The 45,274-nt window shown below is 67.2% G+C and carries 40 protein-coding genes, 2 tRNA genes and 1 riboswitch (1 of these 43 cut by a window edge); of the genes, 17 read left to right on the forward strand and 25 right to left on the reverse strand.

The window, feature by feature from the left end; genetic code table 11:
• A protein-coding gene (locus tag KGM94_RS00270; protein ID WP_300253708.1) for a M20 family peptidase crosses the window boundary here: on the forward strand, nt 1-1,380 show its 3' portion. 102 nt of this gene lie to the left of the window's left edge; the window shows 1,380 of its 1,482 coding nt (coding positions 103-1,482); the start codon falls outside the window, past its left edge; it ends in the stop codon at nt 1,378-1,380.
• Nucleotides 1,381-1,453: 73 nt separating this feature from the next.
• Here the strand turns inward: KGM94_RS00270 and folD are convergent, their stop codons facing one another.
• The 3 genes from folD to KGM94_RS00285 are packed head-to-tail and all read right to left on the reverse strand — an operon-like array spanning nt 1,454 to nt 2,999.
• Entirely contained in the window at nt 1,454-2,338 is an 885-nt protein-coding gene (gene folD, locus KGM94_RS00275; RefSeq protein WP_300253710.1) for a bifunctional methylenetetrahydrofolate dehydrogenase/methenyltetrahydrofolate cyclohydrolase FolD, read from the reverse strand.
• The gene (locus tag KGM94_RS00280) at nt 2,335-2,691 is read right to left on the reverse strand and encodes a DUF167 domain-containing protein (RefSeq protein ID WP_300253712.1); all 357 of its coding nucleotides are present in this window, start codon (nt 2,689-2,691) and stop codon (nt 2,335-2,337) included. Before KGM94_RS00280 ends, folD begins: the two co-directional genes overlap by 4 nt.
• 17 nt (nt 2,692-2,708) lie before the next feature.
• Entirely contained in the window at nt 2,709-2,999 is a 291-nt protein-coding gene (locus KGM94_RS00285) for a YggT family protein (protein ID WP_300253714.1), read from the reverse strand.
• Nucleotides 3,000-3,187: 188 nt separating this feature from the next.
• Between KGM94_RS00285 and KGM94_RS00290 the strand changes: the two genes are divergently transcribed.
• A tRNA-Ala gene (locus KGM94_RS00290) sits at nt 3,188-3,263 on the forward strand.
• A 121-nt stretch (nt 3,264-3,384) separates the two neighbouring features.
• On the opposite strand, the gene KGM94_RS00295 is transcribed toward KGM94_RS00290, so the two are convergent.
• The 9 genes from KGM94_RS00295 to KGM94_RS00335 all read right to left on the reverse strand — a co-directional run bounded on the left by KGM94_RS00295 (nt 3,385) and on the right by KGM94_RS00335 (nt 13,570).
• A complete protein-coding gene (locus KGM94_RS00295; RefSeq protein ID WP_300253716.1) occupies nt 3,385-4,197 on the reverse strand; it encodes an enoyl-CoA hydratase in 813 nt (270 codons plus the stop codon).
• Nucleotides 4,198-4,226: 29 nt separating this feature from the next.
• Nucleotides 4,227-4,730, reverse strand: a complete 504-nt coding sequence (locus KGM94_RS00300; RefSeq protein ID WP_300253718.1) for a nuclear transport factor 2 family protein — start codon at nt 4,728-4,730, stop codon at nt 4,227-4,229.
• A 137-nt stretch (nt 4,731-4,867) separates the two neighbouring features.
• Nucleotides 4,868-5,665 (reverse strand): glutamine amidotransferase, encoded by a 798-nt coding sequence (locus KGM94_RS00305; RefSeq protein ID WP_300253720.1) that lies wholly within the window; start codon nt 5,663-5,665, stop codon nt 4,868-4,870.
• A 132-nt stretch (nt 5,666-5,797) separates the two neighbouring features.
• Complete coding sequence (locus tag KGM94_RS00310; RefSeq protein WP_300253722.1) at nt 5,798-6,577, reverse strand: SDR family oxidoreductase; 780 nt, start codon at nt 6,575-6,577, stop codon at nt 5,798-5,800.
• 213 nt (nt 6,578-6,790) lie between these two features.
• On the reverse strand, nt 6,791-7,279 hold the full coding sequence (locus KGM94_RS00315; protein WP_300253724.1) for a TerB family tellurite resistance protein: 489 nt from the start codon (nt 7,277-7,279) through the stop codon (nt 6,791-6,793).
• Between the two features lie 748 nt (nt 7,280-8,027).
• Complete coding sequence (locus KGM94_RS00320) at nt 8,028-9,197, reverse strand: IS110 family transposase (protein WP_300253725.1); 1,170 nt, start codon at nt 9,195-9,197, stop codon at nt 8,028-8,030.
• A 125-nt stretch (nt 9,198-9,322) separates the two neighbouring features.
• On the reverse strand, nt 9,323-10,732 hold the full coding sequence (locus KGM94_RS00325; RefSeq protein WP_300253782.1) for an adenylate/guanylate cyclase domain-containing protein: 1,410 nt from the start codon (nt 10,730-10,732) through the stop codon (nt 9,323-9,325).
• Between the two features lie 37 nt (nt 10,733-10,769).
• The gene (locus tag KGM94_RS00330) at nt 10,770-12,170 is read right to left on the reverse strand and encodes a cytochrome P450 (RefSeq protein ID WP_300253727.1); all 1,401 of its coding nucleotides are present in this window, start codon (nt 12,168-12,170) and stop codon (nt 10,770-10,772) included.
• 35 nt (nt 12,171-12,205) lie between these two features.
• Entirely contained in the window at nt 12,206-13,570 is a 1,365-nt protein-coding gene (locus KGM94_RS00335) for a hydrolase (protein WP_300253729.1), read from the reverse strand.
• A gap of 135 nt (nt 13,571-13,705) precedes the next feature.
• Between KGM94_RS00335 and KGM94_RS00340 the strand changes: the two genes are divergently transcribed.
• Complete coding sequence (locus KGM94_RS00340) at nt 13,706-15,394, forward strand: MFS transporter (protein ID WP_300253730.1); 1,689 nt, start codon at nt 13,706-13,708, stop codon at nt 15,392-15,394.
• Nucleotides 15,395-15,513: 119 nt separating this feature from the next.
• Here the strand turns inward: KGM94_RS00340 and KGM94_RS00345 are convergent, their stop codons facing one another.
• Together KGM94_RS00345 and KGM94_RS00350 are read right to left on the reverse strand one after the other, a co-directional pair.
• On the reverse strand, nt 15,514-15,723 hold the full coding sequence (locus KGM94_RS00345; protein ID WP_300253731.1) for a cysteine rich repeat-containing protein: 210 nt from the start codon (nt 15,721-15,723) through the stop codon (nt 15,514-15,516).
• A 184-nt stretch (nt 15,724-15,907) separates the two neighbouring features.
• Nucleotides 15,908-16,201: a hypothetical protein gene (locus KGM94_RS00350; protein WP_300253733.1), complete on the reverse strand. Its 294-nt coding sequence runs from the start codon at nt 16,199-16,201 to the stop codon at nt 15,908-15,910.
• Between the two features lie 252 nt (nt 16,202-16,453).
• Between KGM94_RS00350 and KGM94_RS00355 the strand changes: the two genes are divergently transcribed.
• Entirely contained in the window at nt 16,454-17,503 is a 1,050-nt protein-coding gene (locus KGM94_RS00355) for a polysaccharide deacetylase family protein (RefSeq protein WP_300253735.1), read from the forward strand.
• A 280-nt stretch (nt 17,504-17,783) separates the two neighbouring features.
• Here KGM94_RS00355 and KGM94_RS00360 read toward each other — a convergent pair.
• The 4 genes from KGM94_RS00360 to KGM94_RS00375 form a co-directional block, all read right to left on the reverse strand.
• A tRNA-Thr gene (locus KGM94_RS00360) sits at nt 17,784-17,859 on the reverse strand.
• Nucleotides 17,860-17,956: 97 nt separating this feature from the next.
• Complete coding sequence (locus KGM94_RS00365; RefSeq protein ID WP_300253736.1) at nt 17,957-19,675, reverse strand: heme biosynthesis HemY N-terminal domain-containing protein; 1,719 nt, start codon at nt 19,673-19,675, stop codon at nt 17,957-17,959.
• A 25-nt stretch (nt 19,676-19,700) separates the two neighbouring features.
• Entirely contained in the window at nt 19,701-20,933 is a 1,233-nt protein-coding gene (locus KGM94_RS00370; protein WP_300253738.1) for a hypothetical protein, read from the reverse strand.
• Between the two features lie 75 nt (nt 20,934-21,008).
• Nucleotides 21,009-21,755: a uroporphyrinogen-III synthase gene (locus tag KGM94_RS00375; protein WP_300253740.1), complete on the reverse strand. Its 747-nt coding sequence runs from the start codon at nt 21,753-21,755 to the stop codon at nt 21,009-21,011.
• Between the two features lie 188 nt (nt 21,756-21,943).
• On the opposite strand from KGM94_RS00375, the gene tsaD reads away from it, so the two are divergent.
• The 3 genes from tsaD to KGM94_RS00390 all read left to right on the forward strand — a co-directional run bounded on the left by tsaD (nt 21,944) and on the right by KGM94_RS00390 (nt 24,611).
• A complete protein-coding gene (gene tsaD / locus KGM94_RS00380) occupies nt 21,944-23,017 on the forward strand; it encodes a tRNA (adenosine(37)-N6)-threonylcarbamoyltransferase complex transferase subunit TsaD (RefSeq protein WP_300253742.1) in 1,074 nt (357 codons plus the stop codon).
• Nucleotides 23,018-23,214: 197 nt separating this feature from the next.
• Entirely contained in the window at nt 23,215-24,195 is a 981-nt protein-coding gene (locus KGM94_RS00385; RefSeq protein WP_300253744.1) for an NAD(P)H-dependent glycerol-3-phosphate dehydrogenase, read from the forward strand.
• A gap of 2 nt (nt 24,196-24,197) precedes the next feature.
• Entirely contained in the window at nt 24,198-24,611 is a 414-nt protein-coding gene (locus tag KGM94_RS00390) for an EVE domain-containing protein (protein WP_300253745.1), read from the forward strand.
• 3 nt (nt 24,612-24,614) lie between these two features.
• Here KGM94_RS00390 and KGM94_RS00395 read toward each other — a convergent pair whose 3' ends face one another.
• The gene (locus KGM94_RS00395; RefSeq protein ID WP_300253746.1) at nt 24,615-25,784 is read right to left on the reverse strand and encodes a DNA topoisomerase IB; all 1,170 of its coding nucleotides are present in this window, start codon (nt 25,782-25,784) and stop codon (nt 24,615-24,617) included.
• Nucleotides 25,785-26,174: 390 nt separating this feature from the next.
• On the opposite strand from KGM94_RS00395, the gene acs reads away from it, so the two are divergent.
• Both acs and KGM94_RS00405 read left to right on the forward strand, forming a co-directional pair.
• Entirely contained in the window at nt 26,175-28,127 is a 1,953-nt protein-coding gene (acs, locus tag KGM94_RS00400) for an acetate--CoA ligase (RefSeq protein ID WP_300253748.1), read from the forward strand.
• A gap of 444 nt (nt 28,128-28,571) precedes the next feature.
• Complete coding sequence (locus tag KGM94_RS00405; protein WP_300253750.1) at nt 28,572-29,087, forward strand: L,D-transpeptidase; 516 nt, start codon at nt 28,572-28,574, stop codon at nt 29,085-29,087.
• Between the two features lie 50 nt (nt 29,088-29,137).
• Here the strand turns inward: KGM94_RS00405 and KGM94_RS00410 are convergent, their stop codons facing one another.
• Both KGM94_RS00410 and KGM94_RS00415 read right to left on the reverse strand, forming a co-directional pair.
• On the reverse strand, nt 29,138-29,731 hold the full coding sequence (locus tag KGM94_RS00410; protein WP_300253751.1) for a thermonuclease family protein: 594 nt from the start codon (nt 29,729-29,731) through the stop codon (nt 29,138-29,140).
• Nucleotides 29,732-29,781: 50 nt separating this feature from the next.
• Nucleotides 29,782-29,988 (reverse strand): DUF1674 domain-containing protein, encoded by a 207-nt coding sequence (locus KGM94_RS00415; RefSeq protein ID WP_300253753.1) that lies wholly within the window; start codon nt 29,986-29,988, stop codon nt 29,782-29,784.
• 191 nt (nt 29,989-30,179) lie between these two features.
• On the opposite strand from KGM94_RS00415, the gene KGM94_RS00420 reads away from it, so the two are divergent.
• The 3 genes from KGM94_RS00420 (at nt 30,180) to purH (ending at nt 35,164) form a co-directional block, all read left to right on the forward strand.
• Entirely contained in the window at nt 30,180-31,526 is a 1,347-nt protein-coding gene (locus KGM94_RS00420; protein ID WP_300253755.1) for a transcription antitermination factor NusB, read from the forward strand.
• 156 nt (nt 31,527-31,682) lie between these two features.
• On the forward strand, nt 31,683-33,401 hold the full coding sequence (locus KGM94_RS00425; protein ID WP_300253784.1) for a heparinase II/III family protein: 1,719 nt from the start codon (nt 31,683-31,685) through the stop codon (nt 33,399-33,401).
• Between the two features lie 48 nt (nt 33,402-33,449).
• Nucleotides 33,450-33,531: riboswitch (ZMP/ZTP riboswitch) on the forward strand.
• Between the two features lie 25 nt (nt 33,532-33,556).
• Nucleotides 33,557-35,164: a bifunctional phosphoribosylaminoimidazolecarboxamide formyltransferase/IMP cyclohydrolase gene (gene purH / locus KGM94_RS00430; protein WP_300253757.1), complete on the forward strand. Its 1,608-nt coding sequence runs from the start codon at nt 33,557-33,559 to the stop codon at nt 35,162-35,164.
• A gap of 50 nt (nt 35,165-35,214) precedes the next feature.
• Here the strand turns inward: purH and KGM94_RS00435 are convergent, their stop codons facing one another.
• Nucleotides 35,215-36,603 carry an MFS transporter gene (locus KGM94_RS00435; RefSeq protein ID WP_300253759.1) on the reverse strand — a complete coding sequence of 463 codons (1,389 nt, stop codon included), beginning with the start codon at nt 36,601-36,603 and terminating at the stop codon, nt 35,215-35,217.
• A 101-nt stretch (nt 36,604-36,704) separates the two neighbouring features.
• Here KGM94_RS00435 and ggt point away from each other — a divergent pair, with 101 nt between their 5' ends.
• Both ggt and KGM94_RS00445 read left to right on the forward strand, forming a co-directional pair.
• On the forward strand, nt 36,705-38,456 hold the full coding sequence (gene ggt, locus KGM94_RS00440; protein WP_300253761.1) for a gamma-glutamyltransferase: 1,752 nt from the start codon (nt 36,705-36,707) through the stop codon (nt 38,454-38,456).
• A gap of 40 nt (nt 38,457-38,496) precedes the next feature.
• On the forward strand, nt 38,497-39,876 hold the full coding sequence (locus tag KGM94_RS00445) for a serine hydrolase (RefSeq protein ID WP_300253763.1): 1,380 nt from the start codon (nt 38,497-38,499) through the stop codon (nt 39,874-39,876).
• Between the two features lie 3 nt (nt 39,877-39,879).
• Here KGM94_RS00445 and KGM94_RS00450 read toward each other — a convergent pair whose 3' ends face one another.
• Nucleotides 39,880-40,545: a glutathione S-transferase gene (locus KGM94_RS00450; RefSeq protein ID WP_300253765.1), complete on the reverse strand. Its 666-nt coding sequence runs from the start codon at nt 40,543-40,545 to the stop codon at nt 39,880-39,882.
• Between the two features lie 172 nt (nt 40,546-40,717).
• On the opposite strand from KGM94_RS00450, the gene KGM94_RS00455 reads away from it, so the two are divergent.
• The 3 genes from KGM94_RS00455 to panE all read left to right on the forward strand — a co-directional run bounded on the left by KGM94_RS00455 (nt 40,718) and on the right by panE (nt 43,000).
• Nucleotides 40,718-41,293, forward strand: a complete 576-nt coding sequence (locus KGM94_RS00455) for a DUF2239 family protein (protein WP_300253767.1) — start codon at nt 40,718-40,720, stop codon at nt 41,291-41,293.
• Nucleotides 41,294-41,366: 73 nt separating this feature from the next.
• A complete protein-coding gene (locus KGM94_RS00460; RefSeq protein WP_300253769.1) occupies nt 41,367-41,981 on the forward strand; it encodes a 2-hydroxychromene-2-carboxylate isomerase in 615 nt (204 codons plus the stop codon).
• A 98-nt stretch (nt 41,982-42,079) separates the two neighbouring features.
• Nucleotides 42,080-43,000: a 2-dehydropantoate 2-reductase gene (gene panE / locus KGM94_RS00465; protein WP_300253771.1), complete on the forward strand. Its 921-nt coding sequence runs from the start codon at nt 42,080-42,082 to the stop codon at nt 42,998-43,000.
• A gap of 61 nt (nt 43,001-43,061) precedes the next feature.
• On the opposite strand, the gene KGM94_RS00470 is transcribed toward panE, so the two are convergent.
• Nucleotides 43,062-43,658, reverse strand: a complete 597-nt coding sequence (locus KGM94_RS00470; protein ID WP_300253786.1) for a c-type cytochrome — start codon at nt 43,656-43,658, stop codon at nt 43,062-43,064.
• A 185-nt stretch (nt 43,659-43,843) separates the two neighbouring features.
• The gene (locus KGM94_RS00475) at nt 43,844-45,118 is read right to left on the reverse strand and encodes a PQQ-dependent sugar dehydrogenase (RefSeq protein ID WP_300253773.1); all 1,275 of its coding nucleotides are present in this window, start codon (nt 45,116-45,118) and stop codon (nt 43,844-43,846) included.
• Between the last annotated feature and the right edge of the window lie 156 nt (nt 45,119-45,274).

The following is a 45,274-nucleotide window of genomic DNA, read 5'->3' on the forward strand; positions in this document are numbered from 1 at the left end:
TCCCGCCAGATCCAGGTCGCGGCCATTCCGCGCGCGAGCGTCGATGCGCAAGGCGCCGCAAGACGGCTGTCGGAAGCGATCCGCTTCCAGACCATCTCGAACTTCCTCAATCCGGAGCAGGACGCCGAGGCGCTGCGCGGGCTGAGGGCGCATATCGAGCAGAGCTTCCCGGCGTTCCACGCCGCGGCGAAGCACGAGGTGATCGGCCAGCACAGCCTGCTCTACACCTGGGAGGGCTCCGATCCCAAGGCGCAGCCGATCGCGTTGCTCGCGCATCAGGACGTGGTGCCGATAGCACCGGGCACCGAGAAGGACTGGCAGCAGAAGCCGTTCGAGGGCGCGATCGCCGACGGCTTCATCTGGGGCCGCGGCTCCTGGGACGACAAGGGCAACCTCTACTCCATGCTGGAGGCGGCCGAGCAGATGGCGAAGGAGGGTTTTCGCCCGAAGCGAACGATCTATTTCGCCTTCGGTCATGACGAGGAGGTCGCCGGCACGAGGGGGGCCAAGGCGATCGTGTCGGCGCTGGCGGCGCGCGGCGTGCGGCTCGAATTCGTGCTCGACGAGGGCCTCTTGATCGCCGAGGGCGTCATGAAAGGCCTCGACAAGCCCGCCGCGCTGATCGGGCTTTCGGAGAAGGGCTACGCCACGCTGGTGCTGACAGCGCACGCCACGCCCGGCCATTCCTCGATGCCGCCGCGCCAGACCGCGATCGGCATGATGAGCGCTGCGCTGGCGCGGCTGGAGGATCACCGCCTGCCGATGCACATCCGCGGCACGGTCGCCGAGATGTTCGACACGCTGGCGCCGGAAATGAGCGGCTTCAGCCGGGTGGCGCTGTCGAACCTCTGGCTGTTCAAGCCGCTCCTGCTGCGCGAATTCGAGAAGAGCGGCCCGACGGAAGCGATGGTGCGCACTACCACCGCGCTGACCATCTTCAACGCCGGCGACAAGGACAACGTACTGCCGGGCAACGCCGAGGCCACCGTCAATTTCCGCTTGCTGCCCGGCGACACCCAGGCGAGCGTCACCGATCACGTCCGCACCACGATCAGTAACGACAAGGTCTCGATCGCGCCGTTTCCCGGCAACACCGATCCGCCGCCGGTGACGGGAACGGGCGGAAAATCCTATGCCGCGCTCAACCGGACCATTCGCGAGGTCTTTCCCGACGTCGTGGTGGCACCCGGCCTGATGGTGGCGGCAACCGACTCGCGCCATTATGCGGCGATCGCCGACAACATCTTCCGCTTCTCGCCGGTGCGCGCCAATTCGGAAGACCTCAAGCGGTTTCACGGCACCAATGAGCGGTTGAGCATCGAAGGCTATGCCGACATGATCCGCTTCTACCGACGGCTGATCGAGAACACGGCGGGGTGAGTCTGACCCTGCGCGCCAACCCCACCGGCGTTCCCCGGATGCTACGCAGCGCGTCGGGGACGCGAGAACGCTCCTACACCGCCGGCTTCGGCAGCCCCGCGATGGCGCAGGCGGCGCGCAGCGTGTTGACGAGGAGGCAGGCGACCGTCATCTGGCCGACGCCGCCCGGCACCGGCGTGATCGCGCCGGCGACCTCAAGCGCCTCCTGATAGGCGACGTCGCCGACGAGGCGGGTCTTGCCGTCCGCTCTCGGAATCCGGTTGATGCCGACGTCGATCACGGTGGCGCCCGGCTTCAGCCAGTCGCCGCGCACCATTTCGGCCTTGCCGACAGCGGCGTAGACGAGATCGGCGCGCCTGACGAGGCCCGGCAGGTCGCGCGAGCGCGAGTGCGCGATCGTCACCGTGGCGTTCTCGTTCAGGAGCAACTGCACCAGGGGCCGGCCGACCAGATTGGAGCGGCCGATGACGATGGCATTCATGCCTTCGAGCGAGGCATGCACGCTTTTGGTCAGGATGATGCAGCCGAGCGGCGTGCAGGGCGACAGCGCCGAAAAGCCGCCGGCGAGCCGGCCGGCATTGTTCGGGTGCAGGCCGTCGACGTCCTTGGCCGGATCGATGGCGTTGATGACGGCCTCGGTGTTCAGGCCCTTGGGCAGCGGCAATTGCACGAGGATGCCGTGCACGGCCGGATCCCTGTTGAGCTTCGCGACCAGCGCCAGCAGTTCGGCCTGCGAGACGTCGGCGGGCAGCTTGTGCTCGAACGAGGCCATGCCGGCGGCCTGGGTCTGGGTGTGCTTGCTGCGGACGTAGACTTCGCTGGCGGGATCGTTGCCGACCAGCACGACGGCGAGCCCCGGCACCAGATTGTGCTCGCGCCTGACCCGGGCGACCTCCTCGGCGACGCGGCCGCGGAGCTCCGCGGCAATGACCTTTCCGTCGATGATTTTCGCCGTCATGTCCGTTCCTTCTTCACCGGCTGTCCCGAAGCGAGCCGGCGCAGGGCCTCGCCGAGGCGCGCCGGATCGCCGTCGACCGCGATCTGCTTCTGCCGCGAGGTGGCGCCGGAGAGCAGCCGAACGCTCGACTTGGGCACGCCCAGCGACTTCGCCAGCAGTTCCAGGACCGCGCGATTGGCCTCGCCGCCGTCGGCGATGGCACGCACCCGCACCTTCAGCACGCTGCGGCCGTCCGAAAGCTGCTCGATCCCGTCAACGTCATCGCGCCCGCCGCGCGGCGTCACGCGCACGGCAATGCTGACGCCGGCGGTGGAATAGCGCCAAGGCTCCTTTGGCGAATCCGTCGAGGCCAAAACTCCGTCCGCTTCGGCTAAATCACGTTCGGATAGATGTAGTACATGATCACCCGCTCGAGAAACATGATGATCAGGATCAGGATGATCGGCGAGATGTCGAGCCCGCCGAAATTGGGCAGGACGTTGCGGATCGGCGCCAGGACCGGCTCGGTAATGCGGTAGAGGAATTCCGCCACCGCCGAGACGAACTGGTTGCGGGTGTTGACCACGTTGAAGGCGATCAGCCAGGACAGGATCGCGGAGGCGATCAGCAGCCAGACGTAGAGATCGAGCACGATGATGACGATGTCGAGAACGGCACGCATGGCTTTTGAAAACTCTGGCTCCGGTCGGGGTTGACCTGTTGCTAGATATCGGTTCCCCCACGTCCAAACAAGGGAAGTTCCCGGCCGCCGGGGGCGAAAACCGGGGTGCCGCCGTCCTTGACTTGACCTTGGCGGCGACTTAAATGGCGGCCGATTGTCGGCCGCGTAGATACCAGAGCGGCCGCGACGGGGCCATAGCTCAGCTGGGAGAGCGCATCGTTCGCAATGATGAGGTCGGCGGTTCGATCCCGCCTGGCTCCACCAGCCTTCGCTCGCTTCGCGAGCTACGGCTGGGCAAGCCTACTCCGCTCTAACGTAGCGAAGTGAGCGAAGGCTGCCCCGCCATAGCCGAAGGGCGACGGCGGGCTTCCTGCACGTATCCCCCCTACTTCCCCGAAAACCTCGGCGGGCGCTTCTCCATGAAGCTCGCGACGCCTTCCCGGAAGTCGCTGCCGTTCAGCGCGACCATCATCTCGCGGTTGGCCTCGATGGTGGCCTCGGCAAGGCTCTGGAACGGCACCTCGTAGAGCTGCCGCTTGATCACGGCCATCGCGCTCGGCGAGACGAAATCGGCGAGATCGCGCGCGTAGGCATAGGTCTGCTCGCGCAGCTGCTCGGGCGGGCAGAGCCGGTTGACGAGACCGATGCGCAGCGCCTCCTCGCTCGAGACGCGCCGCGCAGAGAGCAGGAGATCGAGCGCATTGGCGTGGCCGACGATACGCGGCAGCATCCAGCTGATGCCGTGCTCGGCGATCAGGCCGCGGCGCGAGAAGGCGGTCGTGAACACGGCACTGTCCGCCGCGAAGCGCAGGTCGCAATAGAGCGCGTGCACCAGCCCAATGCCTGCGGTCGCGCCGTTGAGCATGCCGATGATCGGCTTGCCGATCGCTGGATAATAGCCGTAGCGCGTCTGCCAGTCCGGCCTGCGGTTCATGTCGAACGACGGCAGGCTCGATGCCCGCCTGATGTCGTCCGGATCGAGCCCCTTGAGCACGTCCATGTCGGCGCCGGCGCAGAAGGCGCGCCCGGCGCCGGTCAACACGATCACGCGAACGCCGTCGTCGGCCGCCGCCGCTTCCATGGCGTGGCGCACGTCGCGCTCCATGACCGGCGTCCACGCATTCATGCGGTCGGGACGGTTGAGCGTGATGGTCGCGATCTTCTCGCTCACCTCGTAGAGGATGTGTTCATAGCCCACGGCGTTGCCTCCTGTGTTCTTGTCGTCGTTCATCCGCCCGTACGCGAGCCCTTCGGCCGCGCCAGGTAGGCTTGCGTCTCCGGTCGCTCGTGCAGCCATCCGCTCCAGCGCGAAAACACTTTTGCCATGCGCGCCGGCTCGACGCCGAGCTGCGCCATGGCGACGCCACCGTTGACGGATTCGCGGTATTCCGCGATCAGGCCGTCGCGGACGATGAAGCGGCTCATGCCGTCGATCACGACGCGTCGGCCTGCAAATTGCGGAATGGTCGAGGTGAAGCTCGACAGCGACCAGGCGTAACCCTGCTGGCCGTCGAACACGGGATCGAACATCTCCCAGCGATAATCGGTGGCGTCGCGATGAAACAGGCCCTCGAGCATGTGCGCGATGTCGGCGCGGCCGCGATGCGGACCGTAGATGTAGTCGTAGTAGATGCCGTCCTCGGTGAAGTGGCGGGCGAAGCGGGCGCCGTCGCCCGATTCCGCCGAGCGGGTGAACGCGTCGAGCAGCCCTGCGAACTCGTCACCGGTCATGAAACCTCCTCGCTCCCGCCGCTGAAAGTGGCGGGCTTGTCGGGAGCGAGCCTAACACATCCGGGGATTTGGCAAGGATTTGGCAAGGACTTGGCAAGGACTTGGCAAGTCTGTCGAACGGCCGCGGACCGTCGCCGCTATTCCGCGGCTTGCGCCAGCGCCGGCCGGCGCGACAGCCAGCCGTCGACGAACCGCCGCAGCCAGGCGCGCTCGGCGACGTCATAGACGGCCCGGTCGGCGAAATGATGCTGGCGTGGCCAGGCCCCGGGCGCGCTCAGGCTGTCGTGCCCGTGCGTGGTCCAGCAGTGCATCATGGCGTAGGTGACGTCGGGGTGAAACTGCAGGCCGAAGGCGTTGCCGGCGCAAAACGCCTGCACCGGAAAATCGTCGCCCTCGGCGAGCAGTTCCGCACCCGACGGCAAGCCAAATCCCTCACGGTGCCAATGATAGACCTGCGCCGGCCAATCCGGGCAGAGCGCGTGGCCGGCCGCGGTCGGGCGGATCGGGTAATAGCCGATTTGCGTGAGGCCCGCCGGATGCGGCGCGACGCGCGCGCCGAGCTGCATGGCCAGCATCTGCGCACCGAGGCAGATGCCGAGGAACGGCCGCTGCTCGCGCAGCGGAATTTCGATCCAGTCGATCTCGCGGCGGATGTAGTCGTCGGAATCGTTGGCACTCATCGGGCCACCGAAATAGACGGCGCCGGCGTGCTCATCGAGCGTGTCGGGGAGGCAATCGCCAAAGCGGGGCCGGCGGACGTCCAGGGGGTGGCCGAGCGCGCGCAGCGCGTTGCCGATGCGGCCGGGCGTGGAGGTTTCCTGGTGCAGGACGATCAGGACCGGCAAGGCGCATCCACGGTCCGCGGCGGTCGCAGCCAGCGCCCGTCCGAGGGGCACCACCCTTGCGCTACCAAACCTGTCCGACCGGAACGACATGGCCCTTTGCAAAGCGACTGGTTTCAGACCGCCAGCATAGCCAAGCGGTCCTTAATTTCGTGTGAGTTCGCGCACACACCCTTTGGGATAGCGGACGCAAGCCCTGGCCAGGGACGCGCCGGCGGGCGGCGCCTAGCGCCTGCGCATCTGGAATTTACTCACGGCGGCCAGAATGAAGGCGCGGGGCAACAGGCGCAGCACGAACGGCACGACCTTGATGCCTAAACCGGGCAACACCGCCCGTTTGTTGGCCATCAGGCCGCGATAGGCGGCGAGCGCGACGTCGACCGCGGAGACGTCGAGAACCGCTGCATCGAAGCTCGGGGCAAAGCCGGCGCGGGCCTGAAACTCCGTCCGCACCGGACCCGGGCAAAGCACGGTGACGCGGACGCCGCGGGGGCCGAGCTCGGCGCGCAGCGCCTCGGTGAAGGAGATCACATAGGCCTTCGAGGCATAGTACACCGCCATGCCGGGGCCGGGCAGGAAGCCCGCGACCGAGCCGACGTTGAGAAGGCCGCCGCGATTCTTGATCAGGCTGTCGGCAAAGCGCAGCGACAGGTCGGTCAGCGCGCGAATGTTGACGTCGACGATGCCGAGCTGCTCGGCGCGGTCGCGCGCGATCGCTTCGCCGAAGACGCCGAAACCGGCGTTGTTGACGAGGTATTCGAGTTCGACGCCTTCGGCGGAGAGCGCCGCGGCAATCCGCTCTCCGGCATTCGTCTCCGCGACATCGCAGGGAATGACGATCGGCCTCGGGCCGCCCCTGGCCGCGATCTCGCTCGCGAGCGCCTCCAGGCGATCCGCGCGGCGCGCCGTCAGCGCCAGGCGATGACCGTTCGCGGCGAACACGCGCGCCAGCTCCGTGCCGATGCCCGCGGAGGCACCGGTAATCAGCGTCACACACTCAGTCACGATCGGGATCTCTTGAATGCATGTGGAGGAAACGACAACCGGAGGACGAGAGCACAGACGGCAGGCGCCGTGCAAGCCACCTCCGCACATGGCGCCGTCAGCCGACGATATGGGCTGACGAACCCGCCGCTTCTGCAGGCCTCGGTCCGCGTCGCAGCCATCAACGGAAACATTAAACTTTGGTCATGTCGCGCGGCAGGGGCGCCGAGGCAATCAATCGCCTTCGACGCCGTGCCTGGTCCGGCCCGCGCGAAGGCTGCCGACCACATGCTTGAGATCGATCCGGTCGCGCGACGAGACGCCGAGCAGGTCGGCGGCGCGCCAAACGACATTGTCCTCGAACTCGGTGACCTGGCCGTCGGCATAGACGAGCTCCCACATCATCTCGACGATGCGCTTGCGGCCCTCCTCGCTGAGCGAGCGCATGATGACGCTGGTGAAATGGTAGAGATCGACGGCCTCGCCCTCGACCTGGGTGGCCGACGCGATCAGCCGGTCCGCGGTGCCGCGGTCCAGTCCGAAATGGCTCTCGATCAGGCTGTGCAGCTTGCGCCTCTCGGCCTGCGTCGGCTCGCCGTCCAGCGAGATCACGTGAATGAGCAGCGCGGTCGCGGCCAGACGATAGTCGGTGTCGTCGAACGCACGATCGCGGACTTGTGGAGAGACGATTTCGGCGATGAATTGACGCAGTCCGTCCAGCATTGTCGTCCTACCGAAAACCCGCGATCCGCCGCCCGTCCGCCAACAATCCCTATATGAGCAGGAAATCCAACCGGCGCAATCGGCGTCCGTTCCGCCGGACGGATTACGTTTCGGCAATCTCGCCCACCCCCTCCTCCGTCATGGCCGGACCTGACGACATCCCTCTCAACACCGTCATTGCGAGGAGCGATAGCGATGAAGCAATCTAGACTGTCGCGGGGGGAGACACTCTGGATTGCTCACATGGGGAATGTGTGTGTCAAGGGATGAGCAGTCACCTTTTTGTTCGACTGCGGCCACCTCTTCGTCCCGACCGCGGGCTGTGCAGGATGACGCGCGCAGATCAAGTCAAGGTCGGCCCGTCAGGGCCGCCGCGCAGCGGCTTGACCTTGAGTTGAGCGAGCACGACATCATGCTTGGTCCGTCGGGACTGCTCGTTTTGGTCGTTCGGTTAGGACATCTGCAATCCTCGCATTTGCGATCCAGGGTCGAGCCGGTTCAGCGATCTGGGTAGCTTGCCAGATCAAACTCACATTCGGTCGTCGCGCGATCGCGACTGCACCATGATTCCGCTTGCGGCGGGCAGGCTCGAGAGGACGAGGCCATTCTTCGCTACGGCGTTTGAAGCCATGCAATCCATCGGTTCGTCCCCCCGGATCTTCCGAGACTGATCGGGTCTCGGCAGATGGGCTATGGTTGGCTCGTTGGGTGCGGGCGGCTGAGCTTGTCGCCAGACTCGATCCTCACATCAGGCGACCGGCTTCATCGCGGCCCCCTCGATGACGACGCCAGCCGTGACATACTTCCACAACGCCACGAGCAGCTTGCGCGCCAGCGCCACGATCGCGCGCTTGCGGCCGCGCGGGCTGTGCTCCTTGAACCAGCGCGTCAGGGCCGACTGCGGCTGGTGACGGATCCACAGCCAGGCGAGCTGGATCATCGTGGTCCGCAGCCTGGGATTGCCGGCCTTCGATACGCCTTGCTCACGCGCGATGCCGCCACTGCGCCAAGGCGTGGCCGCAAGACCGGCATAGGCGGCGACCTGGCGGCGACCGGCGAACTGCCGATAGAAGGCTTCCGACCAGAGCACGGCGGCGAAGTTGGCGCCCATTCCCTTCAAAGCGAGCAGCATCGTCACCGCGTCCGGCGCGGTCTCTTTGCCTGCCGGCTGTCTCGCCGCCGTCAGCAGAGCTTCCTGCCCGGCCTCGACCGCCTTGATCTGCTCCAGAAGCAGCTCGAGCCGATCGAGTTCGCGGCCGATCTGCGCCTTCAAATGCGACGGCAGCTCCCGGCTGTCTCCGGTGCGCAACGCTTCAAGCCGTCTGCGCCGGTCACGCCGCAGTGGTCGATAGTCGCAGATGCCCTGCGCGAACAGAAGCCCCTTGATCCGGTTCACATGCACGACGCGCTCATCGATCAACGTCCGCCGTTCGCGGCAAAGCCGCCGACGGTCCTCCTCCTCCGGCGAGGGCGCAACCACCATCGCGCAGACCCGCGGCTCGCCGCGCTTGTAGGCGAGGAGCGTCCGCAACAGCGTCTCGCCATCCAACCGGTCTGTCTTGGCGCGCCGCCGCCGCCGTGGCGTTGCGATCGAGGCCGGGTCGACCACATGGCTCTCGACCCCCTCCTGCTGCAGGACGCGGTGCAGCCAGAACCCGTCCAGCCCCGCCTCCTGGATCGTGATGATCGGATAGTTTTGGCCGGTCCGGACCTCAGCCTTGCGCTTGAACTCGGCAAACAGCTTCAAGAGCCCCGCAGCATCGCCGGCCGTGACGCTGTGCTTGGACATCTTCTCGCCCTTGCCAGGCGACAGCGAGGTCACCAGCCAACTCGAACGGCTCAGTTCCAAAGACACAAAAATTGCGCCAATATGCGTGTGGATAGCGGCCGGTCCGTCGGTAGGATGATCGAGCAACATCGTTCTCTCCAGGTTGAATGGATTTTGCAACCTCAGTCTGGCCTCAGACCTGGTCGCTATCCACCCCCCATGGAATCTTCGCTTCGCTCGCAATGACGACGCGGCGGGAGTGCTCGCCGCACCCCTCACGGTATCTCGTACACCACCATCTTGTCGGCGATGCCGCGCAGCGCGGCCTGCTTCTGGATCGGCTTGATCGAGCGCTGCTGCAGGACCTCGGCGACCGCCGGCGCCTCCAGCACCGGACCGGTGATGTGAATCTCCTGCGCGGTCGACAGGCTCTGCACGCGCGCGGCGATATTGACGGTCTGGCCGAAATAGTCCTGCCGCTCGTTGAGCATCACCGCGAGGCACGGGCCTTCGTGGATGCCGATCTTGAGGATGAGATCGTCGGAGCCACGCTGCTTGTTCAACTCATCCATGGCCGCACGCATCCGCAGTCCGGCGAGAATCGCGTCCTCGGGCTTGACGAAGGTCGCCATCACGGCGTCGCCGATCGTCTTCACCACCGCGCCCCTTTCCGAGGCGATGATCTCGAGCAGAGCGCGGAAATGCGCGCGCACGAGGTCGAAGGCGCTGAGATCGCCAACCCGTTCGTACAATGCCGTCGATCCCTTCAGATCGGTGAACAGGAACGTCAGGGACGTGATCTTCAATCGCTGGTCGACGTTGAGATTGTCGGCCTTGAAGACGTCGCGAAATGTCTGGTTGGACAACATCCGCTTGGCGGTCAGGATCGGCTTGCGCCTGCCGAGCATCTCGTGCAGGGCGTCGCCGGCAATCCAGACCGAGGGCAACACACGGTTACCGGACTGATTGTCGAGCGTGAGACGCAACGGCCCGGGGCGCATCACGGTCGTCCCGGTGGGTGCCTGCAGCTTGTTGAATACGATCGAGAGCTGCTGCCGCTCGCTGGTCGGTTCGCCCTGAACGTCGAGAAAATGGGCAGAATGAGTGACCGGCTCGAACACGATGGTGAACTGGCTGGGCAACTTCAGCGAGAGGATCGCCTTTTCGCCGGCCGGCAATTCCAGTGCTTCCAGCGTGACGTCGTTGATCAGACGCGAAAAGGATTCTTCGTTGATGTCGACACCCGAGCTCCAGAACATCTGCCGGACATATTCCCAGATCGGCAACGTGTCGGGATCGTGAGCGCCGATGCGGCGGACCCGCGGGCTGACGGTAAAAGCCACCTCGACCATCTCGTCGACGGAAGCCTCGTATCCCGCGGCACAAAGCGCGCAATTGTAGTCGCCATGCTTCAGCGATTTCAACGTCGCATGTGCGCCCAGGACCCCTCCGCAACCCGGACACAGCACGTTCCAGCTCATGTCGAACAGGCCGAGCCGCGAGGCGTGCAGGAAGCCGGAGATGACCTTCTCCTGGTCGAGCCCGGCACGACCGGCGAAATCCAGCGCGTTGATCCGATTGAGATCGCGATCGGCGCCGTCGGCGATCAGTCGCGCGATGGCATCGACGACGGCCGGATCGGCCGTTTGCTTCAGAACTGCGAACTGAGCCTGCGTATCGCTCATCGTCATGAACCTCTTGTCAAAATCGGCCGACCTGCGGCTAACCGACCCGTGAACGAGGCGTGATGGAAAACATCGGCGAATGGTCCGGCTGCGTCGTCACCACGCCGACCGCCATCACCGGCTTCCTGTCGATCAGGTCGAAACGGAAGGCGCCGACCAGCTTCGCCAGCGCCAGCGTCGCCTCGACCAGCGCGAAATGCGCCCCGATGCAGACGCGCGGCCCGACGCCGAACGGCAGATAGGCGAAACGGTCCGGCTCTGGCGCGCCGGGCACGAAGCGGGCGGGAATGAAGGCGTCGGGGTCGCGCCACAGCTTCTCGTGCCGGTGCAGGAGCCACGGCGAGATCAGGATGGCGTCGCCCTTGCGCACGGCCAGGTCGGCGATGGTGTCGGGCGCGGCCGCCGCGCGCGCGATCAAGAACACCGGCGGATAGAGCCGCATGGTCTCGTCGATCACCGCACGGGTGAACTCGAGGCGCTCGACGTCGATCTCACCCGACGCCATCACCCTCCTCGCCTCGGCCGCCACCTCGTCCTGCGTCGCCGGATCGAGCGCCAGCAGATAGAGCGCCCAGAACAGCGCCGTCGCGGTCGTCTCGTGGCCGGCGAGGATCATGGTCGCGACCTCGTCGCGGAGCTGCTCCTCGGAAAATGCAGCGCCGGTCTCCGGATCGCGCGCGGCATCGAGCAGATCGAAGAGATCGCGCGGCGGCGCGCCTTCGTTCTTGCCGATGGCGCGGCGCGCGGCCATCACGACCTTCATGAACTCGGTCCAGCGCCTGCGGAATCTGGCGCGCGCAAAATCCTGCGGGGTCGGCCAGCCCAGCGGCAGCAGCAGGTCGAGCGGATGCGGCCGCGCGAGCTGCTCGCCGTACTCCATGATGAATTCGCGCAGCGTGGTGCCGTGGCGGCCCATCTCGAAGGAGAACATGGTCCGCCCGGCGATCTCGAGCGTCATGCGCTGCATGGCCTCGCGCATGTCGGCGGGACGATCGGCATTGGCCTTGAGCTTGTTGATCGCCTCGTCGATGCCGGCGATCATGTGCGGCACCAGCGTTGCGACGGCGCGCGGGGTGAAGGCCGGTGCCAGCGTGCGCCGCTGGTGCTTCCAGGCGCGCCCTTCCGCGATCAACACGCCCCGGCCGAGGATCGGCCGCAGCACGCGGATGCCGGGCGCCGTGCGGGTATAGTTCTCGTAATTGTCGACCAGCACGTGCTTGATGGCATCGGGCCGGCTGACGATGAAGGTGCTGCGGAGGAAGAAGCGCGCCTGGATGATGTCTTCCCGATAGGCGCGCGGGCCCCAGCTGGCGATCACGCTGTCGCGCATCGCCATGATGCGGCCGAACGTGCCCATGTTTTCCGGCGCCCGCGGCGGGCTCGGTGGAACCAGCGGCCGGCCGGACACCGGCACGTCATAGGCTTCGGCGATGCTCATGGCCCTCTCCGCGCAGCCGAGCTGCAAGCAAACAGCTAGTAAGTCAGTTCGGCAATCGCAATCCTGTTCTCCTGGGCAGGCCAGGCCCGTGCCACAATCCGTTCTTCGTTGAACTGGGCGACGACGTTACGCCCGACCTCCGCGGCCGGCAGCCGCAAGGTGGCTGCCGAATCCGTGGGCACGCCGGGCTTGACGTCGGCCGGCTCCTTGCCGTCGAACAGCACGATGTCCCGCGGCAGGCCGAAATAGCCGCGCGGCCGCGACATGATCACGACCGCGCCGGCACCTGCGTCCGCTGGTCCCAGCGGGCGCGCGGCGCGCAGATGCACCACATCGGAGGAGCGCGGGAACGGCGAGCGGTAGAAATGCGTCGTCGGCGCTCCGGCCGAGGTCAGGACGATCTCGAGATGCCAGGCCGGATCGACCTGCGCCGGCCCCCAGCGGCCATCGGCCGCGGTCTGCGAGCGGTGCACCGCCTCGCCCTTGCGCTCGCCGCTGTCGGGATCGACGCGAAACAGCTCGACGGTGGCGCCGGCGACCGGGCGGTTGGTCGGGACGCCTCCCGGCGTTCCCGTCACCAGGCCGCTCAGCCTGATGTTCGCCTCCGGCAGAACCGCGATGCGTGCCGGCTCGCGGCCGGCAACGAACTTGTAGATCTCGCGGAAGGCGCGCGGGTGGAACGCCACCTCGCGGTGATCGAGCGCGCCGAGCACGAGATTGGTGGCGCCCTTCAATTCCGGACCTTCGGGGCCGACGTTGGTGGGCACGCCGGGCTTGCCGATGAAGCGGCCGTCGGCTTGCGCGTACTTGTCGAAGCCGTCGCTGCGCAGCGTGAGGAAGGCGGTACCCGGCGTCACCTCGCTCTCGCCCTCGTTCAGACCGCGCAGGAACGGCCCGCGGCCGTTGAACTCGCTGCCCGGCGCCTCATCGGTTGCGAACACGCCATGGTTCGGCGTGCCGCACAGCACGGCATGACTGACGTCACCGGCGCCGCCGTTCCTGACGACGTTGCGGATGGCATAACCGCCGCGCGAGCTGCCGACCAGCGCGACGCGCGCGGCGCCCGTGCGCCGCTTCAATTCGGCGATCGCGGCGGTCAGCTCGCGGCGCTGATCCTCGGTCGAGGAGCGGCCCGCCTGCTCGACCTTGTCGTCGCTTCGCGCATTGGGGTCGGTGAAATTGATCGCCAGCATGCGCTCGCGCGCGATCCCGTTCGATTCCATCCGCCATAATGTCGTCATCCAGAGCGTGTCGTAGTCGCCATTGCCATGGACGAACAGAATCGGCGGCGCGTCCGCGGCCGGAACCGCAGTCTGCGCCATCGCAGCGGTCCGAAGGCTTCCGATTGCAAACGGCAGCGTACTCGCACCCTGCAGGATCGTCCGTCGCGTCAGCCTCATTTCGTTCCCTCCCCCATCACTCGGCAAATTCGCTTCGTTGCACCGCTTATAGCCGCCTCGGGACTGGACAGCGAAGGACTTTCGCGGGCATCACTGAATCCCGAGAGAATTCCAGCGGCCCATATGGAAGGGGATATGACCGAGCAGCCGAAACGTCAGACGCATGCCGCCGACGGCATCACCGCTCCCCTGCGACATACCCTGTTCCGGCGCATCTGGCTCGCCAGCCTGCTCTCCAATCTCGGGCTCCTGATCCAGGGCGTGGGCGCGGCCTGGGCGATGACGCAGATGACGGCGACAGCCGACAAGGTCGCGCTGGTGCAGACCGCGCTGATGCTGCCGATCATGCTGATCTCGATGCCGGCCGGCGCCATCGCGGACATGTACGACCGCCGCATCGTCACCCTGATCTCGCTCTCGATCGCGCTCGCCGGCGCGACCGCGCTGACCGTGCTGGCCTGGATGCAGCTCATCAGCCCGGAAACCCTGCTCGCCTTCTGCTTCGTCGTCGGCAGCGGCAACGCGCTGTTCGGCCCGGCCTGGCAGTCCTCGGTCAGCGAACAGGTGCCCCCGGAGACCCTGCCCTCGGCGGTGGCGCTGAACGGCATCAGCTACAACATCGCGCGCAGCTTCGGTCCTGCGGTCGGCGGCGTCATCGTCGCCGCCGCGGGCGCGGTGGCAGCGTTCGCCATCAACGCAGTGATGTACCTGCCGCTCCTGATCGTGCTGTTCCTGTGGCGGCGCGTGCACGAGCCGTCGCGGCTGCCGCGGGAGAAGCTCAGCCGCGCCATGGTTTCGGGCGTGCGCTACATCACCAATTCTCCCTCGATCAAGATCGTGCTGGCGCGCACGCTGGTGATGGGCGTCATCGGCGGTGCGGTGATCGCGCTGATGCCGCTGGTCGCGCGCGATCTGCTGCACGGCGGCGCGCAGACCTACGGCATCCTGCTCGGCGCCTTCGGCATGGGCGCGGTGATCGGCGCGCTCACCATCAGCGAATGGCGCAAGCGCATGAGCGGCGAAGCGGCGATCCGCGCCTGCACGATCTCGATGGCGTTCGCGATGGCGGCGATCGCGCTCGGCAAGCAGCCGGTGCTGACGGCGGCCGCGCTGGTCCTGGCCGGCGCGGTGTGGATGGCGGCGGTCGCGCTGTTCAACATCGGCGTGCAGCTCTCGGCGCCGCGCTGGGTCGCGGGCCGCTCGCTCGCGGCGTTCCAGGCCTCGATCTCCGGCGGCATCGCGATCGGGGCCTGGGGCTGGGGCCATCTCACCGACGTCGCCGGCGTCGAGACCGCGCTGCTGGCGGCATCGGCCGCCATGCTGGTGTCGCCGCTGTTGGGAATCTGGCTCACCATGCCCCGCATCGGCGTCCGCGACGAGGATGCCGAGGTGCTGGCCGATCCCGAGGTCAAGCTGTCGCTGACCGGGCGCAGCGGGCCCCTGGTGGTCGAGATCGAATATCGCGTCACGCAAGACAATGCGCGGGCCTTCCACAACGTGATGCAGGACGTGCAACTCTCCCGGCAGCGCAACGGCGCCTATGGCTGGTCGATCGCGCGCGACATCGCCGATCCGGAATCGTGGACCGAGCGCTATCACTGCCCGACCTGGCTCGACTATCTGCGCCAGCGCAACCGCTCGACCCAGTCCGAGCGCGCGCTGCACCAGCAGGCCATCGCGTTCCACGTCGGGCCCGAGCCGGTGCGGATCCGCCGCATGCTGGAACGGCCGTTCGGCTCGGTGCGCTGGAAGGACGACACGCCCGACCGCGCCGCCAGCGAAGTGCTGCCGGTGGTAGCGACGGCGGCGGGCAGCAGTACGTAGTTTTCGCAGGTCTGTAGCCCGGATGGAGCGCAGCGCAATCCGGGTGATTTGAGCGAGCGGACAAACCCGGATTACGCTGCGCTCCATCCGGGCTACGACACTTCTCCATTCGAAGGCAACTACTGCCCGTGCTCGGTCAGCGTCTTCTCGCAGGCCTTGCTGAGGCGGGCGCGATGCTGCTTGAGGCAGGCCAGCACGGCCGCATCGCCATCGTTCATCACGGCGCGGCAGAGGCGCGAGACGTCGCGCGCGCAAGCGTCATGGCCCTGCTGCGCGGACGCGCTCGATGCCATCAGGACTAATGGAATGATGAAAAGAAATCTGGTCATCGCGTGACGCCTCATGCCCGCAAAGATTGCCCGAAAGCCATGCGGGCGAAGCTAGAGCGACGACCTGCGGGCCGCAACGGCTTTGTGGGCGGGTTTGAGGCGAGCGCCGCGCCGGGTCTCGCCCGGCTTGGCCCCGGCTTGATGCCGGGGCCGTTCGCAAGGGGAGCCGAAAGAGCGCGTTCGCTTATTGATTTTCCGTGGCGTCGGCGACCTTGTGCGACGCGCCCTTGACCATGTCCTTGTCCATCACGGCGCGGCAGCCGGGGCTCAGCTCGGCGCGATGCTTGATCATGCAGGCGGTGATCTTCGGAATGTTGGGAATTTCCGCCGAGCACAGGCGGAAGGCGTCGCCGGTGCACATCTGCTGCGCCTCGGCGGTGTAGGCGAAGCTCGCGGTCGGGGACAGGATGGAAACGACGGCGGCAAAGCCAAGAGCCAGGCTGGCATCGCGGATCCTGGCGGTCAGGGACGTGGTCATTTGAGGCTCCCATTGGCACCGCACGACGCGGGCCCGTTGTTGATGGAAGCCACGATGCGCCAGCAAAGCCGTTTCCACTGTGATGGCGGTCACGGGATCGGGGCCGACTGTGACGTCCGTCACGCAGGCTGATTGTCCTGAAATACCAGCCCAAACGCCGTCGTGTTGGTGTCGCGTTAACTCTTCCTTCGCATTAATGGCCCGGCGCGAAGGTCACGCGCCTGTTGGGTTGCGTATTTGGGAAGAGTAGCGATGCGTAATGCGTTGGGCCTGATGCTGGCCAGTGTGGTTGCGGCGGTCGTGATCGCCGGAGTGTGGTTCTTCACATCCTCGCGCGCCGAAACGGCTGCGCCCCGGACGACAGCCGCCCGTCCGGCCGAGCCGCTGCCGGCACCGAAACTGGCCGCCAGGGACGACGTCGAAGTCACCGCGGGCCTCACCGGCAAGCTCACCGCGGCGCCCCCGCCGACTGCGTTCGCCCCGGCACCGGCCGCACCCGTCCAGCAAAAGCCGGCCTGCGCCAATCCCAACGCGCTCGGCGTTTCGCGCGTGGTCGAGATCGACACCACAGGCGGCCCCGGCTTCGGCTTCGAGCATTTCAAGCAGTTCGACTTCCTCACCGACAAGGAGGTCGTGCTGACCTTCGACGACGGCCCCTGGCCGGGCAACACGCCGGCGGTGCTGAAGGCGCTGGCGGACGAATGCACCAGGGGCCTGTTCTTCTCGATCGGCAAGCACGCCACCTACCATCCGGAAATCCTGCGCCAGGTGCTGGCGCAGGGCCACACCGTCGGCGCGCACACCTGGTCGCACGTCAATCTGAACGGCAAGAAGATGACGGAGAGCCAGGCCAGGGACGAGGTCGAGAAGGGCTTCAGCGCCGTCAAGTTCGCGCTCGGCACCAACCCCGCGCCGTTCTTTCGCTTCCCGCAATTGCAGCACAATCCGGCGATCGTGACCTATTTCGGCACCCGCAACGTCGCGATGTTCTCGACCGACATCGACTCCTTCGATTTCCGGAAAGAGAGCACCCCCGACAAGATCGTCACCACGGTAATGACCAAGCTCGACAAGCTCGGCAAGGGCATCATCCTGATGCACGACTTCCAGAAGCACACCGCCGAGGCATTGCCGGCGCTGCTGCAGCGCCTGAAGGCGGGCGGCTACAAGGTCGTGCAGATGAAGGCCAAGACGAGCTTCCAGACGCTGCCTGAATATGACGAAGCGCTGCTGAAGGAGCTGAAGGTCCCGACGACGAGCGCGCGTCCGATCTCGAGCGTGGTGCAGACGGTTTCGCAGTAGCGCGATTACTGCAATTTACGTCATGGCCGGGCTTGTCGGAGAACAGGGCAACCGGCGACCCAGCTGCCAGTAGATGCCGTAGCGATGCAGTTCGCCGATGATGCCGCCTTCGGTCCAGTAGCGTTTGCGCCTCGGCTTGTCGGCCCTCGCACTGCTCTTCGGCGCGGGCTTATGTGATGCTGGTCACGCAAAGGGCGGTCTTCCGGCCCTCGATACAAATTATCGAGGTTCAACCCCATGCAAAGGCCGCCGATGATGGCCGGGCCGGACACTTTGATGGTGGTGCCGCAAGAGGGACTCGAACCCCCGACCCCGTCATTACGAATGACGTGCTCTACCAACTGAGCTATTGCGGCGGACCTTGGGGGCCGAAACCATGGCGGCCCCGCTACGCGCGCCCCTGATATCGGGCATGGCCGGAATTGGCAAGGACAAGCCGGCCCGCGCGGCCGGTCAGGCGCCCCAGCGCGACCAGAATCCGCGCCAGCCGCCGGCCTGGGCCTTGGGCGTGCCGATTTGTTCCGTAAATTCATCGCTCGGCCCCTCGTCGTCGATTCCGGGGTCATCGGGCGGCCGGACGATCGGGATCACGGCCGGGATCGGCATCGGTGCGGGCTTGCCGAGATCGGCGCGGGCGCGGAACACCGGTGTGGCGGCAGGCGGCGATGATTCGGCGGGTACTGCGGCCGGTTTTGCCGGCTCGGCGGCGGTTTCGGAAGGCCTTGCCGGCGGCGGCGCGTTGTCCTGTTCGGGCGCTGGCACTGGCTCCGCCAGTGCCTCCGGGGGCGAGGTCGGCTGACTTTCCTGACTTGCGACCCGCTTCGGTGGCGGTGCGGCGAGCATGGCTTCCTCGAACGCCGAGGATTCGATCGCGGGCCCCTTGTCCGACGGCAGGCTCGCCACCGGCGTCTGCCACTGGAACGCGTCGAGACGGCCCGTGACCGGAGAGACCGGACGCCAGCGGTCGCTGACATAGCCGTCCGCGGTCCAGGCCGGATCATGGCGGGCACGCACCGCGCACAGGGTCCAGGCGCGCGCCCGGCCGGAATCGCCATGCTCGGTGCGCTCGACCTCGGCCATCAGCAGCGCGACGCGCTGGGTGGGATCGTCGACGAACGGCGCCAGCGCCGCCCGCGCGCGGGCGAATTCCGACGCATCGATCGCGGCCCGCGCGATCGCCAGCGCACCCTCGACATGGCCCGGCGTCCTGGCGGCAAGGGTCTCGACCCGCTGCAGCCGCTGACGCGCGGAATCGCCGAGCTTCACATGCGCATAGGCGTCCGCGAGATCGGGATGCGGCTGCGCCAGCCAGGCGGCGTCCACCAGCTTCATCGCGCGGCGGACCTGATGCTGTTCGCTTTCGAATTTCGCGGCGAGCACGGCGGCGGGCACCAGCGTCGGCGCGAGCTTCACCGCCTCCATCACGCTTTCGCGCGCGACGTCGCGGTCCATCGTCTCCAGTTCCAGCGCGCGCGCGGTGAGCAGCACGCCGCGCTGCCTCCGCCACGTCGCCTTGTCGATCAGGCCGGCGGAGAGATTGGAATCGAGGATCGCGAGCGCACCGCTCCAGTCGCTGCGCGCGCAGCGGAAGCCGAGCACCGCATGCGAGGCCCAGGTCGAGGACGGCGACAGCTTGATCGCTTCCTCCGCGATCATCACCGCGGTCACGGCGTCGTCGGCGCGCTGCGCCTCGATGAACAGGCCGCGCAGGCCGAGCAGGCGCGTATCCTCGCGCTCGGCCATAGCCCGGAAGACGCGCTGCGCCTCGTCGCGATTGCCTTCGAGCTGCGCCGACTGCGCGTGCAGGAGCAGCGCGAGCGGATCGCCCGGCGCGTGCCGGCGCGCAGCCTCGGCATGCCGACGTGCGGCCGCGGAATCGCCGTGACCGATCGCGAGCAGGCCGTGAGTGATGGCGTGACGGCCGCGTTCGTGGCGGCGCTCATGGCGGCGGCGGCGGATCCGCGCCGGCGTGCGCCAGATCGCGCTCAACAGGCTCCAGAGCAAGACCGCGGCCACCGCGACGGTGCCGAGCCCGAGCGCGAACACGGGTATCGTCGTGACGACGCGCCAGCCGCCCCAGCTCAGCGTGACATCGCCGGTCTGGTCGGCGACCCAGGCCGCGCCGGCCGCAGCCAGCGCGATCAGAACGAGAAACAAGATGATGCGAAGCATGAAATTCCCGTCGAGAAGGCGCTTCCTATTGAGACGATTTTGCGAGATCGGCCATGGCGTCGTCAGCGAACTTGCGGGAGGCGGCGAGTGCGGCCTCACGCGCATCGGTCTTTTCGAGCCAGGCCTGCGCCGGCATGCGGTCGGCGGCGGGCATCGCCCTCAGCTCGCGCCGCGCCTCGTTGAAATCGTTGCGCAGCGCCGCCGCAGTCACCCGCGCGACCGCCGCGCCGCGGCCGTTGCCGGCACCGTCGGTGCGCTCGATGCGAACCAGCTTGGCCGCGCCCGCCTGCAGCCGGTCGACGATCCCGCTGCCGCTGGTCTGCGGCTCCGCCGGCGGCGACAGTTTTGGCACGATGGTGAGCAGCTCGCGGCTCAGCGCCACCGGGCTCGGAATGCCCGATGCGGCGAAGGCGTCGAGCGGCTTCAGCACGTTGCGGTCGGCGGCGAAGGATCCGGCTGCCGCAAGCTGCGCGGCGTAAGCATCGCCGTGACGAACGGCGACGTCGAGCAGCGTCGCCGCCACCACGCGGCGCAACGGCTTGTCGTCGGCAGGTCTTGCATCGGCGATCTTCTCGCCCTGCTGCGCCAGCTCGGCGCGCTCGCTCCGGCTCGTGCGCTCGAGTCGGGCGATGCGCTCGTTGATCGCGGCGAGATCCGGCGCCGCGGCGCCGTCACGCGGCGCGGCTTTTGCGTCGTTCAAAGCGCCCGCAAGCTTGTCGGATTGGGTCCGCAGACCGGCAATGTCGTTGCGCAACGCGCCGAGCGACTTCTCCAGCCCGTCAATGCGCGCGGCCACGGCCGGGTCGACAGCGGCCGACTTACCGAGCTTGACCTCGACATCGGCCACGCGCCCGCTCAGCGCATCGATGGTCGCAGTCGTGACTTGCGGCGCGGTGGGCGGCGCCTGCACGGCGGGCCAGCCCAGCATCCAGCCCACTGCGATCACCAGCGCCGCCGCCACTGCGCCGGAGAACGGCGCGATCACCCACGGCGATACCGGCGCGGGCGGAACGGCGAGCCTGGCTGCGGCAGGCTCCGGCTCGGCCGCATCAGTCTTGGCGTCATCAGACTTGACCTCATCAGACTTGGCTTCTCCAGACCTGGCTTCTTCAGACGCGAGCTGCGGCTCGGGCTGCGCCTCGCCGGCGGCCTGCTGCGGCTGGGTGGAGACTTCGGTCGCCTCCAAATCGATGGTGGGCGGCGTGCGCTTGGCACGGCCCGGCTCCAATCCTGCGTCTTCAGGCTTGTCATCGGCCATCGCCACGTTTCCCTTAAACCTTGCAAAGCGGCGCCTTCGATCGCTGGACCGTTCGATCGGATTCGGCCCGTCCTCTTACGCCAATCGGGTACGCAAAGCACGCTCCAAGGTACCAAATAAGGCATTTTCGTCCGGCGCAGCCGCGACCGCGACTTGCGATGCGCCGGCCTCGCGCAGGACGCCGGCAACGGCCTCGGACAGGCAGCATTGCGGGATTGCGAGCGCGGTGATTTCGACGCCCTCGGCACGCGCCGCCTCCAGGAAGGCCTGCGCGCTGCGCCGGGAGTAGTGCAGGACGGCCTGGATGCGATGGGCCGCAAAACCGTCGCAGACGTCGCGAGGCAGATGCCTGACCGGCGCCATGCGGTAGGCGGTCTGCGTCACGACCTCAAATCCCTCGGCACCGAGTTCGCCGGCGAGGTCGCGCGACAGGTCGGCGCCGGCAAGATAGAGCAGCCTGCCTTTCTTCTTCAGCAGCTTGTTGCGCGCACTCTCGCGCACCTTGTCCCGCAACGCCGCCGCGTCGCCGCCGGCGACGATCACCGCTGCAAAACCGGCGGCGCGAGCGGAAGCGGCCGTGTGCTCGCCGACGGCGAACAGGGGCAGCTTCTTTAGATTGCGATCCTGCAATTGCGGCGCGATGGACCGGATCGCGTTCGCGGAGGTGACCATGATGCCGTCGTAGCCGGCCTCGCTGTCGTGACGGAAGGGAATCGGCTCGAACTTGAGCGCGGGCGCCAGCAGCACGTCGTGACCCCGCGCGCGCAGGCCGGCCGCGGTGCTCTCGTTGTCAGGATGCGGCCGTGTGACAAGGATGGCCATGATCTCGGTTCCCGGCGCGTCGCAGTCGAGCTTCCGGGGGATGCGCCGCAAACGACGATCGCGAACCACGATTGCAAGTCGTCATTGCAGGTCTCGATTGCGCTCGGCAACCCCGGGATGCTACCGGACTTACCAGAACTCTGCTTTCCGGATGAGTGCAAGGGCGCAAATTGGATAACAATTCGCCAATGCTGGTGCTGGGCATCGAGACCACCTGCGACGAGACCGCCGCGGCGGTGGTCGAGCGCGCGCCCGACGGCAGCGGAAAGATCCTGTCCAACATCGTGCGTTCGCAGATCGAGGAACACGCCCGCTTCGGCGGCGTGGTGCCGGAGATCGCCGCGCGTGCCCATGTCGACCTGCTCGACGGTATCATCGGCCGCGCCATGAACGAGGCCGGGATCGGCTTTGCACAGCTCGCGGGCGTCGCCGCCGCGGCGGGCCCTGGCCTGATCGGCGGCGTGATCGTCGGGCTCACCACGGCCAAGGCGATCGCGATGGTGCACGACACGCCGCTGATCGCAGTGAACCATCTCGAGGCGCATGCGCTGACGCCGCGGCTGACCGACGCCCTCGACTTTCCCTATTGCCTGTTCCTCGCCTCCGGCGGTCACACCCAGATCGTCGCCGTGACCGGCGTCGGCCAGTATGTCCGGCTCGGCACCACCGTCGACGACGCGATCGGCGAGGCCTTCGACAAAGTCGCGAAGATGCTGGGGCTACCTTATCCGGGCGGGCCGCAGGTCGAACGCGCCGCGGTGAGCGGCGATGCGGCGCGGTTCGCATTTCCCCGGCCGATGCAGGGACGCAGCGACGCCAACTTCTCGCTATCGGGCTTGAAGACGGCGGTGCGCTATGAGGCGAACCGGCTCATCCCGCTGGAGCAGCAGGACGTCAACGATCTCTGCGCAAGCTTCCAGGCCGCCGTGCTGGAATCGACCGCGGACCGCCTGAGCGTAGGCCTGAAGCTGTTCCGCGAGCAATTCGGCGCGCCGCATGCGCTGGTGGCCGCCGGCGGCGTCGCCGCCAACCAGGCGATCCGCGGCGCGCTGCAGGACGTCGCGGATCAGACGCAGACCCGCCTCATCATGCCGCCGCCGGCACTGTGCACCGACAACGGCGCGATGATCGCCTGGGCCGGAGCCGAGCGCCTCGCGCTCGGCATGACCGATACGATGGAGGCGCAGCCCCGGGCGCGCTGGCTGCTCGATGCCAATGCCACAGCGCCCGCCGGCTTCGCTCACACGCGTGCAGGATTTTAGCAGGTTCGCATGCACAATCGTCGTCGCCGAGCGAAGTTCACCTCGCCCCGCTTGCGGGAAGAGGTCGGATTGCATCGGCGATGCAATCCGGGTGAGGGGGATTCTCCACGAATCCAGCTCTCGCCGTCCTCGTGGAAACTCCCCCTCACCCCGACCCTCTCCCCGCGAGCGGGGAGAGGGGTTGACGGGGGCACGTGATGGCCGCGTTCCAGTCCGTCGCAGTGATCGGCGCGGGCGCCTGGGGCACGGCGCTCGCAACCGTTGCCGCGCGCGCGGGGCGGCAGGTCACGCTGTGCGCGCGCAATGCCGAGCATGCGGCGCGGATCGCGGCGACCCGCGCCAATCCGCGGCTGCCGGGCATGCGGCTTGACCCGGCCATCGTGGTCACCAGCGAGATGGCGCTGGCTGCGCGCGCGGACATCCTGCTGATCGCGACGCCGGCACAGCATCTGCGCGGCGCCGTCAACCTATTGGCGTCTCATCTCACGAGGCCAGTGCCGCTGATCGCCTGCGCCAAGGGCATCGAGCACGGCACGCACAAATTCATGACCGAGGTGATCGCGGAGGCCGCGCCGAATGCGCAGCCGGCAATTCTGTCGGGACCGAGCTTTGCCGACGACGTCGCTCGCCGCCTACCGACCGCGGTGACGCTGGCCGCCAAGGATGAGGCGCTTGCGAGCGCGCTGGTCCAGGCGCTGGGTTCGCCGACCTTCCGGCCCTATCACGCGACCGACGTGCGCGGCGTCGAGATCGGCGGCGCGGCGAAGAACGTGCTGGCGATCGCGGTCGGCATCGCGGTCGGACGCAGGCTCGGCGCCTCCGCGCAGGCGGCGCTGACCACGCGCGGTTTTGCCGAGCTCGCCCGCTTCGGCCGCAGTTTCGGCGCGCGCGGCGAGACGTTGATGGGCCTTTCCGGCCTTGGCGACCTGATCCTGACCTGCTCGAGCCCGCAGTCGCGCAATTTTGCGCTGGGGCTGGCGCTCGGCCGCGGCGAGAAGCCGCCGGCCGGCAAGCTTGCCGAGGGCGAGTCTACCGCGCCCGTGCTGATCGAGCTTGCCGCTTCGCAAAATATCGAGATGCCGGTATCACAGTCGGTGGCGGCGATCCTGAGCGGCAGGATTTCGATCGACGCCGCGATCGAGGGATTGTTGACGCGCCCCTTCAAGGCGGAGGAATGAGCATGGCGTACTGGCTGGTGAAATCCGAGCCGTCGGTCTGGTCGTGGGATCAGCAGGTCGCAAAGGGCGTCAAGGGCGAGGCCTGGACCGGCGTGCGCAACTTCACCGCGCGCCAGAACCTCGTGAACATGAAGAAGGGCGACAAGGCGTTCTTCTATCATTCCAACGAGGGCAAGGAGATCGTCGGCATCGCCGAGGTCATCAGGGAAGCCTACCCCGATGCGACCGACAAGACCGGGAAATTCGTCTGCGTCGACATCAGGGCCGACAAGCCCTTGAAGACGCCGGTGACGATGGTCGCGATCAAGGCCGAGAAGAAGCTCGCCGCCATGGCGCTGGTGAAATATTCGCGCCTGTCGGTGCAGCCGGTGACGCCGGACGAATGGAAGCTCGTCTGCAAGATGGGCGGGCTATAAGGCTCAGACCGCCGCCGTCGCCACCACCTGCGCCAGAAGCTGCTCGCGCTTGGACTGCGAGCGCTGGCCCTTCATGGTCGCGGCGAAGCGCTCGAGGATGCCGTCCTCGAACGCGGTCACGATGGTGTCGTGCACGTAGCTCTTGCGGCAGATCGCCGGCGTGTTGGAGAGCTGGTCGGCCGCGGCGCGGATGGCGTCGAGCACCTGCTTCTTGCGGCCGCGCTGGCTGGTCGCCGGCGTGATCCGCGACAGCGATTCCACCACGACCGCCGACGCCATCAGCGTGCGAAAATCCTTCAGCGAAATCTTGATGCCGGCGATCTCGCGCAGGAAGGCGTTGACCTGCGTGGTGTTGACCGCGCGCACGGTGCCGGAGGCGTCGCGATACTGGAACATGCGCTTGCCCGGCACGCCGCGCAAAATGCCGATGGCGCGCACGAGCTTGGCCGCGTCGCACTCCTTGCGCACGGCCTTGCCGCCCTTGGCCTTGAAGGTCAGCACGAAGCTGTCGTCTTCCAGCGTGACGTTGGACTTCAGCAGCGTGGTGGCGCCGCGGGTGCCGTTGAGCCGGGCATAGGATTCGTTGCCGGGACGGATCGCGGTGCGCGCGATCAGCTCGATCACGGCCGAAAGCGCGAATTCGCGCGTCGGCTCCTCGCCCGACAGGTGCATCGAGACGTTGCGCCGGATTTTCGGCAGTGCGCCGACGAGTTTGGCCAGCCGGTGCGCCTTGCGCTGCTCGCGCACCTTCTCCCAATCGGCGTGGTAGCGGTATTGCAGCCGGCCTGCGGCATCGCGTCCCACCGCCTGCAGATGCGAGTTCGGATCGGCCGAGTAACGGACCTCGCGGTAGGCCGGCGGCACCGCCATGGCATGCAGCCGGCGGATGACGCGGGCGTCGCGGATATGGGCACCGTTGGGACGGACGAAGGAATAGCCCTTGCCGCGCTTGATCCGGCGGATGGTGAGCTCGTTCTGGTCGCCGAGACGCAGCCCCAGCTCCTTGGCCAGCGTCTCCACGGACGCGGCAGGGACCGCGTCGAACGATTTTTTCGGGGTCGGGCGCCGGAAACCGGTCGGCTTGGGCCATTGCCCGAGCGCCTTCGCCAGCGCAATGGCGGCCGGATCGGCTGACGCGGGCTCGATCGTCCCGAGATTCTGCTGATCCATCATAGCCTTACGCCTCTAGCTCCACCTGTTGCCGGTCAATACCGCCGGTTTGAGTTTTGTTCCGACGAACCTCTTCGGGCTCGGGGAGGCCATTTAGGGGGTTCCGAAGGCTATTGCGAGTCCCGAATCTGTGAGACACGGTTACTAAATACCTCTTCGCATCGTATGGTGCCCCGCGCAGGCCGGTTCCGAAGAGTTCGGTAAAGAAGTGCCGCCGGCCTCCGCGACACCCTGCCGAGTTGCGACAGGCGCCCTCACCGACCTTGATCTTCCGCATGGCCGCGTGACCGCCGAAGGTCCAACTTGTCCTTCTTGCCGGGTCCGGTTAGCCCGACGCATAATTTGAATACTGATGTCGGCGTTGCGTTGAGCTTGCCGCTTGTGGAGGGAAACATGTCCGAGAAGATCTACGATGTGCCCGCTGAATGGGCGAAGCGCGCCTGGGTCGATCAGACCAAGTACAAGGAGATGTATGCGCGCTCGATCTCGGATCCGAACGGCTTCTGGGCCGAGCATGCCAAGCGCATCGACTGGATGAAGGCGCCGACCAGAATCGAGAACGTCTCCTTCGCGCCCGGCAACATCTCCATCAAATGGTTCGAGGACGGCGTCCTCAACGTCGCCCACAATTGCATCGACCGGCATCTCCACAAGCGCGCCAACCAGACCGCGATCATCTGGGAAGGCGACGATCCCTCGCAGTCCAGGCACATCACCTACAAGGAGCTGCATGACGAGGTCTGCCGGATGGCCAACATCCTGCGCACCCGCAACGTCAAGAAGGGCGACCGCGTCACCATCTACCTGCCGATGATCCCCGAAGCCGCCTACGCGATGCTCGCCTGCGCGCGGATCGGCGCCATCCATTCCGTGGTGTTCGCGGGCTTCTCGCCCGACAGCCTCGCCCAGCGCATCAGCGACTGCAAATCCAGGGTGGTCATCACCGCCGACGAAGGCCTGCGCGGCGGCAAGAAGGTGCCGCTGAAAGCCAATGTCGACGCGGCGCTCGCCAAGACCGAAGGCGTCGACTGGGTCGTCGTGGTCAAGCGCACCGGCGGCAAGATCGACATGAACCCGTCGCGGGACCTCTGGTACCACGAGGCGGCCGCGATGGTGACGACCGAATGCCCGGTCGAGCACATGCACGCGGAAGACCCTCTGTTCATCCTCTATACGTCGGGCTCGACGGGAACGCCCAAGGGCGTGCTGCACACCTCGGCCGGCTATCTCGTGTTCGTGGCGATGACGCATCAATACGTCTTCGACTACCACGACGGCGACATCTACTGGTGCACCGCCGACGTCGGCTGGGTCACCGGCCACAGCTACATTCTCTACGGCCCGCTCGCCAACGGCGCCACCACGCTGATGTTCGAGGGCGTGCCGAACTATCCCGACAATTCCAGGTTCTGGAACGTCATCGACAAGCACAAGGTCAACACCTTCTACACCGCGCCGACCGCGATCCGCGCGCTGATGCAGGGCGGCGATGCGCCGGTGAAGAAGACCTCGCGCGCCTCGCTCCGCCTGCTCGGCTCGGTCGGCGAGCCCATCAATCCGGAAGCCTGGGAGTGGTACCACCGCGTCGTCGGCGACGACCGCTGCCCGATCGTCGACACCTGGTGGCAGACCGAGACCGGCGGCATCCTGATCACGCCGCTGCCCGGCGCGACCAGGCTGAAGCCGGGTTCGGCGACGCAGCCGTTCTTCGGCGTCGTGCCCGAGATCGTCGACGCCGACGGCGCCGTGCTGGAAGGCGCCGCCACCGGCAATCTCTGCCTCACCAAGTCGTGGCCGGGCCAGATGCGCACGGTCTATGGCGACCACGCCCGCTTCGAGCAGACCTACTTCTCCACCTACAAGGGCAAGTACTTCACCGGCGACGGCTGCCGGCGCGACGCCGACGGCTATTACTGGATCACCGGCCGCGTCGACGACGTCATCAACGTCTCCGGCCACCGCATGGGCACCGCCGAGGTCGAAAGCGCGCTGGTCGCGCATGACAAGGTCTCGGAGGCCGCCGTCGTCGGCTTCCCGCACGACATCAAGGGCCAGGGCATCTACGCCTATGTCACCCTGATGGCCGGCATCGAGCCGACCGAGGATCTGCGCAAGGAGCTCGTCAACTGGGTACGCAAGGAGATCGGCCCGATCGCCTCGCCGGACCAGATCCAGTTCGCGCCTGGCCTGCCGAAAACCCGCTCCGGCAAGATCATGCGCCGCATCCTGCGCAAGATCGCCGAGGACGAACCGTCGAGCCTGGGCGACACCTCGACGCTGGCCGATCCCGCCGTGGTCGACGATCTCGTCAAGAACCGGCAGAACCGCAAGCAGACGTCGACGTAGGTCCTCTCGTGCCCCGGATGCGGCGCAGCGCTCCCGGCGATGCGCAGCATCGTCCGATGCGGTGCGCTGCTGATCCGGGGCCCATACCTTGTGCACATCCGGGTCCCGGCTCTGCGGCGCGGCACTCCGCACCGCGCCGCGTCCGGGACACGAGACCATCGATATCCCGAAGAGACTCGCCCGCCGCATGTCGGCGACACTCACGCACTTGTCAGGGGTGCGGCGATGCCTGCCGTATCTTTCCCGCCGAGTGTTGTTTTCAGGTCATTTACTTTAATTCGAACATTTCCTTTGTTCCCTCTGCCGGGAACCCTCAGACGGCCGCACGTGGCAACCATTCGGTTAACAGGCGCGGTTGAGAATATCTGGGTGCGCCGGCCATTGCCGGATTTTTGCGAAATTCGACGGCCCGTTCGGGGCAGCAAAGCGGAAGCGGAGCGATTGATGTCGATGAGGATTGCGGTGGCGCTGGCCGCCACCATCGGGGCAGGGATCTTGATGTCGACGGCGGCCGAGGCGCGGCCGGAGCTGGTCGGGATGCATTCGGCGGAATACTCGCCAGGTACCATCGTGGTCAAAACCAACGAGCGGCGGCTCTATCTCATCCTCGATACCGGCCACGCCATGCGCTACCCCGTCGGCGTCGGCAAGTCGGGCAAGCAATGGGCCGGCACCACGAGGATCGACGGCAAGTACCGCAACCCGGCCTGGTCGCCGCCCAGCGAGGTGAAGCGCGACAAGCCGAACATACCCGACGTCATCCCCGGCGGGTCGCCGCGCAATCCGATGGGCGTCGCCGCGATGACTCTGGCCGGCGGCGAATACGCGATCCACGGCACCAACGTGCCGGGCTCGGTCGGCGGCTTCGTCTCCTACGGCTGCATCCGCATGCTGAACCCGGACATCACCGATCTCTTCCAGCGCGTGTCCGTCGGCACCACGGTGGTCGTGACGCGCTGACGGTCGATCAAGATCGCTGTCCATGAAAGCCGCGCGTCTGCGCGGCTTTTTCATTGCCAGAAGCGCCAGCCCCTGGCGCACCAGCCTTCGCGGTGACCGCCGTCATAGGCGCGCGCGTGGCCGGCCGCGAGCAAGGCCGCCGACACGTTGGCGGTCCGCCTGGTCGCGACATCGGCGACGATCCGGCCCTGATACTTGTCGGGACCGACGTTGTAGATCGACACGCCGCCCTGGCCGAGCAGGCCCTTCAGCGCATCGGTCGCCGCCTCGGCCTTGTCGAACTCTTGCTTGCAGGACGCCTTCAGCTCGGGCGCATCGATGCCGCGCAGGCGAACGCGGGTGACGAGATCATGGCCCTGCAACCGCACGTGCGCGACGAAGGTGTCGCCGTCGATCGTGCGGATGACGTCGACGGGATGATGCGCCCCGGGCTCGCCGGCGCGCTGCAGGACGATTTCAGAATCCTGCGACCCGCCCTCGGTCGAATGCGGGACGGACGGATTGACCCAGTGCCGTCCCGGCAGCACGACGACCAGCACGACGGCAACCACGAACATCCACGGCAACAGCGCCGAGAACCTGCGGCCGAACGGCGAGGTGCGGAAGGACGGCCGGTAAGCGCTGATTCGCTCGTTGGGAAGCATCGACCGACGCTAGGACCGAAAAGGGTCGGCCGACAAGGCGCGGTGGGGAGTCAGAAGTCCGAGGCGATGCCCTTGCTTTCCCAGTCGCCATAGCGCGTGGGTTCCGGTCCCTTCGGACCCTGCAGCTCCTTCGGTGCAACCCGGGAATTGGCCGCGGCCGCCTGCCGGCGAGCCTCGGCTTCCGCCAGCGCACGCTGGGCGGCCGGCGACAAGGGCTTGCGCGGCGGTTGGGCGGAGGTTGAGGGATCGTCGCTCATGGCGGACTTCCTAGCGCAGGATCGCGTCCCGCGCGATCCAAAAAACACGCCCCTGGGCAGGAGATCGTCGCCGAGGCCAAGAATTCCAGAGGCGATTCTTACATTTGGCATATTCGCATGCCACAGCTGTGGCTTCTCAAGGCATGCGCCCTCGCGGCGGAACTGCCGCCCACGTGAACCTTGCCCGCCGCATGCCCCCGCAACGTTTTGCTCCTCCATCCGAAGTGCCCGGCCTCGCTGCGCGACGAATCGCGGCCGACATCGTCGACGGCGTGCTGCACAAGCACCGCACGCTCGACGATCAGCTCGACGGTGCCGGCGCCCATCCCGGCCTGAAGTCGCTCGCCGATCGTGACCGCGCACTGATGCGCCGCCTCGTCGCTACCGTCCTGCGCCGGCTCGGCACGCTCGGCCATGTGCTGTCACGGCTGCTCGACAAGGGCATTCCCTCCGAGGCGCCGCGGGCGCAGAGCGCGCTCCTGGTCGGCGCCGCGCAGATCCTCTGGATGGACGTTCCCGATCACGCCGCGGTCGATCTCTCGGTCCGGCTGGTGCAGTCCGACCGGCGCGCCGCGCGCTATGCCGGCCTCGTCAACGCCGTGCTGCGGCGCTGCGCCCGCGAGGGCAAGGCGCTGGTCGAGGAAGTGGCCGACAAATCACTGGACGTGCCGCCGTGGCTGCTCGCGCGCTGGACCGCGCATTATGGCGAGGCAACCGCAGCCGACATGGTCCGCGCGCTCGGCCACGAGCCCTCGCTCGATCTCACGGTGAAGTCGGAGCCCGCGCAATGGGCCAACCGCATGCATGGCGAGGTGCTGCCGACCGGAACGGTGCGCACCCTGCTGCACGGCTCGGTGACCATGCTGCCCGGATTTGCCGAGGGCCAGTGGTGGGTGCAGGACGCCGCCGCCGCCTTGCCGGCAAGGCTGTTCGGCGACGTCGCCGGCAAGGCCATTGCCGATCTCTGCGCCGCCCCCGGCGGCAAGACGGCGCAACTGGCGCATGCCGGCGCTTTGGTCACCGCGGTCGACCGTTCGCCGGCCCGCGTGGCGCGGCTGCGCGAAAATCTCGCACGGCTGTCGCTTCAGGCCCAGACCGTGGTCGCCGACGCCGTGGAATGGCCGGGGCCCGCGGAAGGTTTCGACGGCATTCTGGTCGACGCGCCCTGCACCTCGACCGGCACCATCCGCCGTCATCCCGACGTGGCCTGGCTGCGCCAGGAATCCGACCTCGCCGCGCTGAGCGCGCTTCAGCAGCGGCTTCTGCGAAAGTCGGTGTCACTGCTCAGGCCCGGCGGGATGCTGGTGTACTGCACCTGCTCGCTGGAACCCGAAGAAGGCGAGCAGGCGGTCGCGGCCCTGCTGTCGGCCGAACCGGACATGCGGCGGGTGCCGATCGCGGCATCCGAGGTCGCGGGTCTTGCCGAGATCGTCACCAGGGACGGCGACCTGCGCACCCTGCCCTGCCATCTCCCGCATGCCGACCCGAGGCTCGGCGGGCTCGACGGGTTCTACGCCGCCCGGCTCGTTAAATCCTGATTTTGCACTGGATTTCGTCCCCGCGGCACTGATTCGCGCGGTTTCAAGATGGTGTCAGGCGGCCGAATTTGGGATTAAAAGGATTCGTCGGAATCCTCTCCCCCTTCAAGGCAAGGCGTGTCGGTCGCTCAACGCAGACGCATCTCGACGCTGGTCATGAACCGCTTCGCGCGGAGCGTACTGGCGCGCGCGAGCGGCGGATCGGTAGCGCTGTCGCGGCTGTGGCCCGGCCGTACCGACCGGCTGATCATCGCCCCGCACGATCTGCGCACGGCGGACGCCACCCGCGCCGCCGAGATCTATGCCGGACGCTTCGTCTTCGCCGGCAAGATCGTCAATTGCCACGGCCGCTCGATCTTCGATCTCGAGCCGCCCTCGGAGGACTGGGAGGTCGCGCTGCTCGGCTTCGGCTGGCTGCGCCATTTGCGCGCCGCCGACACCGCGCTGACGCGGGCGAATGCGCGGGCGCTGGTCGAGGACTGGATCTCCAATCCGAGCAACAAGCGCAGGCCGCTGGCCCGCCGCGCCGACGTGCTGGCGCGGCGCGTGATTTCGCTGTTGTCGCAGGCCCCGCTCGTGCTCGGCGACACCGACAACAAGTTCTATCGCCGTTATCTGCGAGCGCTGGCCCGCGAGATCCGCTATCTGCGCTACACCATGGTCGATATCCCGGACGGGGTGCCGCGGCTGCAGGTGCTGATCGCGCTGTGCTACGCCGCGCTGTGCCTGGCCAACCAGTCGCGGCACATCCGCAGCGCCTCGCGCAAGCTGTCCGACGAGCTGCAGCACCAGATCAGCCCCGACGGTGGACATATCTCGCGCAACCCGGGCGCGCTGATCGAGCTCCTGATCGACCTGTTGCCGCTGCGCCAGACCTTTGCCGCGCGCAACATCGCGCCGCCGCCGGCGCTGCTCAACGCCATCGACCGCATGATGCCGATGCTGCGATTCTTCCGGCACGGCGATGGCAATTTCGCGCTGTTCAACGGCATGAGCGCGACGCCCTCCGACCTGCTCGCCACGCTGCTCGCCTATGACGACACCCATGGCACGCCGATGGCGATGATGCCGCATACCGGCTTCCAGCGCCTCGATGCCGGGCAGATGACGCTGATCATCGACACCGGCCCGCCGCCGCCGGCCAATGTCAGCCAGGACGCCCACGCCGGCTGCCTGTCGTTCGAGCTGTCGTCGGGCATCAGCCGCATCGTCACCAATTGCGGCATGCCGATGACGGGCCGCGACAATTGGCGCACCTTTGCGCGCGGCACCGCGGCGCATTCGACGCTGACCTATCACGACACCTCGTCCTGCCAGTTCGTCGAGCTGTCGGCGATGAAGAAGCTGCTGCACGGCGCGCCCATCGTCAGCGGACCTTCGGCAGTCGAGAACTATCGCGAAGTCGTGCAGAACGGCACGCTGCTCACCACCTCGCATGACGGCTATCTCGCCCGCTTCGGCCTGATCCACCGGCGGGTGCTGATGGTGGCGGATGACGGCACGCGGCTCGACGGCGAGGACACGCTGTCGCCACCGCAGGGCGGGCGCATCAAGGGCGGCGACGCCGACTTCGCGCTGCGCTTCCACCTCCATCCCGCGGTGAAGGCGAGCCGGCTGTCGGACGCCCGCGGCGTCATGCTGGTACTCCCCAACCGCGACGTCTGGACCTTCGAGGCGCTCGACGACAAGGTCGACCTGGAGGACAGCGTGTTCCTCGCCGGCAATGACGGCCCGCGGCGCACCGCCCAGATCGTGATCCGCCAGGACGCCCGCCAGGCGCCCTCGATTCGCTGGAGTTTTGTGCGCTCCACCGCTTCGCCCGCGGTCACCAATGCTCGCCGCAACGCCCGGCGCGAACCGGAACTGCCGCTGTAGATGTGCTGATCCGGTCGTTGTGAACGCCGCCGAAAGCTGCTAACGAGCCCTCGCTCGCGCGACTGGCGACCTTGGATGGAGCACCATCGGGAAGCGCGGGATTTTTCTGCCGCGCGCCTGGGCATAGGTACTCCCTGAACAGAGGATCTTGCCCCATGACTGATCGTCAGACGTCCGACCATCCCCGCGGCGTCACCCGGGCACTGCTTTCCGTTTCCGACAAGACCGGCCTGATCGAGTTCGCCCGCGCGCTCGCCGCCCACGGCGTCGAGCTGGTCTCGACCGGCGGCACCGCCAAGGCGATCGCCGGCGCCGGCCTTGCCGTGAAGGACGTCTCCGAGCTCACCGGCTTTCCCGAGATGATGGACGGCCGCGTCAAGACGCTGCATCCGAAGGTTCATGGCGGCCTGCTCGCGATCCGCGACAATGCCGAGCATGCGAGCGCGATGAAAGCGCACGGCATCGCACCGATCGACCTCCTCGTCGTCAATCTCTATCCGTTCGAGGCCACGGTCGACAAAGGCGCTGCTTACGAGGACTGCATCGAGAACATCGACATCGGCGGCCCCGCGATGATCCGCGCCGCCGCCAAGAACCATGACGACGTCGCCGTCGTGGTCGAGGCGCAGGACTACAAGTCCGTGCTCGACGAGCTCACCGCCAACAACGGCGCGACCACGCTCAGGCTGCGCCGGCGGCTCGCCGCAAAGGCCTATGCCCGCACCGCGGCCTATGACGCCGCGATCTCCAACTGGTTCAACCGGCAGCTCGAGATCGAGGCGCCGGATTTCCGTGCCTTCGGCGGGCGGCTGATCCAGGCGCTGCGCTACGGCGAGAACCCGCACCAGACCGCGGCGTTCTATGCGCTGCCCGACAAGCGGCCGGGCGTCTCGACCGCGCGGCAGCTGCAGGGCAAGGAGCTTTCCTACAACAACATCAACGATACCGACGCGGCCTATGAATGCATCGGCGAGTTCGACGCCAGGCGGACTGCCGCGTGCGTGATCGTCAAGCACGCCAACCCCTGCGGCGTGGCCGAAGGCACCGACCTCGTCAGCGCCTATCGCAAGGCGCTCGCCTGCGATTCCACCTCCGCCTTCGGCGGCATCATCGCCATGAACCGACCGCTCGACGCCGACACCGCGCGCGAGATCACGAAGATCTTCACCGAGGTGATCATCGCGCCAGACGCGAGCGAGGAGGCGATCGCCATCATCGGCGCGCGCAAGAATTTGCGACTCCTGCTCGCCGGCGGCCTGCCCGACCCGCGCACCTCGGGCCTCACCGCCAAGACGGTGGCCGGCGGTCTCCTCGTGCAGAGCCGCGACAATGCCGTGGTCGACGACATGACGTTCAAGGTGGTGACAAAACGCGCTCCGACCGACACCGAGATGCGCGACCTCAAGTTTGCGTTCCGCGTTGCCAAGCACGTCAAGTCCAACACCATCATCTACGCCAGGGACCTTGCCACCGTGGGCATCGGCGCGGGTCAGATGAGTCGGGTGGATTCGGCGCGGATCGCGGCGCGCAAGGCGCAGGATGCGGCGAAGGAGCTGAAGCTCGCCGAGCCCCTGACCAGGGGCTCGGTGGTCGCCTCGGATGCGTTCTTCCCGTTTGCCGACGGCATGCTCGCCTGCATCGAGGCCGGCGCCACCGCCGTGGTGCAGCCCGGCGGCTCCATGCGCGACGACGAGGTGATCAAGGCCGCCGACGACCACGGCATCGCGATGGTGTTCACGGGCACGCGGCACTTCCGGCACTGATCTCGCGCCGCCATTTGGGGACGGCTCGCAGAGCCGGAGCGACAGCGGAGTTACTTGTCGCGCACCCGCAGCAACAGCACCAGCCCGGCGACGAAGAACACTACCAGCACGGCCATGCCGGCCTTCTGGCTCGCGGTCGCCGCGGTGATCGTCCCGATCAGCAGCGGGCCGATGAAGGACGTCACCTTGCCGGTCAGCGCGAACAGTCCAAAATACTGCGCGATACGGTCCTTCGGCGCCAGGCGGATGAGCATCGTGCGCGATGCGGCCTGCAAGGGGCCACCGGCCGCGCCGATCAGGCAGCCGAGCACGAGATAGGCCCGCTCGGCCGCGCCCGAGAACAGCGCGCCGCCCGGCTCCGGAGGCGCGACCTTCACGAACAGCACGCTGTCCCTGTCGACGAGCAGGATCGCGGCCAGCGAGAGCAGCAGCACCAGCATGCTGCCCGCGATCACGCGCTTGGGTCCCAGGAGATCGTCGAGCTTGCCGCCGAGCCAGGCGCCGAAAGCGCCGGCGATCGCCAGGAGGATGCCGAAGGTGCCGATCTGGATCGTGTGCCAGCCGAACGTGCCGGCGGCGTAGATGCCGCCGAAGGCGAACAGCGACACCAGCCCGTCGGTGTAGACCATGTTGGCGAGCAGGAAGGTCGCGATGGATTTCTGCCGCGGCAATTCGACGAGCGATTGCTTGAGCTCGGCAAGCCCCGCGCGCAGCGCTTCGCGCACCGGTCGCTTGGCCGGATAGTCCGGCGTGAACAGGAACATCGGCGTCACGAAGATGACGAACCAGAGTGCCGTGAGCGGTCCGGTGATGCGGTCGCCCTGATGGGTTGCGGGATCCAGTCCGAACAATGGCGTGACGCCGAGCAGCGTGCGGCCGGTCTCGGGATTTGCGGCAAGGAAGCCGAGCACGATGATCAGGCTGACGATGCCGCCGACATAGCCGGTGGCCCAGCCGGTGCCCGACAGTCGCCCGATCCGCTCCGGCGGCACCAGCGTCGGCATCATCGCATTGTTGAAGACGGTGGCGAACTCCGCGCCGACGCTCGCGAGCGCGAGCGCCGCGAGCAGCGGCGGGATGATGCCGGGATCGCCGGGCTTGCCGATCCACATCACGCAGGAGCCGAGCACCAGCATGGCGCCGAACGCCGCGATCCAGGGCTTGCGCCGGCCGGCGGCATCGGCGATGGCGCCCAGCACCGGCGACAGCAGCGCAATCGCCATGCCGGCAGCCGCCATCGCGAATCCCCACAGCGACTGCCCGGTCGCGGGATCGGGGGCGATGCTGGTGGCGAAATAGGGCGCGAAGACGAAGGTCGTGATCAGCGTGAAATAGGGCTGCGCCGCCCAGTCGAAGAAGATCCAGCTGACGACGGCCGCGCGCGGCGGATAGGTCGGCTGCATGTCGGCCATGCGCGCATCGGAGGCAATCGTCGTCATGTCATTCCCTATCACGAAACGGCGTTTTGCCTGTCGCGGCGCAAACCGTATAGCATTGCTGTGACGGATGCGCATTGGCGCGAAGCCGCGGCGGAATTTTGATGATGACGTTACTTTCGACACGGCGGACTGTGCTCGCCGCCGTCGCTGTCCTCGTTTGTGGCATTCTGCCCACCACGGCGCAGGACGCGCGCCGGGCCTATGTTCCTCCCGCCCTCGACACCGTCCATGCCGTCAGCGCCGAGCACGGCATGGTGGTGGCGCAGGAGAGGACCTCCGCAGAGATCGGCGCCGATATCCTCAGGCAGGGCGGCAATGCCGTCGATGCCGCGGTCGCCACCGGTTTCGCCATGGCGGTCACCTATCCGCGCGCCGGCAATATCGGCGGTGGCGGCTTCATGGTGATCCATTCCGCCGACCGCCGGGAAGACGTGGCAATCGACTATCGCGAGACGGCGCCGGCCGCGACCACGCCCGACCTCTTCCTCGGAACCGACGGCAAGCCCGACATCGCCAAATCGCGCGATTCGGCGCTCGGCATCGGCGTACCCGGAACGGTGGCCGGACTGGCGCTGGCGCTCGAAAACTTCGGCTCCGGCAAGTTCACGCTTGCCCAGTTGCTGCAGCCGGCAATCGCGCTCGCGGCCGACGGTTTTGTCCTCGCCGACGACGTCGCCGACACCCTGCCCCGCTGGCACAAGCGGCTCGCGCGCTGGTCCTCATCGGCAAGGATATTCTCGCGGCCCGACGGCACGCCGCTGCGCGACGGCGACCGGCTGGTGCAGGCCGACCTTGCCGACACGCTGTCGGCCATCGCGGCGCAGGGTCCGCGCGGCTTTTACGAGGGCGCGGTTGCCGACAAGCTCGCCCGCGCCGTCACCGACGCCGGCGGCATCATGACCGTGGACGACCTGAAGTCGTACCGGGCGGTGATCCGTGAGCCCGTGCGCGGCAGCTATCGCGGCTACGACATCGTCTCGATGCCGCAGCCCTCGTCCGGCGGCGTGGTGCTGGTGGAGGCGCTGAACATCCTGGAAGGCTTTCCGCTTGCGGACTTGAAGCAGGGCTCAGCGGCCTCGCTGCATCTGCTGATCGAGGCCATGAAGCGCGCCTACGCCGATCGCGCGCGCTATCTCGGCGATCCCGCCTTCGTCAAGGCGCCGGTCCAGACCCTGATCGCAAAGGACTATGCGGCGCGCTTGCGCGCCGGCATCGACGTCAATCGCGCCACGCCCTCGAGCGAGCTGGTGGCCGCGGCGACGCCGCCGCGCGAGGGCAGCAACACCACGCATTTTTCCGTGGTCGACGGCCGCGGCAATGCCGTGAGCAACACCACGACGCTCAATTTCAGCTACGGCGTCGGCCTCGTCGCCGACGGCACCGGCGTGCTGCTCAACAACGAGCTCGACGATTTCACCGCGGCGCCGGGCGCCGCCAATGCCTATGGCCTGGTCGGCTACGAGGCCAATCTGCCGGGTCCCGGCAAGCGTCCGCTGTCGTCGATGTCGCCGACCATCGTGCTCAGGGACGGCGAGCCGGTGCTGGTGACGGGATCGCCCGGCGGCAGCCGCATCATCTCTACCGTGCTGCAGGTGATCGTCGACGTGCTCGACTACCGGATGGACGTGGCGGCCGCCGTCGCCGCGCCGAGGCTGCATCATCAATGGCTGCCGGACGAGGTGCGCGTCGAGCACGGCTTTTCCGAGGACGCGCTGGCCGAGCTGAAGGCGAAAGGCCATCTGATCGTCGAGCCGATGGGACAGACGTCCGCCAACTCGATCGCCGTGACGGCGAACGGTCCGCGCGGCGCGCCGGATCCGCGCACGCGCGGCGCGGAAGCAGCCGGACAATAGGACTTTGGCCGGCGCGATGAGCCCGTTACGAACACGATGGATGGTGCGGGGATCGGCCGCGCTTCTCGCGCTGGCGATCCTCGCGCTGCTCGGCTTCGTCTTCCGTCCCGACCGCGCGGTTCGCGTCGCGACCGGCTTTGTCGCGCACAATGTCTGCAGCAAGGTTTTCGTCTCCGGCCTCGACCCGCAGGGCGTGTTTGCGGAAACGACGGAGCGCGAAGGCATCCGCCGCCTGCGCCCGCTGCTGCGGCTCGACCTCGATCGCGCGGCGAAGACCGCCGACGTCTCGTTGCTCGGAGGTTTTCGCAGCCACGCGATCTTTCGCGAGGGGTTTGGCTGCGTGCTGGTGCATGGCGCAAGTCAGCCTTACCTGCCCAAGATCGACCTCGTGGCGGCGAGAGCGGCGAAGGCCCCGCCGCTGCTGCCGGAGATCGCGGGGCCCACGGTGGTCGAGCCCGGCGATCCCGCGCTGAAGGCCGCGCTCGATCATGCCTTCGAGGAGCCGGCCGCGCCGCCGTTCCGGCGCACCAAGGCGGTGGTCGCGGTGCGCGACGGCCGCATCATCGCCGAGCGCTACGCCGCCGGCATCGGGATCGACACCGAGCTCCTCGGCTTCTCCATGACCAAGTCGGTCATCGCAACCCTGATCGGCGTCATGACCCAGCAGGGCCTGACCAGCCCGTCGCTGCCGGCACCGATCCCGGAATGGCGCGGTCCGGCCGATCCGCGCCGCCAGATCGAGGTCGAGCATCTGCTGCGGATGACGACGGGGCTCGAACTCGACGAGACCAATAGCGGGTTCGACCCGTCGAGCCGGATGGTGTTCCTGCACGACGACATGGCCGCCTTTGCCGTTCAGGCCAGGCCGATCGCACCGCCGGGACGACGCTGGCACTATTCCAGCGCCACCACGCAGATCCTGGCGCGAATCGTCCGCGACGCCACCGGCGGGCCCGAGCAGAGCCTCGCCTATGCCTGGCGCGAATTGTTCAATCCGCTCGGCATGCGCCACGTGACGCTGGAGCTCGACGGCGCCGGCACGCTGCAGGGCACGAGCTACATGCTGGCGAGCGCACGCGACTGGGCGCGCCTCGGCCAGCTCTATCTCGACGACGGCGTGGTCGGCGGCAAGCGCCTGCTGCACGAGGACTGGGTGGACTTTTGCGCGGCGGCCACGCGAGACACCGATTACGGCGCGGGCTTCTGGACCAACCGCAGCGAGCATCCGAACGCGAAGGGCCGGGTGAAGCTGGGCATTCCGCGCGACGCGTTCTTCGCCTCGGGCGATCTCGGCCAGCGCATCTTCATCATCCCGTCACAGCGCCTGGTGGTGGTGCGGCTCGGCGACGCGGTCGATCCGACCGGCGACATCCGTGGCGCGGCGCGGCTGGTCAGGGAAGTCGTCGCAGCGACGCAGTAATCGCTACCGTCCCACCTGGTACGGTCCGCCCTTCTCCAGCGCACGGCTGTAGGCGGGGCGCGCGTGGATACGCTCGAGGAACGCCATCGCCTTGGGATGGTCCTGCTCCAGCCCGCCGCGCGCCTGGGCCGCTTCGAGCGGAAAGCTCATCTGGATGTCGGCCGCGGTGAACTCGCTGCCGGCGAACCACTCGCTCTTCGCAAGCTCGCCCTCCCAATAGTCCATGTGCTGCCTGAGCTGCGGATTGACCAGCGCGGTCAGCGCCTGGTTCGAGACCTTGCGCACCAGCGGCCGCAACAGCGCCGGCGCGCGCTTCGGCATCAGCGTGAACAGCAGCTTCAGCAGCAGCGGCTGCATCGCGGAACCTTCCGCATAGTGCAGCCAGTAGGTGTAGCGCTGCCGCTCCGGCGTGTTCGACGGCGGGATGAGACGCCCGTTGCCATAGGTGGCGACGATGTATTCGATGATGGCGCCGGACTCGGCGATGGTGTTGCCGTTGTCGGTGATGACGGGCGACTTGCCGAGCGGATGGATGGCGCGCAGCTCCTTCGGCGCACGCATGTCCGGCTGACGCTGATAGCGCACGATCTCGTAGGGCACGCCCAGCTCCTCGAGCAGCCACAGCACGCGCTGCGAGCGTGAGTCGTTGAGGTGGTGAACCGTCAGCATCGCGCATCCTCTCGCTGGGCGTGGTCCGGTATCGTCGGCGGCCGGTGCGTTGGTGCCCGCCGGCAGGCCGAATGTCGAGGCGCCGGCCGCGCGATTTACACCCGGGCATATTGACGCGCTTATTTTACCCGGATATAAAGATGACTTGATACTCAATTCGGTAGTGATTCCAATGCAAGAGAACTTCACGGCCTTCAGGGGTCAGCGCCGCCTGGCGTCAGGACCGGTCGCCGAGGTCGCGCTCGCCGTGAAGCGCGCGCAGGCGCAACCGGGCGAGCCGATCCTCATCTTCGACGACGCCAGCGGTCGCGCGGTCGATTTCGACCTGCGTGGCGAGGAGGACGAGGTGCTGGCGCGGCTCGCGCGGCCGGACACGGCGCAGGAACCGGGCGCCCCGCGCGGCCGGGGGCGGCCAAAACTCGGCGTGATGGCGCGGGAGGTAACGCTCCTGCCGCGACACTGGGAGTGGCTCAACGCGCAAGCAGGCGGCGCATCGGTCGCGCTGCGCAAGCTCGTCGAGGAGGCACGGCGCGCCCATGGCGAACGCGACCGCGCGCGGCAGGCGCGCGACGCGGCCCATCACTTCATGTCGGCGATGGCCGGCAATCTCGTGCATTTCGAGGAGGCCGCGCGCGCACTGTTTTCCGAGGACCGGCGCCGCTTCGAAGGCCTGATCGCGGACTGGCCCGCCGACATCCGCGAGCACGCGGCGAGCCTCGCCTATGGCGAGCGGGCCAAAGTATTATGACCATCATTATAAGGTGGACCTCGGCCGCGCCCTGCGCCACAATACCGGCGGAAGCGCAGTCAGGGAGGACGTTTTGACCCGCACAGCCCCGCAATTCCTGTTCGATTTCGGCAGCCCCAACGCCTATCTCAGTCATGAGGCGATCCCCGCGATCGAGCGCCGGATCGGCGTGAGGTTCGAATACGTGCCGATCCTGCTCGGCGGCATCTTCAAGGCGACCAACAACCGCTCGCCGGCCGAGACGCTCGCGGGCATCAAGAACAAGCGCGAATTCCAGGCCGTCGAGACACAGCGCTTCCTCAAGCGGTTCCACGTCCAGCCCTATGTCTGGAATCCGTATTTTCCGGTCAACACGCTGAACCTGATGCGCGCGGCGATCGCGGCGCAGCTCGAGGGCGTGTTCGAACGATATGTCGAGGCAGCCTTCCACCACATGTGGCGCGAGCCGAAGAAGATGGACGATCCGGACATCGCGATGGCGGCGATCGCCTCCTCCGGCCTCGACGCGAAGAAGCTGTTTTCCCGCGCGCAGGAATCCGAGGTCAAGGCGAAGCTGATCAGGAACACCGAGGACGCGGTCGAGCGCGGCGCCTTCGGCTCGCCGACCTTCTTCGTCGGCAAGGAGATGTTCTTCGGCAAGGAGCAACTGCGCGAGGTCGAGGAGCTGGTGCTGGGAAAGGGCGAGTAGCGAGTGGCGAATAGTCGAATTGGGACTCGCAATTCGCGAGGTCATGCCCTATTCGCTATTCACTACTCGCTATTCGCATTGCCCAGCGGAGCATCCTCATGCGCATCCTCGTGGTCGGCGCCGGCGCCATCGGCGGCTATTTCGGCGGCAGGCTGCTGCAGGCCGGCCGCGACGTCACCTTCCTGGTGCGGCCGCGGCGCGCCGCCGAGCTCGCGAGCTCCGGCCTCGTCATCAGGAGCCCGAACGGCGACGTGACGCTGAAAAACCCGCCGGCGGTGCAGGCGGACAGCCTCAAGCAGGCTTTCGACGTCGTACTCCTGAGCTGCAAGGCGTTCGATCTCGACGATGCCGTCACGTCCTTTGCGCCGGCGGTCGGGCCGACGACCGCAATCATCCCCGTGCTCAACGGCATGCGGCATCTCGACGTGCTCGACCAAAGGTTCGGCTCGGCGCGCGTGCTCGGCGGGCTCTGCGCCATCGCCGCGACCCTGAACGAGAAGCGCGAGGTCGTGCAGCTGCAGCCGATGCAGTCGATCAATTACGGCGAGCGTGACGGGACGCTGTCGGACAGGGTGCTGGCGATCGACGAGACCTTCAGGAGCGGCATCGCAGGGGCGGCCGCCAGCCGGAACATCCTTCAGGACATGTGGGAGAAGTGGGTATTCCTCGCCTCGCTCGCGGCCGCGACCTGCCTGATGCGCACCTCCGTCGGCAACATCCTCGCCGCACCCGGCGGCAAGGATTTCATGCTCGGCATGCTCGACGAGACCAGCGCGATCGCGACCTCCGCGGGCTTTCCGCCGGGCGGGCCGTTCTTCGAGCGCGTCAGGGGGATGCTGACCGCCGAGGGATCGCCGATGACGGCCTCGATGTTCCGCGACGTCAAGGCCGGCCTGCCGGTCGAGGCCGATCACATCATCGGCGACCTCATCGCGCGCGCCGAGGCCGCCAAGGTGCCTGTGCCGAAGCTGCGCATCGCCTACACGCATCTGAAGGCGTATGAGAAGCAGCGGGGATAGGCGAGTAGCGAATGGCGATTGACGCCTCGACTACTCGCTACTCCCTATTCGCCATTCGCCTCTACTGCAGATGCGCCATGTAATGCGCGAGCGCGGTGATCTCCTCCTCGCTCAGCGAATAGGCGATGTCGGCCATGGCGGCGACGCCGCCGCCGACGCGCAGGCCCGCCTTGTACTCGTGCAGCGCCTTCACCAGATATTCCTCGCGCTGGCCGGCGAGCCGCGCCACAGCCTTGGTGCCGGCGTAGCTGTCGGTATGGCACCGCGCGCAGCCGCGCCCGCGGGCTGCTTCCGCGCCCTTCTTCGAGAGATTGGGATCATTGTCCGGCGGCCCCTTGGGCGGGGCAAGCTGCGAGAAATAGGCGCCGAGATTGCGGATATCCTCGTTGCTGATCTCTTCCGCGATCGGCTGCATCTGCTCGCTCTTGCGCGAGCCGGCGCGAAGAAAGACGAGCTGCCACTGGAGAAACTGGTCGGGCTGGCCGGCGAGCGAGGGAATGTTCTCGGTCTGTGAGATGCCGTTCTCGCCGTGGCAGCCCGCGCAGATCTCGGCTTTCGTCTTGCCGGCCGCGGCGGCGTCCGCGGCACGGGCGGGATTGAACGCTATCCCCATGAACGCAAGGCCGAGTGTCGCGGACCGCATCAACTGCTTGCGCATCTGTTGCACCATCGCTGAATTCGCCATTCCGGGATGCGCGAGCGCAGACCCGGAATCCATAACCACGGCTCGGGGTCATGGGTTCCGGATTCGCGCGGCGCGATCCGGAACGACGGCATGCTGAAAAACAGAGGCTGCGGCCGCCAGACGTGGCCGCCGCAGCCCCTCGGGTTATCGTCGCAGTTCTACTTCTTGCTGTAGCTGATGCGATAGATCGCGCCGGCCCAGTCGTCGGCGACGAGGATCGAGCCATCCTTGGCGAGGATGATGTCGTCGGGACGGCCGAGATAGCCCTGGTCGCCCTCGAGCCAGCCGGAAGCGAACACCTCCTGCTTCGGGTTCTTGCCGTCGGGCCCGACGATCACGCGCATGATGCGCGCGCCCTGATACTTGTGGCGGTTCCAGGAGCCGTGCTCGGCGATCAGGATGTTGTTCTTGTACTCGGCGGGGAACTGGTCGCCGGTATAGAACTTCATGCCGAGCGGCGCGACGTGCGCGCCGAGCTTGAGCACGGGCGGCGTGAACTCCGAGCACTTGTGGCCCATCGCGAACTTGGGATCCGGCAGGTCGCCCTGGTGGCAGTACGGATAGCCGAAATGCTCGCCCATCTTCGAGATCATGTTGAGCTTGTCGCTCGGCAGATCGTCGCTGACCCAGTCGCGCGCGTTCTCGGTGAACCAGTACTTGCCCGTGCGCGGATCGACGTCGCCGCCGACCGAGTTGCGGACGCCGAGCGCCCAGAGTTCGGCGTTGCCGGTCTTGGGATCGACGCGCCGGATCTGCGACACGCTGGTCGGCGGGATGCCGATGTTGAAGGGCGGTCCGAACGGCAGGTAGAACCAGCCGTCCTTGTCGACCGCGATGTATTTCCAGCCGTGCGCCGCGTAGGACGGCATGTCGTCATAGACGACCTTGCCCTGGCCGAGATTGTCGAGATTGGCTTCGGCATTCTCGTACTTGATCAGCTTGTCGGTCGCGATGACGTAGAGCGCGCCGTCGCGGAAGGCGAGCCCGGTCGGCATGTTCAGACCCTTGAGGATGGTCTTGACCTCGCGCTTGCCGTTGTTGTCCTTGATCGCATAGACGTTGCCGAGGCCGAACGAGCCGACGAACAGCGTGCCCTTGTCGCCCCAGGCCATCTGCCGCGCGGCCAGCACGCCGGGCGCCCACACCTCGATCTTGAAGCCCGCGGGCAGCTTGATCTTCTTCACGATGTTGGCGAGCTCGGCCTCCGACGCGCCCGTCGGCGGTCCGGATGGCGGCGCCAGGCCCTTCTGCGCCTCGGTCTCGTCGCCGAGGAACCAGTCATCCGGCGGATGGGTCCAGAATTCCTTGGTGCCGGATTCGTATTTCTTCAGCGCCCGGTTCTTGTCCTGTTGCTGCGCATTGACGACGGTCGTGCCCGCGAGTAGGGCAACCGCCGCCAGCGCAAATACGGATCGATGCAAAGCCGATGTCATTGCGTCACTCCCCTAAGGCAGCCCCAGAGGGCTGCACTGCTTATTTTGTTTTGGCTATTCGAGAGACGAAGTTCGAAGTCTGTCGGTAGGATCAGACCGAACGAGGCTATCACATCTTGAGGCGGTGAGAAGGAGGACGCGCGCGCCGCGGTTGGG

This window comes from Bradyrhizobium sp. (assembly GCF_028868675.1).
Classification (GTDB): Bacteria; Pseudomonadota; Alphaproteobacteria; order Rhizobiales; family Xanthobacteraceae; genus Bradyrhizobium.

What these genes read in the sequence shown, in the direction of transcription:
- folD (WP_300253710.1), bottom strand. Translation starts at nt 2,338, where the DNA reads ATGACGGCGAAAATCATCGACGGAAAGGTCATTGCCGCGGAGCTCCGC.
- KGM94_RS00285 (WP_300253714.1), bottom strand. Translation starts at nt 2,999, where the DNA reads ATGCGTGCCGTTCTCGACATCGTCATCATCGTGCTCGATCTCTACGTC.
- KGM94_RS00300 (WP_300253718.1), bottom strand. Translation starts at nt 4,730, where the DNA reads ATGACCGGTGACGAGTTCGCAGGGCTGCTCGACGCGTTCACCCGCTCG.
- KGM94_RS00305 (WP_300253720.1), bottom strand. Translation starts at nt 5,665, where the DNA reads ATGTCGTTCCGGTCGGACAGGTTTGGTAGCGCAAGGGTGGTGCCCCTC.
- KGM94_RS00315 (WP_300253724.1), bottom strand. Translation starts at nt 7,279, where the DNA reads ATGCTGGACGGACTGCGTCAATTCATCGCCGAAATCGTCTCTCCACAA.
- KGM94_RS00320 (WP_300253725.1), bottom strand. Translation starts at nt 9,197, where the DNA reads ATGTTGCTCGATCATCCTACCGACGGACCGGCCGCTATCCACACGCAT.
- KGM94_RS00325 (WP_300253782.1), bottom strand. Translation starts at nt 10,732, where the DNA reads ATGAGCGATACGCAGGCTCAGTTCGCAGTTCTGAAGCAAACGGCCGAT.
- KGM94_RS00330 (WP_300253727.1), bottom strand. Translation starts at nt 12,170, where the DNA reads ATGAGCATCGCCGAAGCCTATGACGTGCCGGTGTCCGGCCGGCCGCTG.
- KGM94_RS00335 (WP_300253729.1), bottom strand. Translation starts at nt 13,570, where the DNA reads ATGAGGCTGACGCGACGGACGATCCTGCAGGGTGCGAGTACGCTGCCG.
- KGM94_RS00340 (WP_300253730.1), top strand. Translation starts at nt 13,706, where the DNA reads ATGACCGAGCAGCCGAAACGTCAGACGCATGCCGCCGACGGCATCACC.
- KGM94_RS00345 (WP_300253731.1), bottom strand. Translation starts at nt 15,723, where the DNA reads ATGACCAGATTTCTTTTCATCATTCCATTAGTCCTGATGGCATCGAGC.
- KGM94_RS00350 (WP_300253733.1), bottom strand. Translation starts at nt 16,201, where the DNA reads ATGACCACGTCCCTGACCGCCAGGATCCGCGATGCCAGCCTGGCTCTT.
- KGM94_RS00355 (WP_300253735.1), top strand. Translation starts at nt 16,454, where the DNA reads ATGCGTAATGCGTTGGGCCTGATGCTGGCCAGTGTGGTTGCGGCGGTC.
- KGM94_RS00365 (WP_300253736.1), bottom strand. Translation starts at nt 19,675, where the DNA reads ATGCTTCGCATCATCTTGTTTCTCGTTCTGATCGCGCTGGCTGCGGCC.
- KGM94_RS00370 (WP_300253738.1), bottom strand. Translation starts at nt 20,933, where the DNA reads ATGGCCGATGACAAGCCTGAAGACGCAGGATTGGAGCCGGGCCGTGCC.
- KGM94_RS00375 (WP_300253740.1), bottom strand. Translation starts at nt 21,755, where the DNA reads ATGGCCATCCTTGTCACACGGCCGCATCCTGACAACGAGAGCACCGCG.
- tsaD (WP_300253742.1), top strand. Translation starts at nt 21,944, where the DNA reads ATGCTGGTGCTGGGCATCGAGACCACCTGCGACGAGACCGCCGCGGCG.
- KGM94_RS00385 (WP_300253744.1), top strand. Translation starts at nt 23,215, where the DNA reads ATGGCCGCGTTCCAGTCCGTCGCAGTGATCGGCGCGGGCGCCTGGGGC.
- KGM94_RS00390 (WP_300253745.1), top strand. Translation starts at nt 24,198, where the DNA reads ATGGCGTACTGGCTGGTGAAATCCGAGCCGTCGGTCTGGTCGTGGGAT.
- KGM94_RS00395 (WP_300253746.1), bottom strand. Translation starts at nt 25,784, where the DNA reads ATGATGGATCAGCAGAATCTCGGGACGATCGAGCCCGCGTCAGCCGAT.
- acs (WP_300253748.1), top strand. Translation starts at nt 26,175, where the DNA reads ATGTCCGAGAAGATCTACGATGTGCCCGCTGAATGGGCGAAGCGCGCC.
- KGM94_RS00405 (WP_300253750.1), top strand. Translation starts at nt 28,572, where the DNA reads ATGTCGATGAGGATTGCGGTGGCGCTGGCCGCCACCATCGGGGCAGGG.
- KGM94_RS00410 (WP_300253751.1), bottom strand. Translation starts at nt 29,731, where the DNA reads ATGCTTCCCAACGAGCGAATCAGCGCTTACCGGCCGTCCTTCCGCACC.
- KGM94_RS00415 (WP_300253753.1), bottom strand. Translation starts at nt 29,988, where the DNA reads ATGAGCGACGATCCCTCAACCTCCGCCCAACCGCCGCGCAAGCCCTTG.
- KGM94_RS00420 (WP_300253755.1), top strand. Translation starts at nt 30,180, where the DNA reads ATGCCCCCGCAACGTTTTGCTCCTCCATCCGAAGTGCCCGGCCTCGCT.
- KGM94_RS00425 (WP_300253784.1), top strand. Translation starts at nt 31,683, where the DNA reads ATGAACCGCTTCGCGCGGAGCGTACTGGCGCGCGCGAGCGGCGGATCG.
- purH (WP_300253757.1), top strand. Translation starts at nt 33,557, where the DNA reads ATGACTGATCGTCAGACGTCCGACCATCCCCGCGGCGTCACCCGGGCA.
- KGM94_RS00435 (WP_300253759.1), bottom strand. Translation starts at nt 36,603, where the DNA reads ATGACGACGATTGCCTCCGATGCGCGCATGGCCGACATGCAGCCGACC.
- ggt (WP_300253761.1), top strand. Translation starts at nt 36,705, where the DNA reads ATGATGACGTTACTTTCGACACGGCGGACTGTGCTCGCCGCCGTCGCT.
- KGM94_RS00445 (WP_300253763.1), top strand. Translation starts at nt 38,497, where the DNA reads ATGGTGCGGGGATCGGCCGCGCTTCTCGCGCTGGCGATCCTCGCGCTG.
- KGM94_RS00450 (WP_300253765.1), bottom strand. Translation starts at nt 40,545, where the DNA reads ATGCTGACGGTTCACCACCTCAACGACTCACGCTCGCAGCGCGTGCTG.
- KGM94_RS00455 (WP_300253767.1), top strand. Translation starts at nt 40,718, where the DNA reads ATGCAAGAGAACTTCACGGCCTTCAGGGGTCAGCGCCGCCTGGCGTCA.
- panE (WP_300253771.1), top strand. Translation starts at nt 42,080, where the DNA reads ATGCGCATCCTCGTGGTCGGCGCCGGCGCCATCGGCGGCTATTTCGGC.
- KGM94_RS00470 (WP_300253786.1), bottom strand. Translation starts at nt 43,658, where the DNA reads ATGCGCAAGCAGTTGATGCGGTCCGCGACACTCGGCCTTGCGTTCATG.
- KGM94_RS00475 (WP_300253773.1), bottom strand. Translation starts at nt 45,118, where the DNA reads ATGACATCGGCTTTGCATCGATCCGTATTTGCGCTGGCGGCGGTTGCC.